Origin of the sequence: Streptomyces gossypii (assembly GCF_025165795.1) — a bacterium.
GTDB classification, from domain to species: domain Bacteria; phylum Actinomycetota; class Actinomycetes; order Streptomycetales; family Streptomycetaceae; genus Streptomyces; species Streptomyces gossypii.
This window is the reverse complement of sequence record NZ_JAJAGO010000004.1, coordinates 513,622-568,655: the sequence shown is the minus strand read 5'-3', so window position 1 is coordinate 568,655 and position 55,034 is coordinate 513,622. Positions and strand designations below refer to the sequence as shown.

Genomic DNA, 55,034 nt, shown 5'->3' with positions numbered 1-55,034 from the left:
GCGGGGGACAGCTGGCGGGTCGTCTCCCAGAGCAATACGTACGACACCGTCGCCGGGCGGCTGGTGAAGGTCGACGACTACGGCGACAACTCCACCGGCGGCGACAACCGGTGCACCCGCACCACCTTCGCCACCAACACCGCAATGAACATCCTCGGCCTCCCCTCCCGCGAGGAGACCCTCGCCGTCAAGTGCGACGCCACTCCCGACCGCGCCGAGGACGTCATCACCGACACCCGCACCGCCTACGACGGCGCGGCCTACGGCGCGGCTCCCGCCAAGGGCGACGCCACCGCCACCGCCGTCCTTGAGAAGCACGACGGCACCACGGCCCGCTACCTCGAATCCGACGCGACCTTCGACGGCTACGGCCGCCAGCTCACGGCCACTGATCTGACCGCCGACGTCACGGTGACCGGCAGCGGCACTCCCGCCCGCGACGAGCGTGACGACGGCCGCACCACAACCACCGCCTACAGCCCGGCGAGTGGATTCGCGGCCAAGGTCACCACGACCACACCTCCCGCCGAAAAGGGCGAGGCAACCACTGCTCAGAAGTCCGTCACCGAATTCGAGCCGCATCGGGGCCAGCCGGTCGCGGAAGTCGACACCAACGGCAAACGTACGGAAATGACTCAGGATGCGCTTGGCCGTGCTCGAAAGGTTTGGTTGGCCAACCGGCATACCGCTGGCCTACCGAGCTACCAGTTCACCTACCTCATTGAGGAGGGGAAGCCCGCCGCAGTCGCCACCCGCACCCTGACGCCGGGAGGCACCAACCAGATCGTCTCCTACGCTCTCTACGACGGGTATCTGCGTGAGCGGCAGACCCAGGCACCGGGCCCAGAGGGCGGCCGTCTCCTCAGCGACACCTTCTACGACGAGCGCGGCCTGAAGGTGAAGACCTTCGCCCCGTACTACACCGAAGGCGCCCCGTCCCAGGTGCTCTTCGCGCCTGAGGACGCGCTGAGCGTGGAGACGCAGACCCGGCTGTCCTACGACGGACTGGGCCGGGAGACCGAATCACGGCAGATCGCCGGGAACGGCGATGGCGGCGAAGTCCTTGGCATCACCAAGACGATTCACAACGGCGACCGCACCACCGTCATCCCACCAGAGGGCGGCACCGCCACCACCACCCTCAACGACGCTCGCGACCAGACGACCCAACTGCGTCAACACCACGCCCGCGCACCCGAAGCCGACTACGACACCACCACCTACAGCCACACACCGCGCGGTGAACTGGCCAAGATGACCGACCCCGCGGGCAACGAGTGGACGTACGCCTACGACCAGATGGGTCGCAAGACGGGTACGACGGACCCGGACAAGGGCACCACGGCCACCGCGTACGACGTTCGCGGCAATGTCACATCCAGCACGGACGCCCGCGGCACGAAGCTGGTCAACGTCTACGACGACCTGAACCGTCGCCGCGAACTGCGCGAAGACTCCGCGTCCGGTGAACTGCGTGCGAAATGGGTCTACGACACCATCTTCGGTGCCAAGGGGCACCTTGCGGAGTCGACCCGCTACGTGGACGGCAACGCCTACACCCGCAAGATCAGCAAATACACCAGGCTGTATGAGGTGGAACGGGCGTCGACGACCATTCCCGAATCCGAAGGCGCTCTGGCGGGAACCTATCAGGAAGGCACCTCCCGCTACACGAACGGCCTCGTGCGCGGACGCGACTTCTCCAATGTCGGCAATATCGCGGGCAAGGGATGGAACTACACCTACGAGGACCAGACGCTGCGCCCGATCGCAGCCTTCACTGTCGGAGCGAGGGCGGACGCCACATACTCCTTGACAGGGAAGCCGCTCCAGTACGAACTCGGCGCCGCCGACGGGGCGAAGAAGTCCTGGGTCACCAACACCTACGACTGGGGCACCCAGCGCCTGGAGACCTCGCGGATGGACCGCCAGGACGTGCCCGGTGTCGACCGGCACAACACCTACCGCTACGACCAGGCCGGAAATGTCCAATCGCTCTCGGATGTCTCCCGCGACGGCACCGACACCCAGTGCTTCACCTACGACTACCTGCGCCGTCTGACCGAAGCGTGGACGGAAGCGAACAAGGCCTGCGCTGCAGCGCCCGCCGAGGCCACCGTGGGCGGGCCCGCCCCCTACTGGCACTCCTACACCTACGACAAGGCGGGCAACCGGCTCACCGAAACCCAGCACGACCCGGCCGGAAACCTCTCCCAGGACACCAAGCGCGCTTACACCTACCCCGAGCCGGGCAGCCCGCAGCCGCACACCCTCGCCTCCGTCACCCGCACCGGGCCCACCGGCTCGGCGAAGGACACCTACGGCTACGACGAAACCGGCAACACCACCACCCGCACGCTGGGCGGTGACGCGCAGAAGCTGACCTGGGGCGCGGAAGGCCGCCTCGCCAAGGTCACCGAACCGGTCGAGGGCGGTGAGGACAAGACCACCGAGTACGTCTACGACGCCGAAGGCAACCGCCTCATTTCCCGGACTGCGGACGGAGACACGTTCCACTGGGGTGACCACACCGAAGTCACCGTGGCCAAGGGCTCCTCCACGCTCAAGGCCACGCGCTATATCCCGCTTGGCGGCGGCCACCAGGCAGTGCTGGCGGACGACGGCACCTGGACGATCACTGTCGCCGACCACCATGGCACCGGCCAACTCGCCATCGACGCCGCCAGCCTGGACTTGACCGCCCAGCGCCGCACTCTGCCATTCGGCGGCTCGCGTGGCGCGGAACCGGTCTCCTGGCCGACCGCCCGCGGGTTCGTCGGCGGCATCGACGACACCAAGGACACCGGCCTCACCCACTTGGGCGCCCGCGAGTACGACCTCGCCACCGGCCGCTTCATCTCCGTCGACCCGCTCATGGATCTCACCGACCCTCAACAGATCCACGGCTACACCTACGGCAACAACAACCCGCTGACCTACAGCGACCCCACCGGGAAGATGTTCGCCGGCAACGACGGAATGGGCTACGGGGTCGTCCTCGATGCCAACGGAAAGGGCCGCCTCTCCAACGACGGCCCCCCTCGCAAAAAGACCTGGGGAGGTAACCCCCTCACGGGCGGCACTCAATATCAAATGACCCAGGCCAAGGCGTCCGGAAGATGGCTTCCGCCTAAGTACTACAAGACGAAATACAGTGTGCAGCACGGGTACACCGAGACCCAGTACACGCCCGCCACACCGAAGAAGGCTCGCGGCCTTCTCGGCACCGCTAAGGTCGTCGGCTCCCTCTTCTTCGACCCCGGCGCCTGGAAAGGCTGCATAGGAAGTTTCGAAGGAACTTCCTGCCTCGCCGCCGCCGGCGACATTCCCGCCCTCAAGTGGCTCAAGGGCCTCAAGGGACTCAAGGGGGGCAAGCCCGGGCGCGCGGGCAAGAAGGCAGCCAAGGAGTGCAGCCACAGCTTCATCCCTGGCACCCAAGTCCTCCTCGCCGACGGCACTCGCAAGGACATCGAGGACGTCCAGCTCGGTGACAAGGTCCTGGTCACCGACCCCGAGACCGGTAAGACCACCACCCGTGAAGTCGTCGCCACCATCGTCACCGAGGACGACAAGCACTTCACCGACCTCACCATCACCACCGAGGACGGCCCCGCCTCCCTCATCTCCACCACCACCCACCCCTTCTGGTCCCCCTCACAGAACAAGTGGGTCAACGCCGGCGACCTCACCGCGGGCATGACCCTCCACACCCCCGACGGCGACACCGTCACCCTCACCGCCACCCGCCTCTTCACCAAGCACCAGCGCACCCACGACCTCACCATCAACAACACCCACACGTACTATGTGCTGGCGGGGGACACCCCGGTCCTGGTTCACAACTCAAATTGTGGGCCGGGTACGAAGTTTGATGCGCCGACCGGGCCAGGCATCTACACCATTCACCTCAATGACGGAACGAAGTATGTCGGAAGCTCAACGTCGAGCATTAGAGAACGAGTGAATAAGTCGATGCGATCCAAACATGCGGTCCGCAAGGCCGGATACACATCGGATGACGTGGTGAACGTCACCTACTTCACTCTGCCTGCCGGGACAAGCAAGACGGCGATCCGCCGCATGGAACAGACCATGATGGAGGGCGTTAAGGCGAGAGGTGGAACTCTCCTTAACCGAAGAGACCCAGAGATCGAAGTTCCAATCGGCGGATTCCTACCGTAAGCCTCTAACTGGAGTTAGTGATGGGAACCTGGGGTTCAGGTCCGTTCGACAGCGACACGGCTGAGGACTTCCTCGATGAGCTGGAAGAACAGTCGGCTCCGCAGCGGCTAGCGGTCGTGCAGAGCACATTCCGTTCCGCTGTTGAGGGGAGTGGGAGCTCCCCTTCCTCGGTACTGCCAGAGGAGGTGATGGCTGCTGCGGCGGTGGTTGCGGCAAATATCTCTGCTGGGCACTCTCTGACTTGGAACGAGGAATATCCGGGCATCACAGAATGGCTAGCGAAACCAATCGCGCAGGCCCTGGCAGCATCTGCCGTCCAAGCGCTGGAAGTGGCATTGCCCGCAGACGGTTGGTTCTGGCGAAGCTGGGTTGATACTGAGGAGAGATCTGAGGCCCAGGCTGCGATTGACCGCTTGCAGTCTGTGTTGCGCCCCGTCAGTGCAGGTGAATCCGATAACTGATCTTTGATATCGAGGTCAGGCCCGCATGCGACTGAAGAGCCCACCGAAATCCTATTTCGGTGGGCTCTTCAGCCTTTTGACGGCAATGTCAGCGGACGACGGCTGCGGTGGGCGGATCGTCCGTCGTATCGATAGTTGATCGAGGAGCACGAGGCGAAACTCCGGGATTACCTAGCGAACCCGGACGCCTACGACACCAAGGGTTTCCTGAAGAATGCACCTAATGAAGAGGTTCGTCAGCGAATAATCGACGGGCGGGCCAGGCATCTGAGGAAGGAAGTACAAACCTTCCATGAAAACATCGCGAAAATTTCAGGGAGTGTTTGCTGATGGTCGAGATTCCAGTGGACAAGCTCAAAGGTGTCTTCGACTTGCTCATGGAACGGATCGAGGCCGGTGAGCAGGTGTTGGAAATCGATAAAGAGGCATTCTGGTCCGTACCTCGAGATCAGGCTTATGAAGTCTACAGCGAGCCGCGAGATCTTACGATCGGTATGCTTTCTGAGTCGTGGGGTCACCTGGAAGATATGCTCTCCGAGCCTGACCGTGTTGTGGGGCATGGTTTCGTTTGGCTCTCCGAGGTTCTTCGTGCCATCGGTGACGAAACAGCGCCCTGAGGCGGTCTTCCAGAAATAAATTGAGAAGAAGGAAGGCTGAACGGGTCTCCGGCTGGCTATGACGCCGAGTAGTGGTACCTAAATTCCGCCAGCAAACCCCAAAGCCCCGCCAGGCGTCCTGGCGGGGCTTCTGAGAGGGCGGTTCGTGAGCTTTTGAGTGGTTCTGTCGTCGCTTGATGGGTGGCTTCTTCGGTGGCGGTGCGGTTGAAGGTGAGGCCCATATCGGCGGCAAGCACGGACACGGTGCGCTGGGCACGGCCGAGGCGGCGGGCAATATCGTTGCGGCCCAGGCCCTCAGCGTGAAGGCTGCGGAGTTTGGTGCGCTCGTCAGCGGTGACCGGATTGCCGTACTGGTTGGTCATGGTCAGCTCCCGACGGGTTGCGCTCTTGGTCTGAAGTGATCGGACTGGGAGTCTCGCGCCATGCAGATGACAGAGGCTTTCGCAGCAACGGTCGCGGCAGTGGCTCCGGTTGTTGTGCTCGTAGGCGTGGTGGAGATGGATCAACGCCGGAGGATCGTTCACGAGTCGGCACGCGCCAACGGCGAGCCCTTTTTCGCCGTCTTCGAGGATCTTCCCGCCCGGCCAACACCTGAACAGATAGCAATCACGCGTGCTCGGCTCGAAGCGCTGCCGCTTCCACATGGGCCAGTCGGACCAGCGCGGGGCAACATTCTGGTGCGCGCCTATGCGATGGGAGTCGCATGGGCTGTTGTGGTGTTCGCGCTCTGTGGAGCCGAGTTTCTCGCGCTTATCTGGCTTGCTCGCCCCGAGGGCAAGCCGGAGGCCGGGCATGCCGTGTTCTGTTTGACGAGTCTCACCGTCGGTATGTTCTGGGTCGTGCTGCTCCCGCTGGCACGCCTGTTGTGGGCACCTATTCAACCGATGCTTCATGCTGAGCGTGAGATCAAACGCCTCGAAGAGCTGGAAGAACACGTAGACCGTCAGGCGCCGTGACATGTGTGAGGCCCGCACTGGGCGGGCCTGTTGTGCCTGGGCATGCCAGGCGTGAGGCCAGTGTGCGGCTGATCAGCCGGATGTGCAACTACGGGTATGGGAGGGACGGGGCCTGCCCCTCCCCGGCGGGCTGGCGACCTGAATCTGCTGGATGAGCCCTGAGTTGACACTTCCTTGTCCCGGTCATGCTGAGCCGCGATATCGTGACGGTGCATTGCCTCGTGCCCCACTGCTCCGCTGGTCAGTAGACCGGTAGGCCAGCGGTGGTCTCCCTGTCGGGAGGCCGGATCCACCGGTCAGACAGGAGGTGGTGAAGGATGCCGGAACCCGACGAGGGGGATAGCCCAGGTCACCAGGACCGACGTCAGTACCAGTCGCCCAACTGGCGGCAGTTACTCGCGGACGCTCTGGTGCTACTGGCGCTGGACGTCATCCGGCAGGTGGTAGCGCACCACCTGTAGGGTGCGGCACATGCACACCCGCCGAAGTGCCGGACGGATTGCTGAACCAAGCGAGCCCGGCCGGGTAGTGATCGGCCGGGCTCATCATGTGTCGAAACGGCGGTCCTGGGTTGTGGTCCCGGGGCCGCCATCCCGTTGCTGGAAGGGGGTGACACCCTCTTCCAGCATTCACTAATTTACCAGCTTTGGGCCGGATCGGTCCTGCTTCTAGCGTCGGTCGAACGTGTCATACATCGTCCTCACCAGGGAGTTTGGTACAGCCGCTGGTCTTCGCGCTGTACTCGCGGGAGTGGCCGGAGTCGGTCTCAGGCGCGGTCGATCCGGGCGTCGGGTAGCCGATGGTGACGTGGCAGCACGTCCGCAACATCAGGGCCATGGTGATCACGCGGACTCCCAGTCGTGGTCGGTGGCGAGGTTGGTGATCCGTTCGGCGAGTCGGTGCAGCTGCTGCGCTCGATTGCGTCGGGCGCGCCGGGGTGCGCCAGGAGTTCGGCGACGCACGACAGGGGCGCGCGGAGGTAGGTGCGGGTGTGCGCCACGTGGCGTGGGTCGCGGTGAACAGTGTCCGGGTCGAGGTTGCGGAGTTCGTCGGCGGCGCGAACGGCGCCTTGGTGTGCGCCGGGTAAGGCCTGCAACTGTGGGACGAACGCCACCGGTTGCGCCGTACGTGGGAGGGCTCGCTCGTCGTGGCGCGCGCCAGGTGCGCCACCCGGCACGGTGTCGTTAGCGCCGTCGCGCGCCAGGGTATCGAGGTCGCGGCGCACGGTGTCCCTGCCAATGCCGAGCTGGGCGGTGATGGCGCGGTGGCTCATGCCCCGGTGCGCCAGTTGGCGCGCCGGGCGGCGCGGACTGGGGCTCACGGTTGGCGTCGGTCTTGGGTATCGGCGTAGTCGTCCACGAACACGGCCACACCGACCCGGTGTCCTCGGTGGCGTTCAGCCCTGACGGGAAAACCCTCGCCACCAGCAGCGCCGACTACGACGTGCTGTTGTGGGATCCGGCCCTTCCTGATGTGGCCGAAGCCAGCAAACGAATGTGTCGAGCCGTTGGTCGGCCCTTCAGCCGGCAGGAACGCTCTGACTACCTACGAGGGCAGACAACCAAGCTAGTTTGTCCAGAACCTGCGGGGCGTTGAATACGCCCTGCCCAGCCCCTCAATGCCCGCTACCGGTGCGCGACCCTGGCCTCGACCTTTCATGTGGGCCGCCGGTGGTGTTGGTGGCGAACGCGGTGAGTCGCAGTCCGTCGGCGTCGGTGAACCGCAACTGGGCGCCGGGGTGTGAACGTTCTTTGCGGACGATCAGCCGCATTCCCTTCGGCCAGCCCTTCATTACGTCACCGTCGAGCTCGGCGACCCATACACCGTCACGGATGTCCCCGCCCAGTTCGATGGCCCCGCGGTCCAGGCTGTGGCGGAACCCTGCCGACGGCCTGGTGGATGGCGTCGGTGACGGTCATGCCCACCAAGTAGGACAGCCGCCTTCCCCGCTGGGCGAGCCAGCCGACGAACTCGTGAGTGCCGCCGGCGGAGTCGGTGCGGATCAGCGTGTGGCGTCCACGCCGATACTCCTTTCGACAGCTGGGCCAGGACGAGCTGAGGGCGGTGATGTGGTCGGTCGCGGTGTTGCCGCCCGCGTTCCCGGGCTTGAGGAGGGCGGCCACCGGCTCTCCGGTTCCATCCCATTCCCGCACGCCGCGCTGAGGGGCGCACCAAACACCGGCTTGTCCCCGACCCGGTGCAGGGCCCTGCGGTGACGGAGATCTTCCGGCTTCGTGTGCTGGAGAGGCTCGGCTACCGGCAGATCGCCGCCCGTCTCGACCGGGAGCCGGTCACCTACCCGGCCCCTATTGCCAACCGCGCCGGGGTGAGCGTCGGGCACTGGACCGTCCAAGCCGTGCGCGGCATCCTGGAGAACCCCAAATACACCGGTTACCAGGTCTGGAACAGAAGAGCCCGCAAGGGCGGAGGCAACAAGGCCAACCCGGTCTCGGAGTGGGAGTGGTCGCCGCGCCCTGTGCATGAGCCCCTCGTCAGGCGTGAGGTCTTCGACACCGCGTGGGCAGGGCGGGGGAGCCGCAAGGGGTCGAGAGACGGCGTCGCCCTCAACGCCCACCCGGACACACGCCGTACCTACAAGCTCCGCTCGTATGTGCACTGCGGGGTCTGCGAGCGTCGTATGACCGGCAAGACCAGCAAGGGGCTCTCCTCCTACGTCTGCTACAAGGACGAGGCCCGCCGCAGCACCGCCGACTGGTTCGACCAGCATCCCAAAGCGCTGTGGGTGAGCGAGAAGATCCTCGTGGAGGCCGTCCACCAGTTCTTCGGCGACCGGGTCTTCGGTCCGCAGCGAAGCTGGCACCTTCAAGCCCAACTCGCCGCGACACACCCCGACCACACAAGCGAGACCGGGAAGGCGGACCCGGCGGGAAGACTCCGGGAGAAGATCAAGCAGATCGAACGACAACAAGAACGTCTGCTCGACCAGCTTGCCGGAGAAGATCACGGCGACCCCGAGACGACCAAACGCTTCCGCCAGGGAATCCGTGAACGCTTCGACCGGCTCGACCGTGAACGTCGCGCCCGGCTCGCCGACGCCGAGAAGCACCGGCCCGCACCCGGGCCGACGGCCCAGAACCCTGGGCTGCTCGATACGCTGCCGCAGCTGGGCACCCGTCTGGCCGATATCCCTGACGCGCTCCAGCGCACGGTCTACGACGCGTTCCAGCTGAAGGTCCGCTATCTCCGGCCCTGCCGGGAGATCGAGATTCAGGTGACCGTGTCGGCGGCCACCGCCGACGATCTGGCGCGTCTCACCACACAGACGCTGACGGCCGGGGCGGACGGCACCGGCGTTGACCAGCCATGCTTTGTGTGCCCCCGGCAGGGCACCAGACAGATGGGAACGGTCGCCGACCATGGCCTCTGGGGTCACGGGTCACGATTGAGTCCAGTCTGTACCGGTGACCTGGCTCCCGGCTGCTGACCACAGGTTCGAGTCCTGGGCAGGAGCCACCAAGCATGGCTGGTCAGCCACACGGCGTTGATCTGCGTATCTGTTGCACCATGACGGTCGCGGGGCGGACCGGATTGGTTCCGTTGGGACCGGGAAGGGTCGCCGGTCTATCCGGTACCCGGTGAGGGGTGTGGAAGTAGCGATCGTCGGCCGTCCAGCAGGACGGCCGCCACAAGACCGGCCGTCTGACGGGCACGGTGCCCGTGCCGTTGCGATCCTCGGCCGTCCGGAAGGACGGCCGCCACCGGGATGTCATGCCGTGATCGGTGGTCAGGGCCGGGAGGTTGCGATCCTCGGCCGCCCGAAGGACGGCCGCCACCTCCGGCGTCTGGAGCAGCTGCGCGCCTCCGAGGGCGTTGCAATCCTCGGCCGTCCGGTGGCACGGCCGCCACTCGCCACCGACATTCCCTGGCCCGACCACACACCCTGTTGCGATCCTCGGCCGTCCGGAGGGAGCCGCCACGCCAGGACAGGTCGCCGTTGATGTTGCCGTTGTGGGTGTTGCGATCCTCGGCCGTCCGGAAGGACGGCCGCCACATCGGGGGTGTCAAGACGTGGACACACAACCCGTCGGAGTTGCGATCCTCGGCCGTCCGGAGGGACGGCCGCCACAACCTGGTGCGCGTGATGAAGGACCGCGCCGGGGAGTTGCGATCCTCGGCCGTCCGGAAGGACGGCCGCCACCCTGGTTGAGCAGCACAGATACCGCGTCGGCGAAACCGTTCACGTCTGCCGAGCGGCGACATACGGGAGGAGGTGGACATTTTCCTTCGGTGTTGTGTGCGTGTCGCGTGTGCACTTGGGGTTCCGAAGCGGGGCTGGCTCAGGGCTGAACCTGTCCGGTCAGGGTAACCGCTGGGGCATTGTGCGTCTCTGATGTGTCGGTATCGCGGGCCGTTGTCAGTGCCTGCGTGTAGGTTCCCGGTCTACAGCAGTTTGCGCAAAAGGTGCGCTCTGAGCTGGGGGGATTCGTCGTGCCTGTCCGGGAGTTGTATGCGCACAGCCGCAGCGGCGTGTCCGGGAGTCGGCATGCGCTGGAGGATCATCTGCGTGGTTCTGCCGCCCTGGCTCGAGGGTTCGGACAGGTATTCGGTGCGGGGGAGTTAGCCGGCTACCTTGCGCTGATTCACGATGTCGGTAAGGGCACCTGCTCGTGGCGCGACAAACTGCTCCACGTTGAGGGGCAAGGCGGCGGCAGGGTGGGTATTCCGCACAAGCACGCGGGAACGGTGCTCGCTGACAGATACACGCAGTTGGCGTTCGGCGCGGTGGTCTTCGGGCACCACGGCGGCCTGCCCGGCATGGAGAAACTCAAGTCCGAACTGGTGAAGGCACTGCCGGGCGGTGAGTATGCGGAGTCCGTCGGGGAAGCCATCCGTGCCGTCGAAGAGCTGATCCCGCAGATCCACCCGGAGCACAGGCTGGTGGTGCCCTCTTGGTTGACGGATCTGTCCAAGAAGGAGGGCCGTCTGGGCCTGGACCTGTTGGTGCGCATGCTCTACAGCTGCGTGGTGGATGCCGACTTCCTCGACACCTCCGCACATTTCGAGGCCACCGCTGCGCGGGTCCGGGCGCCGGCAGACATGGCAGCGCTGCTGGAGCGCTACGAGATGCGGCGGGCGAAGATGCTGGCCGGCAGGCAGCTGTCACCGGTGGACGGACTGCGCCAGTCGGTCTACGAACAGGCCTGCGCCGCGTCCTCCGGTCCGCCTGGTGTGTATGTGCTGCACGTTCCCACCGGCGGGGCCAAGACGCTGGCCGCGGGCGGGTTCGCGCTGCGGCATGCGGCTGCGCATGGCAAGCAGCGGGTGGTGCTCGCGGTTCCCTACATCTCGATCACCGAGCAGAACGCGGCTGTCTACCGTGACCTGCTCGACCCGGATCCCGGATCCGATGAGCAGGCTGTCGTGCTGGAGCACCACAGCGCGGTGGACCTCGACGCCGAGGAGGCTTCGGCGGGGCTGACACCCAAGCAGCGCGAGGAGTTGAAGGCGCGGGCGCATGCCGCCAAGCTGGCTGCGGAGAACTGGGACGCCCCGTTCGTGGTGACCACCACGGTGCGGTTGTTCGAATCGCTGTTCTCGCACAAGCCCTCTCCTATGCGGCGCCTGCACAACCTGGCTGGTTCCGTGGTCGTTTTGGACGAGGTCCAGGCGTTGCCGGACCGTCTGCTTGTCCCGATCCTGAGCGGGCTGCGCGGGCTGGCCGACCACTTCGGCGTCACCGTGCTGCTGGCCTCCGCGACCCAGCCCTCGTTCTGGGAACTCCAGAAGTGGGAGGGCTTGGAGAGGCGGGCCGTGATCGAGGACCCGTCCCAGCTCTTCGACGCGTTGGCCCGGGTCTCCTACGAGTGGCGGATGGAGGAGGACGTCACCTTGGAGGGCATCGCGGCGAAGGCGGCCGCGTTCCCGCAGGTTCTGACGGTGGTGGGCACCACCAAGGACGCCGCCCGGTTTCACCGGCATCTGGGGCACCACGCGGCCGAGGGCTCCTTGCTGCACCTATCGACTCGCATGACCGGCGGCCACCGCCGCGAAGTCATTGCCGCGGTCAAAGAGCTGCTTGCCGGGGGAGCGGCGGTGCAAGTCGTCTCCACGAGCCTGATCGAGGCCGGAGTGGATCTCGACTTCCCCCGGGTGTACCGGGCATGGGCACCGGCCGAGTCCTTGCAGCAGGCGGCAGGCCGCTGCAACCGCGATGGTCGCCTCCCGGCAGGAACGGTGGTCATCTTCCGGCCCGCGGACGGCCACACTCCCCGCAGCAGTGAATACGACGCCGCACTCCAGGCCAGCGAGACCTACTTCGGCCCCGGCCGGGCGTTCCCCGACGATCTGGGGGCGCTGGAGGGCTACTACCGGCTCCGGTACCACCTTCAGCAAGGCGGCCCGGACTCCGGCCTGGGCGCGGAGCTTGAAGACCTACGCCGCAAACTCGACTTTCCCGCAGTCGACCGCGCCTTCCAGATGATCGACGACGGGCTCAGCACACCGGTGGTCGTCATCCGTCACGAGGAAGACCGGGAAGCGATCGAAAAGGCCGTCGGACAGCTCCGGGATCCCTACCGTCCCTGCGGGCCGGAGGTCCTGCGCAGCCTCCAGCAGCACACCGCGTCCCTTCCGCGTTATGAAGCCGACGCGGCCCTGCGCAGCGGCCTCGCCGAGCCGGTCACCGGCGATCTCCTCCTGTGGTGCGGGGCTTACCACCACCAGCGCGGCCTGGATCCGGACGAACCGGAGGACCGGCAGTCATACGCCGTGATGTAAACCCGTGGCCGCCTGCAAACCCAGCGACCGCCCCCGATCGGGTCAGCATGCATGTAACCATGGCGCTGGAAGCGGAGATCCAGGCTTCCTGGCGGTTCGCCACGCAACTACGTGGGGACCGAGGATCGCAACAACGACTCCGATTGGTTGCTTCGTAGCACGTTGGGGATCCAAATCGTGGGGCCGTGGAGTGATCCACGGCCCCACGTCTACGTCTGGGTCCGCCATCCCGCGTATTCGGAGACTGACAACTGTGGAGAGTGCCTGCCCTGCCCAAGCAGCGCTCCAGACTGGAATCTCAAGGTCTTGAAGTACCAGTCAGTCTCCTTGAAGAAGGGTTGCTCATGTTGTTGTCCATCACCCACCCCGACTCAGCCCCGGTGACAATCGCGGTCGTGATCGTGATCGTCCTGCTGGTCCGAAGCGGACTCTTCCGGCTCCGCTTCCGGCTCGGCTGATCGCGGGTTGCGGGCCAGCAGACAAGGGACAACACCTCCCGCTGCAGGTGAGAGCCAGTTGTCAGTGGCGGGTCCTACTGTCTGTGGTCTTCGGTATCCGTAAGTGACACAACTGGTCGGCCCCGCGAGCTACGCGGGGCCGACCACAGAAGAAGAGAGGGGAAGCCGGAGTGATGACAGGTACGAGCACGCGGCCCGGGCGGGCTGAACGGCGCGGGAACGGAGGGTGGGCGTTCCCGGAGCTCGTGGTGGAGGTGGCCGGCCCGCTGGCCTGCTTCACCCGGCCGGAGTTGAAGGTGGAGCGGGTCTCCTATCCGGTGATGCCGCCCTCTGCCGCGGTCGGCCTGCTGGAGGCCGTCTTCTGGAAGCCCGAATTCCGCTATGTGGTCACCGCGATCGAGGTCCTCCAGCCGGTCGAGTGGCTCTCTGTCCGCCGCAACGAGGTGAAGTCGGTCATCTCCGCGCAAGAGGTGACGGCGCTGCGCAGGGATCCGGGACGTCGCTACGACGTGGAGAAGGACCGCGACCAGCGCAACGCCATGCTGCTGCGCGATGTCGCCTACCGGATTCGCACGCAGATCCTCATGGCAGACCACGCGCGCGATGTGCCGGAGGAGAAATACCGGGAGCAGCTTCGCCGCCGCGTGGAGAAGGGGGCGTGCTTCTCGCAGCCCTTCCTGGGCTGCCGGGAGTTCAGCGCTTCGTTCGGGCCCCTCAGCGAGGCTGCCCCGATCGCGCGGGATGAGGAGCTGGGCGTGATGCTGCACTCCATCGTCTACCGCAAGGACGGGGCAGAGGAGTACCGCTGGTTCCGCGCGCAGCTGCGCCAGGGCGTGATGGAGATCCCGATGGCACCGCTGGGCGCCGCCCAGGTGGCCATGCCCTCCGGCTCCGCGTGGCGGGCGGACGGCCCGGGCCCGGGCGGTGAATAGAGGATGCTGCTGCACCGCCTCATCGAGTACGCAGCCCGTGCTGAGGAAGAGGAGAAGCTGCCACCGGCCTACTACCGCCCCAAGCGCATCCACTGGGCACTGCGGGTGGAAGCCGACGGCTCCGCAGCCTCACTGATCGACCGGCGTGTGCCCAAGGGCTCCAAGGACAAGCCGCTGCAGACCAACGCGCCCTACGCCTACCGGTCGGGCAGAACACCGCCCCCCTACCTGTGCGTGGACACCGCGCAATACGTCCTCGGCGTGCCCAAACCCGCCGCTGATGGAACCGTGAGCGAGAAGGCGGCCACCGAGGCACAACGCCGCCGAGGCGAGTACGCGGCCATGCTGCTCGCCTGGGCCGAAACCGCGCCGAAGGAGCCCGCGGCCCGCGCCGTGCACACCTTTCTCACCTCCCACCAGCTGGCCCGCATCACGGTGCCCGAAGACCTCGCCTACAGCGACAACATCGCCGTGATGGACCACACCGGCAAGTGGCTCCACCTCCTCCCCTCACTCCAGGAGAGCTGGGCGGCGACCGTCCGCGAACGCAAGTCCGGCAGCGGCAAAACCGGGCTGTGCCTGGTGTGCGGCAAAGACGGAGAACTGCTGGCCACGGTGCCCGAGTCCATCCGCTCTGGTTCGATCCCCACCACGGGACTGGGCCGGGACGCCCAACTGGTCAGCATCAATGCCGCAGCCCAAGGCCGCGGCGGCACACTCCAACTGACGAACACCCCGGTGTGCGAACGCTGCGGCTCCCGGATGATGGCCGCGCTCAACCTCCTGCTGGCCGACCGCAACCACCGCCGCCGCACCACCGACACCGTCACCGCGTGGTGGACCCGCGAGCCGGTCGACGCACTCTTCGAATCCCTCGACGACCCCACCGAAGCCACCGTCGCCCACCTGGTCGACTCCCTGCACGAAAACCCCGACCCGGCAGCCGCCGAGCGCCTCGACACCAACGCCTACTACGCCCTCACCCTGGGACTGAACAACGCCAGAGCCGTCATCCTCGACTGGCTCGACATCCCCGTGGGCCGCCTCCGCAACCACCTCGGAGCCTGGTTCGAGCACCACAAAGTCTTCGACGGCTGGGAAAACACCTACCGCCACCTGCCTCTGTGGCACCTCGCCCTGGCAACCGGCCGCTGGGACGGGAAAGCCGGCAAATACGTCACAGGCAGCGCCCCCCACGGCATGGAGAAGGACCTGCTGCGAGCCGCGCTCACCCGCGGCGCCGTCCCAGCCCGCCTGCTCCCGCACCTGCTGCAACGCCTCCGCGCCGACCGCCGCGTGGACGCCCCGCGCATCGCCCTGCTCCGCCTCCTGCTCCACCCCGACCGAAGGGACCCCCAGGTGACCGGCCCCGCCCCGCACTTGGACGACTCCAACCACGACCCCGGCTACCTGTGCGGCCGGACCTTCGCCGTACTGGAAGCCATCCAGCGCTCGGCGCTGCCCGACATCAACACCACCATCGGTGACAAGTTCTTCGGCACCGCCATGACCGCACCCGCCGCCGTCCTGACCAACCTGCGCATCGGTGCCAACGGACACCTCAAGCGGCTCCGCCGCGACAAGCGCGGCACCTACTACGCCCTGGACACGCGCCTCTCCCAAGCCTTCGCCGACCTCGCCGCCCTGGAGGAGGGCATCCCGCTCCTGCTGACCACACGCCAGCAGGCATGGTTCGTCCTCGGCTACGAGCAGCAAAGAGCCGCGGACAACGCAGCCCGCGCCGCGCACAAGAAGCGCAAAGAACAAGACCAGGGCAGCGACGCCGACACCACCGGGGACCAGCCTGACACGAACGAATAACACCCCGGAAGCCCCCCGCGCCCCCGCAGCCAGCACCTTCGAGACACTCCAGGAGCACACACGCCATGACCGCCCCGCACCTCGACCCCAACCGCAAGATCGACTTCGCCTTCCTCATCGAAGCCCGGGACAGCAACCCCAACGGAGACCCCGACGCGGGCGGCATGCCCCGCACCGACCCCGTCTCCGGCCAGGGCCTGATCACCGACGTCGCACTCAAGCGGAAGATCCGCAACACCATCAGCCTGCTCAACGAAGAAGAAAAGCAGCCCGGCTACGACATCTACGTCGAAGCCGGGGTCGCCCTCAACGCCCAGCACGAGCGCGCCTACGCCCCCGACGCACTCGGCAGCGATGCCTCCCAACTCGACGCCCAGCAGTGGATGTGCACCACCTTCTTCGACGTCCGCATGTTCGGCGCGGTCATGACCACCGGCAAGAAAGGCCGCCAGGCAGGCCGCGTCCGCGGCCCCCTCCAGCTGACGTTCTCCCGCTCCGTCGACCCCATCACCCCGCTGGAATACGGCATCACCCGCGTCACCCCGACAAAGCAGGAAGACGTCGACAGCGGCAAGGTCACCGAGATGGGCTCCAAACACATCGTCCCCTACGGCCTCTACCTCGGAGAAGGCCACTTCAGCGCCCCCCTGGCCTCCCGCACCGGCGTCACCAGCACCGACCTGAAAATGTTCTGGCGGGCCTTCACGCTCATGTTCGACCACGACCGGGCCGCCGCCCGCGGCGAGCTCAACCTCCGCGGCCTGTATGTGTTCACCCACGACGACAAGTACGGCCAGGCGCCCGCCCGCCAGCTCCTGGACCGGGTCACGGTCAAGGGCCCCGGAGACGCGACCGCCCGCTCCTACCGTGACTACCAAGTCGAGGTCAACGACACCGACCTGCCCTCAGGAGTCGCCCTCACCCGCCTCATCGGGTGACCGCCCCCACCACTCCAAGCACACAGGACGCCCTCCCACAGGTTTCCCTCTCCGCTTTGGAGCACTACGCCTACTGCCCCCGGCAATGCGGGCTGATTTTGCTGGAAGACGCCTTCACCGACGACGCCGCCACAGTCCGCGGAACCCTCATGCACCAACGCGTCGACACCCCCGGCAACCGAGGCCGCGGCACCGTACGCACCCTCCACGCCCTGCCCGTCTGGCACGACGGCTACGGGCTGACCGGCATCTGCGACACCGTCGAGCTCCACAAGGACGGCCTCATCCTGCCCGTCGAGCACAAGTCCGGCCGCTACCACCCCAGCGGGCCGGCCGACGTGCAAGCCGCAGCACAAGCCATGTGCCTGGAAGAGATGTTCCAGCGCCCGGTACCCGAAGCTGTGATCTACTCAGCCGCCGATCGACGACGCCACCCGGTCACCGTCGACGCAAACCTACGCAAACATGTACTCCAACTCACCGACGCGGTACGCACGCTGCTCACCACCAGCCGACTCCCCGCACCGGCCGCCGACAAGCGCTGCCGACATTGCTCCATGGCCATCGGCTGTATGCCCAAAGTCCTCGCAAGCACCGACCGCTACCAGCGCGCCCTCACCAACCTCTACCACCTCGACGACCGCGATGAGCCCCAGGACAACGACGCGTGAGCACCGAACTCCTCAACACCCTCTACGTTCAGACCCAAGGCGCCCACCTGCGCCTGGAACAGGACTCCATCTGCGTCCACCTGCCCGACACCCCCGGCAACAAAAGGCTCCCCCTGCGCCGCCTGGACAGCATCGTCGTCTACGGGCACATCAACCTCTCCACCGAACTCATCACCCGCTGTGCCCTCGACAACCGCTCCGTCACGTGGATGAGCCGCTCAGGCCGCTACCTCGCACGCCCCGAGTGGCGGCCGTCCTCCGGGGCGGTCGAGGATCGCAACTCCCACGCCTCCGGGCGCGCTGCCGCCTCCCGGACGTGTGGCGGCCGTCCTCCGGGGCGGTCGAGGATCGCAACGACCGGGCTGCGCTCGCCAGCGAGACGGCGCTCGCCCGTGGCGGCCGTCCTCCGGGGCGGTCGAGGATCGCAACGCTTCGGTCCCGCAGGTGTCGCCGTACCCGTGCGGGTGGCGGCCGTCCTCCGGGGCGGTCGAGGATCGCAACATCGAGACGTTCCAGCAGCACATCGACCTCACCGGCGGTGGCGGCCGTCCTCCGGGGCGGTCGAGGATCGCAACTTCGCCGAACGTTGCGCAGCTGCTCGCGCGAAGGTAGCGGCCGTCCTCCGGGGCGGTCGAGGATCGCAACGAGAACACCCGCAAGGTCGTTGTACCCGAGAGCGCGCGTGACGGCCGTCCTCCGGGCGGTCGAGGATCGCAACCTGAAAGGTGAGCACGCTTTGCCCCCTACTCCTGTCCTGTGGCGGCCGTCCTCCGGGCGGTCGAGGATCGCAACGTGATGAGGACGTCTCCGGCGCCGTAGGTGGAGCCGGGTGGCGGTCGTCCTCCGGGGCGGTCGAGGATCGCAACTACGGTTTCGACGTGATCAACCTCGGCGATGGCGACGAGTGGCGGCTGTGTCGCTGACTGCTCGCACGAACGCCTCCGCCGCCTGCCCTCACGGGTGGGCGGCGGGTTCGCGTTCGTCATGTCTAAGGGCTGTCCCACAAAGATCTCGGCTCTGAGTGCGGAGCAGCCTGAAAAGCTGGCGAGGTGCTCACCCAGTGGTTTGTGAGGTGTCCAGAGACTGGGCGAAGCCGGCGAGCGTGTGGAAGTCGTTCCCCCGTAGGCCGATCCGCGGGTTGACGTGGTGGAGGAGCCCGGGCCCTTGGTGGTGGGCGGCCACGTATGTCTGATCCAACTCGCTCTGCTCGTCGTCCACCCAGGCGAAAGGACGGCCGCCTGCGTAGTCCACCAGTCGTCCGGTCTTCCAGTGGACTCCATCAGGGCGTTTCTGAAGTAGGGCGTCGCCGAAGTCGACGAAGGGAAGTTCCGGGAGGCCGAGGACCGGTGCGATCCACCGGTTGGCGTCGTCCATCCATGTGGTAGCCCAGCACAGCTCGAAGCCGAGCCGGAGCAGGATTCGTCCGTGCTCCGGGTTGAGCCAGACCCGCAGAGGGCGTCGTCGGGACGATAGGCCCGCCTCGTCCTGAAGCGCGTCGTTCCGGGGAACCCTGAGTGTGGTGTAGCCGTCGGGACGCCTCTCCGGCTGGGCCGCGTAAGGGTTGAGCGGCCCGTCCACGTCGAGGAACAGCAGCGGTCGGTTCACGATTTCCCCCGGTCTTGCGCACTGTGGACTGCCCTGATCAGCGTAGCCGTGGGACTTTCTCGGCATTGAGCCAGCCTGAGTGATGATCGATGTGGCGAGTGTGATCACGGCATCGGAGCCGTCCTGTAACCCCATTCGCGGGGTTGGGTTCCAGCAAGCACGGCCGAGTAAGTGCTGCAACCCCGTCGGCGTGCTGTGCCCCGCATACTCGGCCAGGTGCCAGCCATTCTTCCGGCCCACCTGGCCAGCGCACATAGGCGCGCATCCGCCACCGCAGATCCACCCGGCTGAACCGGTGACCGATCCGCACGAATACTTCTTCCAGTTCCGCCGACCAGACACCAGGCTGCACATTGTCCCGCACCACCAGTACAACGGCCCGCCGCACCAGAGGTCACGAACTCACCACACATGACGAGTCATCAGCCCACTACATTCAGTAAAAGACTCCTGACCAGCAACGATAGCGATCTACAACTGGAGTATTAGTTCGTAGGGAAGCGGGTGGCTTGGCGCTCATAGAAGTCGTAATTCGTGAAGTGTTGGTGTGTGTCGAGCAATTATTTTTCCCTTTTTCGGTCCCGTGTTGGGGATAGATGCGTTTACTCCCGCGGGAGACGCTTCACATTTCGGGTTCGTGAATCTTGAATGACGTGCTTCCGGAGTGTACTTTTTCTCGACGCGTCAATGTTTGATAACCTTGGCTCAGTGATATATACTCAGGCCGACATGCGTGAACGTCTCGACGAAACCATTTAATCTGAGGCAGGATATGGAAGCTTCTCAAGATATTACGCCTCCTCTGCAAGGTAACTTGACGGAGGTGCACGAGGGGGATGCCTTCGACCTTATGGGTAAGCTTCCTGCTGAATCAGTTGACCTGATTATTACTTCCCCGCCGTACTGGGGACTTCGTACCTACGGGCTCGACCACAACGAGGAAATCCTGAGAGAGTGGGAGGCCGAAGGTGGCAGCAAGGAGGTTTCGCCCTCTTATGATTGGTACAGGCTTCACGGTGGCTGCCTTGGGCTTGAGCCGCTTCCGGAGTGGTATGTGAGCAATCTTGTTGAGATTTTTCAGCGGAGTGCTCCTGCTTTGAAGCCGGGTGGAAGTATGTGGATCAACATTGGCGACACCTATTTCGCCAGGTGGTCGAGTATCCGCTTTGACGGTCGCCAAGGGCTGGGTGACAACCCAAGGATGCGCAGGAAGACGCCGATGGGTGGATTCCGTCAAGAGAAGCAGTTGCTGTTGATCCCGGCACGATTCGCCATCGCCATGCAAGCGGAGCGATGGATTCTTCGTAACGATGTCATTTGGGAGAAGCGGAACGTGCCGCCACGTCCTGAGAAGGATCGACTGCGGATCGCACATGAACACTTCTTCCACTTCGTGAAGCGTCCGAAAGAGGGGCGAGCAAAATACTACTACGACATGTCCGCAGTGGAAGAGGGTGCTCGGGATGTCGTCAGAGTGAATGCTGCGCCCGGGTCAGACGGCCACTCGGCGACCTTCCCTGTGAAGCTGATCGAGCCGCGAATCCTGAGCTCATGCCCTCCAGGTGGGCTGGTGCTGGACCCGTTCTGTGGCACGGGACGATCTCTCGCTGTCGCCGTCAAGAACGGACGCCGAGGCATGGGGTTCGAGATCACCTCTAACTTTTCCGCGGCAGCGCGTGCGAACGTGACTAACCGACAGTTCGCTACGGCGGCTGAAGATGAGGTGGATCTACCTAAGCAAGACCAGAGGGACTCGCAGTCGCATCTATTCTAGAGATTGAACAGGTTTGTTTGGGTGGGTGCTGTCTTAACCTTCTTCCTTACCTTGGCGACAAAGTCTTTGCGCAGGGCACTGCTATCGCCGCTCGTGGTCATGGCTTCGAGGTAGTTTGGCAGAGTTGTCCTTATGGTCTCGATCATGTCAAGGCGGAGTTTTCCGGTCGAGTCGAGAGCGCCGCTGTAGTCAAACCCGGAAAACGTGATGTCCCAAGGTGATCCTGCCTCGACCGGGGCGAAGTTGATTCGCGACCGGAGCTGTTGCAGGATGCTGTGCTGCATCACCACATAAAGCGGCACATCTATCTGCTTGAGGTATTCGCCTTTCACGGCTACCTGAGTGCCGAGTCGCTTGTACACGTTGCCGGTGTTCACGCCAAAATCCACTGTGTCGCGACGCCCTTTGCGTTCGGCTTCGGCAGTGAAATATGCGCGCCAATTTTCGACATCGTCTGCTTCCCAGGCTTTCCATGCGGGCCCAACTCCACCGCCACGGAGGTCAATTGCCTGAGTCTCGATCGCGATGAGACTCGTCCCATTCGGTGCGGACGGGTCGTCCGTGAAAGCGACATAGTCGATGTTGAGCCTCGGGGTGAGCGTTGCCGCTACCTCAGACACGAGAGTCGCTTGGCGGTCTCCGAAGAAGTCGGTCACGGCCCATTCGACGGGCGGACCATCGAGCCGGTGGTCGCAGACGGCGTAGGTACGTTGCTGGCCGGCATTCCATTTGGCCGCATAGGTAACTGAGCAGTAGCCGAAGCCGTACTGACGTTGCTTCTCGCACAGGCCGCCTGCGAAGGGGCAGATTTTCTCGGCCCACGCCTTGGTAGCTGAGGGGGAATCGCTGTCGTGCGGAAAGCCGAAGGCTTCGACGATGGGGAAGATGGTTCCTCGTCCGTGTTGACCTGTGCTCTGCGTCATCGGGACATGCTATCGGTGGCGGTGGAGTGGGCGACGCGTTTGTATGGCTGGCGTGCTCATGGTATCGCAGCGCAGCGTAGTGAGTTGGGATGGGCTCCGACACCTGCGAAGGTGCTGGAGCGTGGCGAGCGGAGGTGTCCCGCCCAGTTTCTGACCTACAGCTGCTGGGTGATGTCTTCTCCGCAACTCCCAGAAGATCGCGGACAGCACGGTCATCTTCTCCGGGGGCTGGGAAGCGGGTGGCGTCAGGTCGGGCTGCTGCTCAGCGTCCGAGGCCGTAGCGGTTGAGGCGTGAGCGGGCGTCCTTCTCGATCAGCCCGAGCCCTTTTGCGATTGTTTCCCAGGACATGTCATCGGCCTGGGCGCCGTAGGCGGCCTCCCGGCCGATGTGTGCGATAGTCCGCTCCAGCACGGCTGCGGCCTTCAGGGCGGCGAGCGGCGAGTCCACCACGAGAGCGTCCAGTCTGGTCTCCAGGCGATCCAGCAGTTCCTCCATCTCGTCGGGGAGGGGCACAGTGTGATGCTCGACGTTGGCAATGTGCTCACTCCAGTCCCCGCGCGGGCCTGAGGTATCCACGTCGTATGGGTAGTTGCCCAGTTGGGACCAGTCGATCGGATACTGGGGCGCGCCCCGCCAGCCGCACGAACACGAGGCTCGTAGCTGTGTCGCTTCGGGTCGGCCCAACTTGCCGTTATACGCCCACCATTCGCTGGTTTGGAGCATGTAAGCACTGCTCCCGGCATCCAGGTACACCGGTTTGGGCTCGGTGCCATCGGCCAGGACCGCTCCTGTGATGCCCTCGTGGGATGACCCGAACTCCACGGTCTTCCATCCCATGCCTGCTCCTTCGCCTGAAGCTGCCGACGTCTCGGCCCCCAGCATGACCGAGTTGAGGAGGCGGCGACCGGCAAAACGCTCAACTCGGTCACGTCGCAGATCCCATGGCCCGCGGCCCTGCGGTCGACCCGTCTCCGTGCGAGCGAGGTGTTCCGGTACCGGGGTGTCCTTCGCTACCCGCAGGTCGGTCGACAGCCCAACGCTCGCTGGCGTGCACCGAAGACGGCACCGTCTTCCGGATCGGCGTAAAGGTTCTCCGGTGCTGGGCTGGCACGGAGGGTAATCGGCGGGGCATCATGAGTACATGCGCGCCACTCCCGAGACCAGCTCCGCCAACGGGGCACTGCTGACTGCGCTTGAGGAGTGTGGATGCTCCAACGCCGCGCTGGCCCGCAAAGTGAACGGTCTAGCGGCTCGTCAGGGTGTCGTAACCCGCTACACGAAGGCGTCGGTGACGCGCTGGTGCCAGGGTGTGCAGCCGCGTGGTCGCGGGGCGGAGTTCATCGCTGCCGCCCTCTCTGGTTTGCTCGGGCGCACGGTCTCTCCTGCTGATGTCGGTTACGCGGTTGAGCCGGGAAGGCCCGTTGCCACTCGAGCTGTCGATTACGGTGATGATGTGGGTGAAACACTGCATACGCTTTCGGATCTCGGCACGGCAGATATCTCCCGTCGGAGTCTGCTGGGCGCTGTCCCCTTTGTCGCGGCGTCGCTGACGGACACGCAGCGCAGTTGGCTGCTGTGGCTCTTGGAGGATGAAGAGGCCCCTTCGCTGAGCGTGGTAGCCGAATCTGGTCCGGTCGAACAAGTGCAGGCCATGATCGGCATGTTCGACGAGATGGACAACCGCTTCGGTGGCGGTGGGGTGCGCACCAGTATTGTGCATTACCTCAGCAGTACCGTCGTGCCGATGCTCCAGCGGCCCGGACTCCCTCCCCACCAGCGGCGGCAGCTGTTCACGGCCGGGGCCAAGCTGGCTGCCATGGCGGGCTGGAGTTCCTACGATTCTGCGGATTACGGACTCGCTGAGAGATACATGATCCAGGGTCTTCGCCTGTGCGCTGAGGGCGGCGATCGAGTACTGGGGGGTCAGATCCTGGCTGGACTCTCCCACTTGGCGACCAACCTGGGGCACCCTGGCGAGGGAGTTCCTCTCGCACGCGCTGGGATCGCCACGGTCAGAAGGTCGGGCAGCCCCATGGGGCTGATGCGGCTCTACGCCATGGCGGCACGCGGGCACGCGGCCCTCGGCCAGGGACGGCAAGCGACAGCCGCTCTGCAGTCGGCTGACAAAGCCCTTCAAGCCAGCGCGGGGTCGAATCAGGAATCACCTTGGACTCGCTTTCTCGACCATCACTACCTGGAAGCCGAAGCCGCTCTGTGTCACCGCGATCTGGGCGAGGCCCGAGCAGCGGAGCGGTTGGCCGCAGCTTCGGTGACCGCCAATGGTGACCGGCGACGGCGACAGGCCATCAGCAGGTCAGTCGTGGCTACGGCGTTGCTCCAGCAGAACGAACTGGAGCACGCCATCGAAACGGCCGGGCAGGCCCTCACCCAGCTCAGCGGTGTCCGCTCCGAGCGCTCCGTGCAGGCCCTGCGGGACTTCCGGAGCCGACTGGAGCCTCACAGAGGTGAGGCCGTTGTGCGCGACTTCGAACGGCAGGCGCTGCCGCTGCTCGGCGCGGCTGCTTGAGGGGGTCAGTAGCCGTCTGGAGTGGGGGCGTTCTGTGCCCGGTCCACGGGGATATTGGTCCCTGAGACCCCCGTGGCGTGGGCTGAGAGAAGGAACGCCACCACTTGGGCGACTTCGCGTGGAGCGACCAGGGCTCCTCCAGGGAACTCCTCTGCGAAGGCGGCGAAGGCTGCCGGGTCCTCGCGGCGCATCCGGTCCCACCGTTTGCCGGGGATCAGCATGGACCCGGGTGAGACGGCATTGACCCGGATACCGTCCGGTCCCAGTTCGCGGGCCAAGGAGGCCGCGAGGTGGATCAGAGCCGCCTTCGCAGCCCCGTACTGGGCTTGTGGTCCCGGTTTCCACCCGCTGACCGAGGCGATGAATACCACCGACCCTCCGCCGGCCGCCCGCAGATGAGGGGCGGCTGCTGCTGCCAGTCGGACGCTGTGGCCGACGTTCAACTCCCACGTAGCCGACCAGTCCTCTGGCGCTGCCTCTTCCAGGCCCCGACCTTGCGCTCCTCCGACGCAGGCGACAACGCCGTCGAGACCGCCGAAGGCTTCGCCCGCCTGCTCGACGAACCCCTCCAGCCTGCCCGCTTCCCTCACGTCCAGGGAACCGGTGAGCAGCTGACCGGTCTCTGCGGCATGGCCTCTCAGGGAATCCGTGCGACGAGCGCACGCTGCGACGAAAGCGCCCTCGCCGAGAAGCAGCTGCACAACCTCCTGCCCCAGACCGCGCGAACCGCCTGTCACGACGAAGCGCTTTCCGCGCAGCCCTGCCTTGTCTGGCTGTGATTTCACGATCATGGCCGCACCCCTGTCTTCACTCACCTTGCGGTCGTCAGGCTGATTGTCGCCGCAGGTCAATGCCGGTATATCGGTAGGCAGCTTCGCACTCGTGCTTCTTTCAGTCCTGAGTTGTCGACCGCCAGGACCACTTTGTGCAACCCGTATGCAACCTGCGTGCACGTAACCACCCGCAGCGCAGGCTTCCAAACCTCCCACTCCAGCGTTTGTCTGGTGGCACACCCCGCCGTCCCCGCCAAGATCCACCTCCGACGGTGTCCACCCATCCTTGTGAAACGAAAGGAACCAGCCGGTGACTGTCCAGACGGCCCCCCACGCTGGCAGTGATGTGCGTCGTTCTCCCGGTGAACGCTGGCGGTGCGGTCGCGAGATTCCCTCGTCGGTGCCGCCGATCGACGTCGAGATTCCGCTTCGGATATTGCACGGGCTGCACAGGGTCTCCATGGATAGGCCGGAGGAGCAGACACTCACGGCTCCCCGGTCGGCTATGCCGGGAGGCTCACTGTGACCCGAGGGCCCGCTCCTCTTGCCTGGGAGGTCACATTCCCCGCCGACACGGCGTGCCTGTCCGCTGTGCGCCGAGTGGTCTGGACGCGTCTGAGGCGGTGGGGCACGGACCGCGAGACTGCTTCGGACGCTGTGGTCGTCGCAAGCGAGTTGTTGGCGAACGCGGTTCAGCACGGCAGCACCACGGGCGACCGGGTGAGGTTCCGGCTCGCCGTGAACGAGGGGCAGCTGCGCATTGCCGTCTCCGACGCCTCACCCCGGCCGCCCAGGCGCCGTCAGCTCGATGAGGAGGAGGAGCGCGGGCGAGGGCTGTTCCTGGTGGAGGCGCTGGCCACGCGGTGGGGTGTGGAGCCTGCCGGCGGCGGCAAGCGCGTCTGGGCCTCCCTTCCGTTCGCTTCCGTGCCGTTCGCTCCCGCGACGGGCACATACGGCTGCCCGGCCACGCTGACGGCGGTCCACGCGACCCGGCAGCCACCTATCAACGCCCCTGTGAGGAAGTCCCCGTCGTGATGATTGTTCTGGCCGATACCGGTATCTGGGAACTGATGCCCGGCGAACCCGCTGCTCTGCGGCCGGGCCCCATCGCCTGCGTCCGTCTGGGCCTCGCTATCCGTACGCTGGGCGTGCTGCGCAGCCGTGGCGTCCGGATGGGCCCCGTGCAGCTGTGCGGCCTCCACAAGATGGTCCATTTGCCGGTGACCGAGCCCCGGTCCGGACTGCTGCTGGAGCGCGCCGGCCGCGCTGGATTGGCTCATACGACGGCCTGCCCCTACCGGGAGCACCTGGGGACGGTGCCCGATCACGGGCAGCTGTGGCTCCTGGACTCCCCGGACGCGGTAGAGGTCCGTACGGATTTCGGCGCCCTCTACGACGCCCTGCACATGCGCCCTGGCTGCCGTACCGCTCTCCGCACGACGGCGGCCTGAGTCCGCGCCGGGCCGCGGACGCGCTCTGCCTCCCCCGTGGCGGAGTGTTCCGTCCTCCGGTCCGGCGCCTCCCCCGGGGTCGGCCTCCCCTGCCGGCCCCGGGGACCCCTCCCCCTTTCCAAGCTTCACGTTCGTGCGACGGGAGATCGTCATGTGTGTGCATCAGCCGCCGTGTCCGACGGCGGACTCGACCGACCGGGAAGCCGCCCACCTGATGGCGCTCTTCCCTGAGCAGGGCTGGAGCTTGCTGTCAGACGGCAGCCTCCTCTTCGAGGACACCGGCGAGCTTCTCCCGGACGGCAGCGTTGTCGCTCCTCACCGGCCCAACCCGGCCGCCGAGCGGGGAGCCACCGCGTGAGCTGGCAGCCCCGCATACACAACGGGCTCCTCGTGCCCTACATCGCCTCCTGGACCGGCGAGGAGACACTCTCCGCACCGTTGGTGGGGCGCTTCGGCCCCTTGGGCGCGTTTCTGGGCTACGCCGACGAATCGCCGTACGACCGCGACACCTACGGAGCACTGTGGGTGCGCCAGACCCTCGCACCGGGCAAAGGCAGGCCCGAGTTCGCCTGCGTCCACGCCCTGAGGCAGCGCCACGCCACCGGTCATCTGCTGTGCCAGGTCTGCCGCACCTCCACCCTCAAAACCAACCGGCCGCAGCTGTTCCTCCTCAAAGACACCGGACATCCGGTGGGGGAGGGTGAACGCACCACCGCACCGCCGGTGTGCGAGCCCTGCGCATCCGTGGCGGCACGGGACTGCCCCCATCTGCGATCAGGGCATGTGGCGGCCTGGGTGGAGCGGTCACTGCCCTGGGGCGTCGCGGGAATCCTCCACGACCCCGAAACCCTCCTCCCCCTCCCCGGCGACGACCTCCCCCAGATCGCCTACACCGACCCCCGCATCCGCTGGATCCTCGCCGCCCGCCAAATCCTGTCCCTGCACGGCATCCGCGCGACCCACATCCGCCCGGCAGCCCCCGCATACGTGTCCCTCTCCGCCTGACACACCGCCCAGCCGTGGACGTCCCCGGCCTCTTCTGCCTGGAACTGGAGATCCGTTATGGCTCACGCCGATACCAGCCTCACCAGCCCTCCGCCGGTACGGATCGGCGCCCTCGCCCTGATCCTCTCCACCCGAGGTGAGGTGCTCATGGTCCGCCCCACCTACAAACTCGGCGGCTTCTACCAACTGCCCGGCGGCTGCGCCCACCACAACGAGCCCGCTCACCGGGCCGTGGTGCGCGAAGTCCGGGAAGAGACCGATCTCCTGGTCGCCCCGCAGCGGCTGCTGGTCCACGACTGGATCCCCGCCAATCCGGTCCGGGGCGCCGCCTGCGGACACAACTTCGTCTACTTCTGCGGCACCTTCCCCCACACCACCCCCATCCGCCTCCCGCCCCCTCCCTCGGACAACAGGCAGCCGGAGCTGGACGCCCACCAGTGGATCGCTCCAGAAGATCTGGGCCCGCACTGCGCGCCCTACCAGGCCCGCCGAGTCCACGCCGCCCTGAACGCCCACCACCACGGCACCTTCGCCGAACTCGCAGAGGGCCACCCCATCTACCAGGACAAGGAGTAACCCGCCATGCCCCGCCACACTCACACCGCCGCCAGGCGCAAGCCTCCGCCCGCGCAAGGCTGCGGAGACAGCCGCGAACCGACAGGCCGAGAGCCAGTGGTGTACGAGGCGCTCACGGTGGGAGAGGGCACGATCCGGATCGGCGACGTCGTCCACGTGCACGGCGCCGAACGCTCCGTGCGGAACATGCGCAAAGCCGCCGGAGGCAAGGTCCTGATCTTCGACGGCGGAGTGGTCTACCCCTTCGGTTTCCACATGTCACTCGACGCCCGCCGGGTCTACAGCCCGGACCCCACCCCCAGAACCGGCCCGGGCGCCGCTGGTCACGGCAGCCGGAGCCACCCTCACCTGCCACCACACGAGTGCGCCACCCCGGGACAACACCGAGCAGGGAAACGCATTTCGTGACACCTGTTGCCCCGGCCGAAAAGGGCATGCCCGCAGGACCGGAGGAGACCGGGGAAGGAGCAGGGCAGGTAAGGCGGAACCGGGGTAGCGGCGATTTGCCCAGGCCCGTGCACCGTCACCTGGCACCACCCACGCCCAGGCCGACGTTGAGCCGCACTCCGCCCCATTCGGTACCGCCGAAGAGCAGCCACAGATCAGCACCAGGGGCCAAGGTCACGGCGGCACCGACCAACGCATCTACCTGGCGCCGGTGCGCACCGGCGCCAGGACCGCGACCCGATCGCCCCGTGACAACCACGACACCCGCAGGAGGTTCCGTTGTCCCATCCGCTGCAGTTCGCCAGTCTGCTGGGCGCGCGAAAGCGCGAGGCCAAACACGTAGGGGCGAGGGGTCGATTCGAGCCTGGATCGCCCACGCAATGTGGCGTTCGGTTACTGTCCGGAGAGGATGTGTATCTGTGATGGGCACACAGGTGGGGTTGTCATGAGCCGGTCGAGGCCAGTCGTGCGCCGAACGCTGCTGCTGGATGCGTGCGGCGTGCTGTTGGGGGAGCCAACGCGCCCACTGTTCGCGGCGGTCGCAGCCTCCTGCGGTATGTCCTCAGAGGCCGTAGCCACCTTGTTCAAAGAGAGTTTCCGGGACGTGCTGTGGAGCGGTCGCATAGAGGAAGACGCCTTCTGGGAGGACTTCGCCACCGCATGCGGAGCAGAGCGTCCATCGCCTTCGTGGAGGGAGATCCTCGATACCGCCATGGGCGCGATGCCTGCCGTGCACCGTCTTCCGGTGTGGGCGCAGCACGCGCAGTTGACCGTGATTTCCAATCATCGGCACGAGTGGCTCCTGCCGCGTCTTGATGCCACTGGCGCCCTCGGCTATATCGATGCGGTGTACGTCTCCAGCAGCACGGGCCTGGTGAAGCCGGACCCGGCCGCTTATGCACATGCGTTGCGTGGCACGCAGCGGTCTCAGGTGCTGTACGTGGACGATCAGTTGAGGAATGCGACGGCGGCTGCAGCACTGGGCCTCCATACCGTCCTGGCGGACGGCGAGGGGCGCTGGCTGGGGGAGGTCGACTCGTGGCTGGCCGGATGAGTGGCCGTGTCGGGCGGGTGGTCGACCCCCGGTTCGAACAGCGGATGTCCATACTTGTCGCTGCGCTTGAGCCGGCTGTCGCGGATGTGCCGCGCAGTGGCAGGCAGTGGGTGTTCTACGGGAGCACGCCGCTGGGAAAAGCGCGCGAGGGAAGCGATGTGGACGCGCTGTTGTTCCACGACGGCAGCGTGAACCTCCCTCCGCACCGCCGGGGCGGCACGTGGGGAGCACGCCCCGTGACAATCTATGTACTCTCCCAGCAGGACGTTGCGGCGGATGGTCTGGAGCGCCGCTTCGGCGGGTACTTCACCCTCAAACTATTCAGTCCGTTCCTTCTCACCGACGGCCCGGTGCTTGAGAGCCACCTCGCAGGAAGCACCGCTCGGTTCTTAGGCCCCTTGGCGGCAGCCGCCTCGGGAGATACGGGCCAGGCCGTATACAGCAGCGATCAGCTGTTGGCGCACGGCTATCTGGCGTTCTTAGAGCTGTATCCGGACTTCGCGGGATACCTGGCGCGACTGGCCAGGGACCGAGATCTGTGGCTACGGGTCTGGGCGCATCAACTCCGCATGTATAACGAGGCGTTAGACACTGCCGGATATGTTGCTGCCTGCGGCGGCGGACGCTGGTCCTATACCGGGCTGCACGCTGTCGGCGATCTGGAGCGGGAGCGCGCCCGCTGCGCCGCACGGTTCTGGGCTTTCGGTGCCGTGTGCCACCAGGCAGACGCCGGTTTCCCCGACGCGTACTTCGCGAAGACGGACACGCACGCCTCGCACCGCGAACAGCGGCGGGCACGGGCACTGGTGCAGCGGATCGCGGAGGGCGGGCTGCGTGTGGAAGGAGGGGTCGCGGGGTGAGTGAGGTGGTCTCCCTGAGCGCCTGGCACGCGGCCTGCAACAGCCGGGCCGCCGAGGAAGCGCGCCAGCGAGTAAGGCAGTTCGCTCTACGGCCCGTCTCCCGCGACGGCTGGCCCTGGCGAGAACAGATCCCCCTTCCGGGGGAGGTGTGGGCATGGCAGCAGATCGGCGCGGGCGGCACCGAGGCGATCGGACTGAGGCAGTCGTTCCCCATACGGGTCGGGTTCGCGGGGGATCGCCTGCACCTTGGGCATCTAGGACTGGCGCGTGTGGCGGCACAACTGACTTCGGCGGGGGGTCGGCTGCTGGTCTTCGACTCCTCCGGATCAGGCTCCATGCTGGAGGGGTTTACGGCCGCAGTGCGGCATTACTCCGAGGCGCCGGCAGAGCTGGAGGTGTGCCGGGAGAGCCCCGCGCTGCGACAGACGCAGCATCAGGCGCTCGCCGAGCTACGGGTGGAGAAGCTGCGGCGCTTGTACGGCTGGGACGGGACGACCTCGGCGAGCGCCTTGTTGGACGTGGCCGCCATGCTGGGCTTCTTCCTGCACAGCCCGGGAGACTTCGGCGGTGGCGGGGTGGCACTGGTGGACACGTTGCAGGCGCCGCACAGCGCGTTGCTGCCTCGCCTGGCCCGTGCGATGGGCCGGGAGGCGCCGGTGCTCCTGTATCGCAGACTCTTCCCCAGCCTGCGCCGCGCTGGTGAACGGGGCAGTGTGCACGATGAGGCGTCGGTGGTGTTCGGTGACGACGATGAGACCACGATCCGGCGCAAGTTCCACAGCGCTGTCACGGGCGGACGGGATACCGCGCAGGCTCAGCGGGAACTCGGTGGTGAAGCCGTGCGGTGTTCTGCATTCGCCATGATTGAGCTCGCCTGCTCGCGGGTAGCGGCCCGCTCGGCGCTGGATCGGTGCCGCAGCGGTCGTGTGCTGTGTGCGGACTGCAAGGACGAGCACGCCGACATCGTGTCCGCGGGCGTTCGGGCCGCTGTCACGCCATCACTGCGTGCCGGGCAAACACCCCAGGTACGAGAAGCCGTCGCCGGGGCCGCCGGAAGCCTGCACCGGCCCCCGCGCAGGAGAACAGACCAGTTGGAAGAGCGCCTGGCCTGGGATACCGGCGTGAGAGCAGAACAGGTGGTGGCCGGGCACGGGTCTACTGAGGTCATGGACTGGCTCTTCGCTGCGCAGGCCCGAACCGGAGGCTCAGCTATAGCCACCGAACCCACATTCGAGCTCTACGAGCACCTGGCCGAACGGCATCGACTCGCCCACCACGCGGTGCCCTGGGACCGCGCCGAACTCGGCCACAATGTGCCCGCACTATCCGCCGCCATCGAAAAAGCAAACGACACCGTACTGTGCATCCTCGACATCCCACACACCGTTTCCGGCACGGTCCCCCGTTCCCTGCCTGAGCTGCTGCGCCCGATTCTGCGCGTTCTGCCCGAACGCGCCGTGGTGCTACTGGACATGGTGTCCGCTGACTACATGTGTACCTCGCCCGCTCTTACGCAACTTCTGGACTCGGATCCCCGCGTAGTCATCACCGGATCGCTGTCCAAGGCCCACTGCCTGCTCGGGGCCCGCGTCGGCTACGCACTCGCCGCTGCATCGCTCGCTGAGCGTCTGCGCAGTCGGCAACTGCCGTACGCCATGGACAGCCTGGCGCTGGCCGCCGCGGAGGCGGCGCTGGACGACGACACCGCGCGACAGCGGAACGTGGCTGCCTCCCATCAAGCGCGTGACCGACTCACCGCCTTGTTGCGACAGCTCGGAATACGCCACGCACCGAGTGAGGCGAACGTGTTGTTGATGGACCTGGGCATCTGGTTCACGCCCGTCGCCCGCCGTCTGGAGGCCAGGGGGGCACGCTACCGCGACGGCCGTCGGTGGGGACTCCCTGGCTGGATGCAGGTGAATCTGATCGACATCCCACACACGGACCCGGTAATCGATGCACTCCAGCAGACCGCCAGGGGCGACAATAACCACCTCGATCCCCGTCTGCGACGACCACGCGAAAGGCAAGCCCACCCTCATGACTGACCAGCGCATGCTCACGGGAGACCGTCCGACAGGGAAACTGCACCTCGGACACTACGTGGGGAGTCTCGCCAACCGTGTGAAGCTCCAGCACCAGTACGAAACCTTCCTGATCATCGCCGACCTGCACATGCTCACCACCAAGAACACTCGCGAGGACATCGCACAGATCTCCACGAATGCCCGCGACATGGTGCTGGACGAACTCGCCGCTGGTATCGACCCGGAGCGCTCCACCTTCTACCTCCAGTCGGCGATCCCTGAAGTCTCCGAACTCAACACTCTCTTTCAGAATCTGGTCACCGTGCCACGCTTGGAACGGGTGCCGAGCCTCAAGGACATGGCCCGAGACGCCCACAAGGAAGAGATGCCCTACGGCCTGCTCGGATACCCGGTACTCCAGGCTGCCGACATCCTGTGCGTCAAGTCCCACGTGGTGCCCGTCGGCAAGGACAACCACGCCCACGTCGAGGTCACCCGCGAGATTGCACGTCGCTTCAACTACCTCTACGGCGACGTCTTTCCCGTCCCCGACCTGGTCGAAAGCGACGTGCCCACGCTCGTGGGGACCGATGGACAGGGCAAGATGAGCAAGTCCATCGGCAACGTCATCTACCTGTCCGACAGCGAGGACGAAGTCCGCAAGAAGGTCGCCGGGATGTACACCGATCCCAACCGCGTCCGAGCCGACATCCCCGGCACGGTCGAAGGCAACCCCGTCTTCGTCTACCACGACGTCTTCAACGACAACCTTGCCGAAGTGGAAGACCTCAAGGACCGCTACCGGGCTGGGAAGGTCGGTGACGTCGAGGTCAAAGACAAACTCGCCGCAGCCACCAACCGCTACCTCGATCCGATGCGCGAGCGCCGAGCCCGTTTTGCGGAGCAGAGCGGGCTCGTCGACGAAATCATCGTCGAGGGCACCGAACGCACCCGCCGCGAGGTCCAGCAGGTCGTCTTCGACGTCCGCAAGGCCATGGGCCTGACCAGCGCCTACAACCAGCTACGCCGCAAGGCCGAGCGCGCACGCAAGAGCAGGGACACCCTCCAGTCTTGACATCGCACTTACGGAGGACCATGACCTCGGGCATACCGGTGCGGGAGTCGACCGGCTGCCGCACCGCCCGTATCGTTCGCACCCTCCACACCGGCTCCTCGGGAGCCACCGTCCGCATTTACCGACAGCCCAATGGCGAACTCCGAGCCGTCAAGAGCGCCGCCAACCCGCGCGTCCCGGCCCGAGCGCAGGCCGCCGCCCGCGAGACCATCCTGCCGTTCCTCGCAGGCCGCCTGCCCGAGGTCCTCTTCGCCGGCAGCATTCGGGGCATCGACACGCTGGTCACCCGCTGCCCGTCCCCCACCACCCTCGCCGACTCCGTGATCCGCTGTGGCACGGACGGTCCTGCACCGGCGGTGTGGCAGGACTTCGTCACCACTCTCTGCCGAGTGTGGGAGCTCTCCGGCCAGCCCGGCTTCGACCCGGAACTGGCCACCCGGAAGCACGCACTGCGCTGGCAACGCGGCACAGCCGGTCTCCACCACACCCTCCAGGCACACGGGTTGGAGGTGCCGCTGCGGGGCCACGTGTACGTCAACGGCTGCGACTACGGCTCCCTCGGACGGCTTCTCCAACGGCTCGCCCACATTCCGGCGCCACAAGTCCACGTGGCATGCCAGGGCGACCCTCAGCCGCGCAACATCCTCCTCGACGCGGCAGGCGGCTGGCACCTGGTGGACTGGGAATGGGCCGGACTCCACCAGGACTGGCGCATGATGATCAGCCACCTCATCGGCTGGTGGTACGTCGAGGACCTGCTCACCACCGCCTGCGGCGAGGCGCACGCAAGCCGGACCGCTCTCAGCTTGTCCTACCCGCCACCACAGGCAACACTCAGCCACGCCTGGTCCGCCCCGGTCGTCCACGCCTTCTCCCGCATGACCACCCCGCTCCACCGCGCACTGGACCTCACAGCCTTAGCCAGGCATATAGCGATGCTCCTGCTTCGGGAGATCCCACGCTCCCTCAGCACCGGCCGACACCACCTGCTCGCACCACTACTCGGAGAAGCAGTCCGACTCACCGACGCTACCCATCCGCTGCTGGAGCCCATCAGTCCTCAGCAGCAGCGCCCCGGAGCCTCCGCGTGATCACACTCGGCCTGGCCCTTCCACACTACGACGGCTTCTTCCCCGACCCCAGCATCACCGGTCCCGCCCGCACACGCGCAGCACTCGCCTACGCACAGCGTGCCGAAGCAGCCGGATTCCACCAACTGTGGGTCTCCGACCACCTGTGGCTCGATCCCGGCGACGGACGACGACGGCACACTCCCGACTGCTGGGCCCTTCTCGCCGCACTCGCCGCCAGCACCCACACCATCCGGCTCGGGTCCTTGGTCACCCCCGTGCCCCTGCGTGTACCAGCGCTCCTGGCCCATCAGGTCGCCACAGTCAGCGACGTGGCCGGCCCGCGCCTCGACGTGGGGCTCGGCGCCGGATGGCACGCCACCGAGTTCGCCGACGCCAAGCGCCCCTTCCCGCCCGCCGCCGCACGCCTCGCCGCCGTAGAAGAAGCCGCCAGTACCCTGCGCACCCGACTGGGCCCCTCTGCCCCGCCCCTCTGGATCGGCGGTAAGCGATCGGGCATCCTCGCACTCACCGCACGGGTGGCCGACGGCTGGAATATGGCCTGGGACCCCACTCCCGAAACCTTCTCCCAGCGCCACAAGACCCTCCTCGCCACCGCAGAACGCCACCGCACCCCAGGTGGCCTGCCGCCGCGTTCTTCGGTGGGGCTGACCACCGTCCTGGGCGCCGATGAGGAGGACCTGCGACGCCGCTGGCTCCGCCTGCGCCGGTGGGTACCCGCAGGACACCTCGACACCATCAGCTTCGAGCACTGGCGCCGCCGGGGCCTGATCGGCACCCCTGAACAGATACGCGCCCGACTCGCCACGTGGGAACAGCTCGGTGTCGATCACATCGTGTGCGCTCTGGGAATCCCGTTCGGACTCTTCGATGACGACCAGATCGAGCTGCTGGCCGCAGCCGTACAGCAGTCCGACAGGAGCCCGCTGCCGCAGGCCCCCAGTGAGGAAGAGGTCGAGTAAATGAACTTCCGTTTCAGCCTTCGAGTTCCTCCACGACCGGCCTCCTGGCCCCTGTGACTGACCGGAAGCGCGTAGCCGCCGTTGTTGGCCGAGCATCGGGGTCGTCGGCGGGCGGGGCGTAGTGGCGGAGGTAGTCGGCGAACCCATTTCCGGAGCGCTCGTAGACCCGGATCGTGGCCTCGGAGAGCTTGCGGGCCTTCAGGGAGCGGCGCCAGGACTTCACCAAGGGGAGCAGGTCGTATGCCATGACGGGACGCTACGCTCGAACGGCGGAACGCGAAAACACTTGGCCAATTAGCGCTGTGCATGAAGAGCGACGCGGCGCCTCACCGGCATAGTGCCAGGTGAGACGGTGTTTGTGCCCCCGGCAGGACTCGAACCTGCGGCCAAGTGCTTAGAAGGCACCTGCTCTATCCACTGAGCTACGGGGGCCGGTATCGGTCGCGGTCGGGCGGGCGTGCCCCCGTGTTGACCACGGCGAGGTCAAGGATAGGGGCCGAGGCGTGTCAGCCAGGTTGCTTCACCACCGCGACAGGTTGTGGAGGTTCCGTGAAGCGCTCCGATACTCGCAGGCTGCCGCTCGATCCGCAGCTTTTTTCGGCCCGCGTCGGTGGGGTGTTGCGCAGTCGTTATGGGTGATGTGTGGCCGAGGTGTGGGCCAGATGGGGCCAATGCGGCTATCGGTGGACGAATGCGCGGCAATTTCACGGAATGACGTGTGGATGCGCTTCAAAAAGGCTGCAAAATTGGGCATTCTTCGCGTGTGGCGATCTTGGAGGCACAGCCGGAGCTGCTGGACGCGTTGACCGCGCTGCGGGAGCGTGTCGCCGCCGCACGCTTTCCGCTGGATCTCCCCGGCGCCGAGCGCGCGCGCCGTTCCAGAGCGGAGCTGCTCGCCCAGCTCGACGACTATCTGATGCCCCGCCTGCGCGCCCCCGAGGCGCCGCTGCTCGCCGTGATCGGCGGGTCCACCGGCGCCGGAAAGTCGACGCTCGTCAACTCGCTCATCGGCCGCCGGGTGAGTGAGGCGGGGGTGCTGCGCCCGACGACACGGACACCCGTACTCGTCTGTCATCCCGGCGACGAGCCGTGGTTCGCCGGGGAGCGGGTGCTGCCCGGCCTTGGCCGGGTGTGGATGCCGCGCCAGGACGCGGCCTACGAGGGTGAGTACCACGGGGGTGACTACCACGCAGGCGAGCACTCGGGGACGTATGACGGCTGCGGGGCGGCCCAGGGCTCCGAGCGCGAGCCGGGCGGCGCCCCCCGGAGCGCGGACGAGCCCCCGCCCGCCCTGCGCATCGAGACGGACGACGCGCTCCCGGCGGGCCTCGCCCTGCTCGACGCGCCCGACATCGACTCACTCGTCGTCCATAATCGTGATCTCGCCGCGCAGTTGCTCTGCGCCGCCGACATCTGGGTCCTGGTGACCACCTCGGCGCGCTACGGAGACGCGGTGCCGTGGCATCTGCTGCGCGCGGCCAAGGAGTACGACGTCACGCTGGCGACGGTTCTCGACCGGGTGCCCCATCAGATCGCCGACGAGGTGTCCCGCCAGTACGGCGTGATGCTGGAGCGCGAGGGGCTCGGCGACGTACCCCGCTTCACCATCCCGGAGCTGCCCGAGTCGGCCGGCGGGTCCGGCCTGCTGCCCATGACCGCTGTGGCCGGGCTGCGCGAGTGGCTGGCGCGCCGCGCCGACGATCCGGCAGCGCGCGTGGTCGCCGCGGGCCGTACGGCGGCGGGGGCGCTCGCCTCGCTGCGCTCGCGGGTGGGGGCCCTGGCCAACGCGGCGGCCGCCCAGCACGCGACCTCCGTACGGCTGGCTCAGCACATCGCGGGGGCCTACGGGGAGGCTTCCTGGCGGGTCGAGCAGCGGATCGCGGACGGTGAGCTGCTCGCGGGCGACGCGGCGGCGCACTGGCGGGGCTTCCCGCTGGACAGCAGCGGCGGCGAACTGGTGGAGGCGCTCGCGGACGGACTGACGGCGCTGCTGGTCGGCACGGTCGCGGCGGCGGACGAGCGGGTGGCCGCCGCGTGGCGCAGGGAGCCGGGGGCGCCGGGTGGCGGCGGTGTCCGGGAGGGCAGGCGCGGTGGCGGACCGCGTGGTGGGCGCGGCGGCGCGGCGAGCGGCGTGAGGGCCCCAGTGGCCGGGGGCGCGGCGGGCGAGGACAGCAAGGGGCGGATCGGGGTGTTCGTACGCCGCTGGCGCCGCTGTGTCGATGAACTCGCCGAGGAGGCGAGTACGGCCGAGCGCGGCTCGGCGGTCGACGCGGAGGAGACCGCCGGGCTGCTGGCGACGGTGCTGCTGGGCGGGCGGCGTTCAGGCGGTGCGGCGGCGGCGCTGTCCGGCTCGCTGGGGGAGGAGCGCGCGGATCAGCTGCGGGAGCAGGGCGAGCGGCTGCTCGGCACCTGTGTGCAGCGGGTGCTGAACGGTGAGCGGGAGCGCTGGCTGGAACCGCTGGACGCGGCCGCTGCCACTACGGATCCGCAGGTCGAACTGATCGCCGCGCTGTCGTTGGTGCGCAGGAGCGAGGCGGCACGGCGGCAGGCGCCGCGCGCGCGAGCCAAGAGGGAGAGGTGAGGGCTGTGTCGTCTGCGGGTGTCCAGGAGGGTGGACCGGCGGGTGAGACCGGGGCCGGGGCAGAGGGCACGGTCATGGAAGGCACGGTCGTGGAGGGCGTGGTCATGGAGGAGGTGGTCACGGCGGGCACGGGCAGGGGGGACACGGTCGTGGGGGAGTGGCCCGTGGCGGAGTGCGGCCAGACCGGCCCCGACGGGCAGTCCGCACAGGTGTTCACGGCGGAGGCGCGGATCGGTGAACTGTCCGAGGACGACGCCGAGCCTGCCGCCCGGACGTTTGACGGGACAAGGGGCGAGGGTGCGGAGGATAGCACGGACGCGGAGCCTGGCGCAGCCCCGGACGGCCCTTCGGACGTCTCCGCTTCGGCCGGGCGCCCGGGCACGGCGCAGCGTGGCTGGGACGACGGCCTGATCGCGCGGCGCGCTCCCGGCGAGCAGGCGGGCGAAGACCCGCGGCCGGTGACGCGTGATGGTACGGAGGCCGACGCGGGTGAGTGGCCGGGCGGCAGTGCGGAAGGACCGGCGGCGGGAGCGCCTCCTCCCGAGCAGTCGGCCGCCGGCACGGGCGGGGCCACGCCCGGCGAGGCTCGGCGCGACGCCGCCCCCGCACGTGCGGCCGACGCCGCCGCCCCGGCCGGTGAGATCGGGGACGGCACGCTGACCCGGCGGTTGGGCGCGCTGCGCGAGCTGATCGGCCTGTCCCGTACGCGCCTGGAGAGCAGAGTCCTGGCGGAGCCCGTGCGGGTGCTGGACGAGGCGGGAGCGCGCGGGCGGCTGTCCCGCGCCTACACGACCGTCGCCATCGCGGGAGCGACGGGCAGCGGCAAGTCGTCGCTCTTCAACGCACTGGCGGGACGTGTGCTCTCCGAAGTGGGGACGCGGCGGCCGACCACCGCTCAGCCCGTTGCCTGCACCTGGGAGGCGGAGCGGGAGGGCGGCGCCGACGGGCTGCTGGACCGGCTGGGCATCGCTCCGGTCGTGCGCCGCCGCGTACGGGACGCCGAGCTGCACGGACTGGTGCTCGTCGATCTGCCGGACCACGATTCCCTGGCCGACGGCCACCGGGAGCAGGTGGACCGGCTGCTGGGACTCGTCGACGCGGTGGTGTGGGTGGTCGATCCGGAGAAGTACGCCGACGCCGTGCTCCATGAGCGCTACCTGCGGCCACTCGCCGGATACGCCGAGGTGACCTTCGTCGTGCTCAACCAGACCGACCGGCTGCCGGGGGACGCGGCCGACGCCGTACTCGACGATCTGCGGCGCCTGCTGGACGAGGACGGCATGGCCCTTGGCGAACACGGTGAGCCCGGGGCGCGGGTGCTGTCGACCTCGGCGCTCACCGGCGAGGGGATCGGCGAACTACGGGAGGAACTGGGGGCCTTCGCCGCCGCGAGGGAAGCCCCGGCGCGCCGTCTGGCGGCGGATCTGGACGGAGCGGCCGAGCGGCTGCGGCCCGCCTACGCGGACCCGGAGCTGACCAGGCGGTCCGGGCTCACCGAGCGCGCCAGGGAGGATTTCGAGGAGCGGCTCGCCTCCGCCGTGGGCGCCGCGGCGGCCGGGCAGGCGGCGGAACGGGCCTGGCTGCGGCACGCGGAACGCTCGTGCGGGACGCCGTGGGCGCAGCTGGCGCGGTGGTACGACGTGCGGCGTCAGGGACGGACGAGGGGCGCCTCCGGGCCTGCTGCTCCGTCCGCGTCCGGAGGCGCCCTCCCTTCCGTCATCCCTTCCGCTGTCGCTTCGGCCGAGCCTCCGCAGCTGGCCGCGCAGCGTGTGGCGAGGCCCGTACTGGCCCAGGCGGTACGGGAATTGGCGGCTCGCGCGGTGACGGGGCTGCCGGAGGCGTGGCGGAAGACGGTGCGCGACGCGGCCTGGCGCGGGGCGGAAGGGCTGCCGGAGGCTCTGGACGAGGTGGTGGACGAGGCGGCGCGCAGCAGGCAGGCGGCGCGGTCGGGAGCTGCCAGGGGAGTGGCGACGCGGGGCAGAGCGGCGGGACAGCGAGCGGCGGACAGGGCGCACACGCCCGGCGCCACGGGAGTGCCGGGCGCGCCGGGAGCAGCACCGGCCGGAGGTGTGCCTTTTGGCGGGGAGCCGCCGCCTCCGGCGCGGATGCCGCGCCCCCCGTGGTGGACGGCCGCCACGGTGGGCCAGGGGCTGCTGCTCGCGTTGCAGGTGCTCGGCGTGGTCTGGCTGGTGGGCGCCGCCGCTGGGGCTTATCACGGAGCGCTGTGGGTGCCCGCCGCCCTGGTGCTCGGAGGTGCGCTCGGCGGGCCGATGCTCGCCTGGGGGTGCCGGGCTGCGGCGCGGGGGCCCGCGAGAGCGTACGGGCAGGAGGAGGAGCGGCGACTGCGGCGGCTGGCTTCCGGCTGCGGACGTTCGCGGGTGCTGGAGCCGGTGGCGGCGGAGCTGCTGCGTTACCGGGAAGTGCGGGAGCAGTTCGTGATCGCGGCGGGGGACGCGGAGGTGTGAACTACCCGGTCGGGTGACGGAGTTGTCCACAACCGGCCGGTAGTCCACATGCTTGAGCGGGGATCGCCCGATCCGTGCACGATGGTGCCACCGAGACGGAGGACATCAGGGGGAGCGGTTCGTATGTATGAGGCGCATGTGACGGTCGTGGGAAACGCCGCGACTCAGGTCGAGTTCCGGACTACGGATGCCGGGCTCCCCTTCGCCTGGTTCCGGTTGGCGAGCACCGTCCGCCGGTTCGACCGGGCGCGGGGCGGCTGGGCGGATTCCTACTCCAGCTTCTACACCGTCTGGGCGAGGCGTTCACTGGCCGCCAACCTCTCCTCGTCGGTCACGATCGGCGAACCGCTGATCGTCCAGGGTCAGTTGCGCGTGCGCGAGGGCAGCCGTGAGGGGCGTGAATCCGCCTCGGTGGATCTGCTGGCCTCCGCGATCGGACACGACCTCTCCCGTGGCACCTCGGCGTTCGTGCGGGTGAGCCGGGCCACCCCGGGGCTGACGCCGGACGGCTCGGGTGAGCGAAGGCGACATCCGGTGGCCGAAGTGCCGACGGAGGCGCGGGGAGCACCGGAGGCACCGGAGGCACCGGAAGCCAAGGTTCCGGATCTGCTCACCCCGTCATGAACCTCCCGGTCCGCCGGATTTCGCGATAACGATTGCGAGTCGGAAAGCTTGCCGGGCGGCATTCATGGGGATTGTGGTGCGCTCGGTCTTTACGATCCGACGGGTACTTACGGGGTTGAGAAGATCTGTGCGGCGAGGTTCACGGCTCCCCACCGGCCTGTTCGTCTCGCCCGGAGGAGAAGAGCATGACTTCTGTACGCGGACGGGGCTTTTCCCGTCTCGCTGGCACGCTGCTGATTCCTGGTCTCCTGGCGGCCGGTGTGCTCGCCGGAGCAGGGACGGCGGCTGCCGATGATCTGGGCTCTCCGCACGGCGGTGCCGACGCGACGCTGAATGGCCTCAAGAACTTCGATCAGGCCGCCGTCCGCAAGGACGGCGAGGACGTGAGAATCGGTGCGGGCCTCTTCGAGATGTCGGTGGAGGACGGCGGCACCCTCCAGAGCTACAGCGTCGACGTCCACAACCCGGCGCAGGAGCGGGACCTCTACCAGGAGGTGCCGTGGAGCGCCTCCTCGCTGCATGACAACCCCGACGCGGGGAAGATCCGCTGGATACTGCGGCACTCCTACCCCCAGGTGAATGACCTCGCGAAGCTGTCGGAGCTCTCCGGCGCCGGGCAGCTCTCCCGCAACACGGCCGCGGCGGGCACCCAGGTCGCGATCTGGCGGTTCTCGGACGGCGCCAAGGTGAAGGCCGCCGACCGGGCCGCGGAGAAGCTCGCCGACTACCTCCAGCGGGCGGCCGAGGGCCAGGCGGAGCCGAAGGGCTCACTGACGCTCAGTCCGCCCGCCGTTTCCGGCAAGGCCGGTGACCGGCTCGGGCCGGTCACCGTGCGCACCAGCGCCCCGAGCGTCATCGTCGCTCCGTCACCGGACGCTCTCTCCATGGGGGTGAAGGTCGTCGGCGCCGACGGCAAGCCGGTGACCTCGGCCAAGGACGGCACCAAGCTGTACTTCGACGTGCCCGCGGGGATCGACCCCGGCTCCGCCTCGCTCACGGCGCAGACCGCGACCACGGTCCCGGTCGGCAGGGCCTTCACCGGCACCGGCGAGCACGCCAACAGCCAGACGCAGATACTCGCCGGGTCCAGCCAGTCCACCATCTCCACGAGGGCCGGCGTGAACTGGGCCGACGGGGGTGCGATACCCGCCGTCACCGCCGAGAAGAACTGCCGCGCCGGCGGCGTGGATGTCACCACGACGAACAAGGGCGACGACGCCTTCGACTTCACCCTGGCCGGAGAGCAGTACGAGATAGCACCCGGTGAGACCAGGACAATGACGGTTCCCGTCCGGGAGGGCCAGTCGTACCGAATCAAGGTTTCCGGGTCGGACGGCTTCGAGGAGACCTTCTCCGGCGTGCTCGACTGCGAGACTGCGAGCGAGGTGCGTCAGGACGAGGGGCTCACTCCGCAGACCGGCACGGGTACCGTCAGTGACGGTGGCGCTGACGTCACCGCCACGACCGGTGGCAGCCCGCCCGGCCTGGCCGAGACCGGGGGCGGCAGCAACACCCCGTTGATCGTGGGAATAGCCGCGGGCCTCGTCGTCGTCGGCGGCGCGGCGATGCTGTTCGTGCGGAAGCGGAGGCCTGCGGCGGCGCCGGACGCCCCCGACGCAACGGACGCCTCCGACGCAACGGACGCCTCCGACGCGCCGGACGCGCCGGAGGCGGATCGTTAGGGCTCATCCGGAACAGCTCGCACCTGAGCTGTGTTGTCACAGGGTGAGCGGTAAGCGGAGTGCCTTCCGGGCCCGGCCCGGAAGGCGCCCCTGGCGCTTGCGCGGTGCCGAGGGACCCGTGGCGCAGACCGCCCCGTTTCCGGGTTCGTGCTGGCGTGCGGCAAGATGGGTTCATCTGCCCGTACGCGGCGAGCCCGCACAGCGGCGGCGCGCGGCGCGCGGTCGCGTATCGATACCTACCAGACTGCCGGACGGTTTCTCTTGGCTGAGTTCATCTACACCATGCGCAAAGCGCGCAAGGCGCACGGCGACAAGGTCATCCTTGACGATGTCACCCTGGACTTCCTGCCGGGGGCGAAGATCGGCGTCGTGGGCCCGAACGGCGCGGGCAAGTCCACGGTGCTGAAGATCATGGCCGGGCTGGAGCAGCCGTCCAACGGTGACGCCTTCCTGCTCGCCGGGCACAGCGTCGGCATCCTGCTCCAGGAGCCCCCGCTGGACGAGAGCAAGACGGTCCTGGAGAACGTCCAGGACGGTGTCGCCGGGATCAAGGGCAAGCTCGACCGGTTCAACGAGATCGCCGAGGAAATGGCGACCGAGTACACAGACGCCCTGATGGAGGAGATGGGCAAGCTCCAGGAGGATCTGGACCACGCGAACGCGTGGGACCTGGACGCCCAGCTCGAGCAGGCGATGGACGCCCTCGGCTGCCCGCCCGGCGACTGGCCCGTCGTCAACCTCTCCGGCGGTGAGAAGCGCCGCGTCGCGCTGTGCAAGCTGCTCCTGGAGCAGCCCGACCTGCTGCTCCTGGACGAGCCCACCAACCACCTGGACGCCGAGTCCGTGCAGTGGCTCGAACAGCACCTCGCCAAGTACCCGGGCACCGTCGTCGCCATCACCCACGACAGGTACTTCCTGGACAACGTCGCCGAGTGGATCCTCGAACTCGACCGCGGCCGTGCCCACCCCTACGAGGGCAACTACTCCACCTACCTCGAGAAGAAGCAGGCCCGTCTCAAGGTCGAGGGGCAGAAGGACGTCAAGCGTCAGAAGCGCCTCAAGGAGGAGCTGGAGTGGGTCCGCTCCAACGCCAAGGGGCGTCAGGCCAAGTCCAAGGCGCGGCTGACCCGTTACGAGGAGATGGCGGCCGAGGCGGAGAAGACCCGGAAGCTGGACTTCGAGGAGATCCAGATCCCGCCGGGCCCGCGTCTGGGCAGCATGGTCGTGGAGGTCGAGCACCTCAGCAAGGCGTTCGACGACAAGGTGCTGATCGATGACCTGTCGTTCACGCTCCCGAGGAACGGCATCGTCGGCGTGATCGGTCCGAACGGCGCGGGCAAGACCACGCTGTTCAAGATGCTCCAGGGCTTCGAGGACCCGGACTCCGGCTCCATCAAGGTCGGCGACACGGTCAAGATCTCCTACGTCGACCAGTCCCGCGCCAACATCGACCCCAAGAAGACCCTGTGGGCTGTGGTGTCGGACGAGCTGGACTACATCAACGTCGGCCAGGTCGAGATGCCTTCGCGCGCGTACGTCTCCGCGTTCGGCTTCAAGGGGCCCGACCAGCAGAAGCCCGCGGGTGTGCTGTCCGGCGGCGAGCGCAACCGTCTCAACCTGGCGCTCACCCTCAAGCAGGGCGGCAATCTGCTGCTCCTGGACGAGCCGACCAACGACCTCGATGTCGAGACCCTGTCGTCGCTGGAGAACGCGCTGCTGGACTTCCCGGGCTGCGCGGTGGTCGTCTCCCACGACCGCTGGTTCCTGGACCGCATCGCCACGCACATCCTGGCGTACGAGGGCGAGAGCAAGTGGTTCTGGTTCGAGGGCAACTTCGAGTCCTACGAGAAGAACAAGATCGAGCGGCTGGGCGCGGACGCCGCCCGTCCGCACCGCGCGACATACAAGAAGCTCACGCGCGGCTGAGAAGCTGCTGTCTCACTCCGGCAGGGATGAGGCCGATGGCCTGGAGAACGACGGCGCAGAGAGTGATGGTCTGAGCGTGCGGCATATATTCCAGTGCTTCCTGCGCTGGTCGGACATGGATGCCTTCGGGCATGTCAACAACGTGGTCTTCCTCCGCTATCTGGAGGAGGCACGGATCGACTTCATGTTCCGGCTGGCGCGGGAGGCGGCGGAGTCTCCGACCGCGGCCGAGAACTCCTTCCAGGGAGGCTCGGTCGTGGCCCGGCACGAGATCGACTATCTGCGTCCGCTGGTGCACCGGCACACGCCGGTGTCGGTGGAGACCTGGGTCACCAAGATCGGCGCGGCCTCGGCGACACTGGACTACGAGGTCAAGGACGCCGAGGCGGTGTACGCCCGTGCGCGGACGGTCATCGTCCCCTACCTTCTTGAAGAGGCGCGGCCCAGGCGGCTGACCTCCGAGGAGAAGTCATTTCTGGAGGGGTATTTTGATGACAGCGCCGCGTCTGGTCTTCGCTGACCCGGGAGAGGCCGGCGCGCTGGCGGACTTCCTCGGGCGTCTGCTGCGCTGGGAGAAGGGCGCTGCCGTCCGGCTCCAGGCGGGCGCCGGGGTGCTCGGCGTGTTCGCGCGCCCCGCACGCTTCGAGGTACTGGCCGTGCTGACCGCGCGGCTCCTGGAGTCGGCGGAGCTGGACGCCACGGTCTCTGCCGGTGAACTGCTGGAGCGCGTGGACGAACCGAGCGAGTCGGTCACCGTGCCGGATGAGGTGACCGGCCCCGCCTGGGCCGGTCTGCTGCCGCCGCGCCACGGCTGGCAGGTCTCGGCCGAGCTGCCAGCCCGTGCGGTGCGGGAGGCCGCGGCGGGCGCCGTCGCGGAGTTCCGGGACCGCACCGAGCGGCTGACTCCCGAGCAGCGCACCCGCGAGACGCTGGACGCGATGGCCGAGGAGATCTGGGAGCGACCGCTGAGCGGTACCGGTGTGCGGCTCCGTGTCGCCCACGCGGCGCAGGCGCTCGGCTTCCTGCGGGACGCGTCCGCGCCCGTTGCGCTCTACGGTTCGGGGAACTGGCTGCGGCTGCGTACCCCGTACGGTTCGGTGATCGTGCGCGGTGCCGCGGGGGCGGGGCGGGGGCCGGGTCTCGGCCTGAGCGTCACACCGGTCTGAGCGTCACACCGGTCTGAGCATTACACCGGTGGCGGTGTGTCCGGCCGCACCTCGATGTGGTCCGGCTGGAGCTCCAGCAGCACCCGGTCGCGGATCGCCAGCGGCTCGGTGAACTCCGGCGGCAGCTGCAGCCGCCCGGAGCGGTCGATCGTCGTGTACTCGCGGCTGACGGTCGACTCCCCGCCGTTCTCGTCCGTGCGCACGTGCCGCAGCGTCTCCGAGCTCGTCCGGCCGTCCCGGATCGACACGGTGCGGCTGACCTCCGAGGACACCGCCTGATCGTGGGTGACGACCAGGATCGTCGTCCCCAGCTCGGAGTTGGCCGTGCGGAGCGCGCTGAAGACCTGCTCGGCCGTGGCCGTGTCCAGCTCTCCGGTCGGCTCGTCGGCGAAGACGACCGCCGGATCGTTGGCCAGCGCCACCGCGATGGCGACACGCTGCTGCTCCCCGCCGGAGAGCCCGGCGGGCCGCCGGTCCAGGCAGTGGGACATGCCCAGCAGGTCGAGCAGTTCGGCGGCCCTGGCCATCCGGGCACGGTTCCCCCGCCTGCCCACGCCCATGCCGCGGCTCCGGCCGCGCAGCTGCATCGGCAGCGCCACGTTCTGCGCGGCGGTCAGATACGGCAGCAGGTTCCGCGAGGTGCGCTGCCAGATGAACCCGACGGTGTCCCGCCGGTAGCCCAGTCTGGTCTTCGCGTCCATCCCGAGCAGATCGCAGCCCGCGACCGAGGCGCTCCCGGCCGTCGGCGTGTCCAAGCCCGCCAGGATGTTCAGCAGCGTCGACTTTCCGCTGCCCGAGGCGCCCACGATCGCCGTGAGTTCGCCCTCCTTGATGAGCAGGTCGAGTCCCTGGAGCGCCTGCACCTCCACGCCGTCCGCCTGGAAGACGCGGACCAGCCGGTCGCAGACGATCAGCGCGTCCTGGCCGTACGCGGGCCCGCTTCTGGTGGCGCGCCGCTCCAGCTCGGCAAGCGTGGGCTCGGTTTCGGTGCTCATAGCGGCTCCATCCGGAGATCCGTTGTCCGGCCGGCGATCCGGGCCTGTACGAGCAGCGCGGCACAGGCGAGGATCAGCAGGCACAGGGCGGGCAGTGCCAGGGACAGCGGATCGGTCGCGAGGTGTACGGGGTCGGCTGCCGGAGTCCCGGCGAGCGTGGTCAGATCGATGCCGGGTCGCAGCAGCGGCACCGAGGCGAGTGCGGTCAGCACCCCGGCCACCGCCGCGAGCACGTACATCGGCAGTGATTCGATCAGCAGCAGCCACCGGCCCTGCCGACGGGGGAGCCCCATGGTGCGCAGCCGGGCCAGCAGCGTGATCCGCTCGGGGGCGGTCTGCAGCAGGGAGAGCAGCACGGCGAGGGCGCTGAACCCCGCGGCGGCCAGCACCGCGCCGACATACAGGCGTTCGGCTCCGGACTGGAGCACGGAATCGCTGTACGAGTCGCGCTGCTCGGTGCGCAGGTTCAGGGTGAGGTCCGAGCCCTTGTCCGGGACCAGCTCGCGCAGCGCGGCGCTGTCGAGGGAAGAGCCGCTCAGCAGCAGGGAGTTGGGGGAGACGAGCGCGCTGTCGGCCGTGTCGGGCCGGGTCCGCTCCACGGCCGCGCGGGACAGCACCAGGAAGTCGGCGCCCCGGACGGCGGGAGTGCTCTGCCGTACGACCTCGGCGTGCACCGTCAGTTCGAGCCCCGGTACGGAGACCGACGCACGGTCCGCCATCTTCTCCGCCAGCGGCGCGGAGACCAGCGCCGGTAGCGCCTGATCCGGCCCGCCGGCTCCCTTGCCCGGACGCAGCGCCCGCTCGGCAAAGGCACCGAAGCCGGTGCGCTCCGCGAGCCGGGCGTACGCGCGGGGCTCGGCGATGACCACGGTGACGCCGCTGCCCGCGGTCACCCCGCTGGAGCTGTCCACGACGTCGCCGCCGTGGAAGACCCGGATCTCGCTGACGTCCGCCACGCCGTCCGCCTTCCGCACCTGTGCGAGGACCTTGCCGGACAGCTGCTCCGGGGAGTCGAGGCGGGCGTCCGCTCCCACCGCCCGCAGTGCCGCCGCCTCGCGGCCGTCCGCGATCCCGGCCAGCACCGTGCCGCCGAAGGCGGCAACGGTCAGGGCCACCAGCATGGTCAGCAGCGGCAGCCCGGCGACGGCTGCGGACGGGGCGCGGGCGGCGCGCGCCATGCCCAGGAAGGCGACCGGTCCCCGGCGCCGCGCGGCGGGCCGGGAAAGCAGCCGCAGCGGCAGCGGATAGAGCCGGACGAGGACCAGCGCGACGGCGAGGGCCAGCAGCACGGGTGCCGCCGACAGCATCGGATCCGGACTGCCTCCGTCCTCGCCACCGCCGCCCGTCCCGCGCCGGCGGAGCGCCACGAGGGTGCCCACCACCAGGGTCAGCACGGTGACCTCCACGACCGTGCGCCGCCTGGAGCGCCGCCCCCGCAGCATGTCGGAGCGCTGGGACGGCACCTGCGGACGGCGGTGCGTGAGTGCGGCGCGTACGGGCAGCGTGAACAGGGCGACGGCGGTCACCACCGCTGCCGCCGGAAGGGCTTGACTCCACCGTCCGGCGGGAGTGATGAGGAGCGCCGTCGCCGTGCCGAGGGCCGCCGCGGGCAGCCCGACGGCGGCCGTCTCGGCCAGCAGGCGTCCGGCCAGGCCGCGCAGCGAGCTGCCCCGCGAGCGCCAGAGGGCCAGCTCCGCCTCCCGCCGCGCGGCCGCCAGCACACCCCACAGCAGCAGGACGGTGACCGCAGCCGTCGCCAGGCCCAGCGTGGCCATCAGCAGCAGCGGCGCGACTGCCGAACGCTCGCGTTCGAAGCTCGCGAGCAGCTCGACCAGCCCTTCGTTGAAGGTGATCGGGCCGACGGCGGCTGCCTGCTCCAGCCGGGTGGCGTCCCGGCCGACGGTCAGCGACGTCAGGGTGTCCCGCAGCTCGGCGACCTGGTGCGCCTGGATGCCGCCGGTACGCAGCTGCTGGTGCCAGAAGAGTTCCGCGCCGTCCTTGAGATCCAGCAGGGCCGCCGTGGCCTGCCGGTCGATGAACGCGCTGAAGTGCCAGTAGTGCTCCGGCTCGCTGCCGGGGCCGGGCGGCTTCAGGCTCTTCAGGGTGGGCCGGTCGAGGCTCGGCTCGGCCTTCCAGTAGACATCGCCGGGTGAGCGCGGGCTGATCAGGCCGGTCACCTTCACCGTCGTCTCGCCCGAAAGGCCGGCGAGACGGAAGGTGTCACCGGTCCGCAGCTTCATCCGGTGGGCGGTGGCGGGGGTGAGCACGGCCTCTACATGGCGCTCGCCGGGCGGGCCGGTCAGGCGCCCGCCGGGCATCCGTCCCTCGACGAGACGGCTGTGCCGGGCAAGGTCCGGCTGGGCGACGAGCGAGGTCCGCGGGGTGAGCTGCGGGGAGGGCCGGGGGAATCCGGGGTCGATGGCTGCGGCGGGCTTGCGGTTGTGGACGCCGTACACCGCCCCGTCCCGGTCGGCGGGCAGCGGTGGCCGGACCGCCCGGCGGAACGCCTCGGCCGACCTGTCGAGTGCGGGCGGCAGCACCAGCTCGCGCGGGTCGGTCTCCGGGCCGCCGTACACGGCCTCGGCCGTGCCGCTGACGAGCTGGTCCCGGAGCGGCGCCTCGGCGACGGACTCGCGCAGCGCGTCGTTCTCGTAGCCGTCGATGAGGCGGGGGAGGGCGGCGGCGGTGAAGGCCGTGACCATCAGCAGCGCGGCGAAGGCGAGAGCGGCACCGGGTGCGGCGCGCAGCCGCGTCCAGGTCCAGGCCGCTGCCAGGCCGCGCCCTCGGCGAAGGTCGGTCCGTCGTGTCATCGCCGTCAGTCCCCCCGCTCGGTACGCAGCGCGGCGACCGGATCGGCACCGCGCAGCGCGGTAGCGGCGATCACCAGCACCGGAGCGACCAGCACCGCGCCGAGCAGCAGCGTGAGCGGGCCGAGCGGCAGCCGCACCAGCAGTTCGGGCACCGGCTGGGTCGCCTCGCCGGTCAGCACGATCAACGGGACGACGAGCCGGGTCAGCAGAATCCCCAGCCCCAGCCCGATCGCCAGCGAGATCAGCACCAGCAGGCTCTGCTCCGTCGCCAGGATCTGCGCGAGGCGGCGCCGTGGCGCGCCCAGTGCCCGCAGCACCGCGAACTCGGCGGTCCGCTCCCGCACCGCCCCGGCCGCGCTCACCGCGAAGCCCATGGCGGCCAGTGCGGCGGCGGCCAGCGCGCTGGCGGTGAGGGCGGTGCGGGGGCCCGCGCTGAGCGGGTCGCTGCGCAGTTCGGCGGCCAGTTCGTCGCGTACGACGAGCTTGTCCAGCGAGGGCTGCGCGCGCAGCTGCTCGACGACCTGGCGGGTCTGCCCCTCACGGGCCCCCACCCACCAGCTCTCCGGTTCCAGCGGGGTGCTCGAGGCGGCGAGCAGCGCGCGGTTCAGCGAGGCGAGATCGAGCAGCAGGGCGCCGCCGTCCTTGCCCGGGGTGCGGGGGGAGGTGCCGGGCAGGGCGCGTACGGAGCCGGTGAGGCGTATGGTCAGCTCGGTGCTGGAGATCCGTGCTTTGACGGAATCGCCCACCTCGGCGCCGCTCGCGGTCAGGAAGGCGTCGGTGGCGACGGCGGCCAGCTCGTCCTTCCCGGTGCCCTTGCCCCCGCCGCCCCCGTTGTCCTTGCCGCCGGGCGTCAGCCGCAGGTCCACGGGGACCGGCCCGATGCCGTAGGGCTCGGGCGACGGGGCGGATCCGCTGGTGTAGCGGACGGTCAACGGGTCGTCGCCTGCGCCGTCCCCGCCGTCTCCGTTTCCGCCGTCTCCGCTCCGCCCGGGCCCGGCCGAGTGGATCTCCGGATTCTCGTAGGGCCCGGTGCCGAGGATCTGCTGCTGGTCCTCGGTCCCCACCACGGAGGCCCAGCGGGTCCCCGAGGGGATCTCGACCGTTGCGGCGGAACCGTCGCCGCCGAAGGACTCCAGCGCGGTGAGCGTCAGCCGCCGCTCCTCGTCACGGGAGGGGGCGAGATGCGAGACGGTGAGCCGGGTCAGCCGCAGCGGCTCGGCGGGCGCGCCCTCCCTGCCGCCGGCGGCGGTGTCCAGCCGGGCGGCGAGGCCGTGGACCCGGCCGTCGGCTGTGAGGTCGCCGACCCGGAATTCGTACGGCACGCCGAACCGGTCCTCCAGGGTGAGGGAGACGGTGTCCTGGCTGGACCGTTCGCTCTCGGCGCCCGCGCCGTCGTCCTGGCCGTCGTCCTGCCCCTGCTGCCCGAGCCTCTCCAGCCGCAGGCTCAGCCGGAGTTCGCGGGTGTCCTCGGGCAGCGGGATGCCCTTTGCGGCGCGCTTGCCGGGGCCCGCCAGCGGGCGCAGCAGCTCCGGCAGCGGCTGGTCGGTGAGGTCCTCCCGCATCCGCAGCAGGCCGTCCGAGGCCGCCCGGGTGTCGGTGGCCAGCACCTGCGCGGTGCGCTCGCCCTCGACGCTGAACTCGTCGCGAGCGAGCGGGGCCACCGTGCTGACCCCCTCGATGTCCGAGTAGAGGCCGCCCTGCCCGAAGGCGGGTGCGGTGGAGCCCGTGACATGCACGTCAGCACCCGTACGGAAATCCGCTTGGTCCCCCTGTGAACGGTCCCAGCTCGCGCCCTGCCCGACCGCGAACACCCCCATCGCCACGGCCAGTACGAGCAGCAGCGCCGGCCCGGCGCCGCGCATCGGGCGCCTGCTGAGCTGCCAGCCGGCGAGCGCCCCGGCGAGGCCGCGCGAGCGGGCGGCGCGGTGCTCGCCGATCCGGGCCGCCAGCGGCAGCAGCCGCAGCGCCAGCACCGTGCCCGCGAGCAGGGCGAGCGCGGGCGCGGTGACCAGCACCGGATCGATGCCCAGCGCGTCGGATCCGGTGCTGCCGCCGTCGGTGCCGGTCAGCACGCCGGTGCCGGCGGCCCGGCGCTCCAGCTGCCAGTAGGCGACGCCCGCGATCGCGACGAGCGCCAGATCGGATCCGCCGCGCAGCATCGCGGCCGCCTTGCGCCTCCCCGGGGAACGCTGCGACCGCACACCGTCGGACCGTCTCCGCAGCGAGGGCGCGATGACCGTCGCCGCGCAGGCCAGCGCCGTGCCGAGGCCGACCCACCAGGCCTCCGCCGGAAGCCGGACGGTGGGATCGGCCCCGGAGCGGCCGAGGGCGCCGCTGCCCATCAGGGCCTCCACGACGGGCACCGCGACGAGCGGCGCCAGCAGCGCGCCGGGCAGCACTAGCAGCAGCGCCTCGGCGCCGGACAGGGCGGCGATCCGGCCGCGCGAACCTCCGCGTGCCCGCAGCAGCGCCGTCTCCGAGGCCCGCTCGGAGGCCAGCAGTTGGGCGACGAGCAGCAGGGCGAGACCCGCGAGGACCGCCAGTTGCAGTGCGGCGATCAGCAGTGTGGAGCGTCCGACGAGCAGTGTGCGCTCCAGCGCGTCCAGCAGCGCGGGGAGTTCGCTGGATGCTGTGGCGCCGCGCACTTCCGAGGAATCAGCGAAACCGGCGGCCGACTGGCGTACGCGGTCGCGCAGCTCGCCGATGCGGGAGGTGGAGACGCCCGAGAAGTCCGCCTCTGCCTGCCAGTGGGCCGAGGCGGGCTCCAGCGCTTCGCGGAACACCTCCGCGTTGACGGCCAGCGGGCCGTAGGTGGTGAATGCGAGCGTGCGGACGCCGTCGCCCTCCAGCGGGTCCATCCGCCAGTAGGGGTCGTCGCTGTCCTTGGCGGCGTAAGTCCCCGAGATCGCCGCGCGCACGGGGGGCGGGCCGCTGAGGCGGCTCTTCAGATCGATGTGGTCGCCCGGTGCGAGCCCCAGCCGCTTCGCGGCGGCCTCCGGCAGCGCGACGGGGATGACGGCGGCGTTCCCCGCGTCCGCCCCGGCCGCATCCGCCTCGGCGGTGGGCCAGGTGCCCGCGGTCATGCGCACCCGGTCCTCGTCCAGCGAGGCGAAGAGCGTCAGATCAGGGTCCTCGCTCCGCCCCGCGTCCTCGGGCCGCAGCGCGCGCGGCAGGGCGTAGGGGCCGGAACGGGTGCTGGCGTCGACGGCGGTCGGCAGCCCGTCGAAGGCGCGCCGCGCCGCCTTGCGTACGGACCGGTCGATGGCCTCCGCGTCCTCGGACGTCACATCCGCCTGGACGTCGATGACGGTGCGTGGAGCGGACTGGTGTTCGAGGCTGCGGCGCAGTCCGGTGTCGCCGATGGTGGCGGCGAACGCGGAGAGGATGACCAGCACCGAGGTGGCCAGCACCACGGTGAGCAGGGCAGCGGCTATGAGCAGCCGGTGCGCCCGCACCCGTGACAAGACGAACCCAGCCAAGCCCCGCAGCCCCCTGTACCCCCTGCGCCCTCACCTTCGGCGCCGGGTGGTGGGGCGATGGCTCATTCCGAGGAATTGACCATAGTCCTTGCGGCGTACACGAGATAGTCCCAGAGTTGCCGTTCGTGCTCCGGGGCCAGCTCCAGGCTGTCCACGGCCTCGCGCATGTGCGACAGCCACGCGTCGTGCGCGGCCTCGTCGACCTTGAACGGGGCGTGCCGCATCCGCAGCCTCGGGTGGCCGCGCTGCTCGCTGTAGGTGCGCGGGCCGCCCCAGTACTGGATCAGGAAGAGGGCGAGCCGCTCCTCGGCCGGGCCGAGGTCCTCCTCCGGGTACATCGGCCGCAACACCGGGTCCTGGGCCACCCCCTGGTAGAAGCGGCGGACGAGGCGCCGGAAGGTCTCCTCGCCGCCGACCTGTTCGTAGAAAGTCTCCGTCTGCACGGTGCCGCGCGGAATCTCCATCACCTCCCCATGGTCGCAGACGCCCCGCCGGAACCCGTGGGCCGTGGAATGTGCCGCCTTCGGCAGGCCCACTGTCAGTGGTGGCCGGTACGTTCGGAACACCATGTCTGTCACCGGAGAGAAACCATTCCTGATCGGCCGGGAGCACCCCGCCGCAGTGCTGCGCGCCGAGGTCGGCCGCGCGGCGGAGAGCCACGGCGGCCTGGTGCTGGTCGCCGGCGAGGCCGGGATCGGTAAGACGACGCTCGTCGCGGGCGCGGTGGAGGAGGCCAGGCGCCTGGGCGCGCTGGTGCTGAGCGGCTCCTGCTGGGATTCGGAGAACGCCCCGGGCTACTGGCCCTGGGTGCAGCTGATCCGTGGCCTGCGGCGCGGCGCCACCGCCGACGAGTGGGCGGCGGCCGAGCAGGCCGCCGGGAGCGGGCTGGGCGTTCTGCTGGGTGAGACGCGCGGCACCGGGGCCGTCGAGAGCTTCCAGCTCTACGACGCGGTGACCACGGCGCTGGTCTCCGTCTCGCAGCACCGCCCCGTGGTGGCGGTGCTCGACGACCTGCACTGGGCGGACACCGACTCGCTGGGTCTGCTGGAGTTCGCCGCCCGGCACACCTGGTTCGAGCGCCTGCTGCTGGTGGGCACCTACCGCGACGTCGAGGTGGAGCAGGACGAGCACCCGCTCCGCCCGCTGATGACCCCTCTCGTCGCGAAAGCGACGACGGTGACGCTGACCGGTCTCGACGCCGACGAGGTCGGCGCCCTGATGGCCCGTACGGCGGGGCGGCCGCCCGATCCGGAGCTGGCGGCGGAGGTGCACCGCCGCACCGGCGGCAACCCGTTCTTCGTCGAGCAGACCGCCCGCCTCTGGCACAGCGGCGGCACGGTCACGGCAGTGGCCCCCGGCGTGCGCGATGCGCTGCGGAGAC

At 68.5% G+C, this 55,034-nt stretch carries 44 protein-coding genes, 1 tRNA gene, 3 pseudogenes and 1 CRISPR repeat array (1 of these 49 running past the window's edge); of the genes and pseudogenes, 34 read left to right on the top strand and 14 right to left on the bottom strand.

Translation table 11 applies throughout. The annotated features are described in order from the left end of the window. The 3 genes from LHJ74_RS11660 to LHJ74_RS11650 all read left to right on the top strand — a co-directional run. The coding region (locus LHJ74_RS11660) for a polymorphic toxin-type HINT domain-containing protein (RefSeq protein WP_260217836.1) at window positions 1–4,182 on the top strand (4,182 nt) is incomplete at its 5' end. Window positions 4,183–4,202: 20 nt separating this feature from the next. Further along, entirely contained in the window at window positions 4,203–4,643 is a 441-nt protein-coding gene (locus LHJ74_RS11655; RefSeq protein WP_260217835.1) for a DUF4259 domain-containing protein, read from the top strand. Window positions 4,644–4,972: 329 nt separating this feature from the next. Then, window positions 4,973–5,260, top strand: coding sequence for a hypothetical protein (locus LHJ74_RS11650; protein ID WP_260217834.1), 288 nt, complete (start codon window positions 4,973–4,975; stop codon window positions 5,258–5,260). A gap of 56 nt (window positions 5,261–5,316) precedes the next feature. Here LHJ74_RS11650 and LHJ74_RS11645 read toward each other — a convergent pair whose 3' ends face one another. Further along, entirely contained in the window at window positions 5,317–5,622 is a 306-nt protein-coding gene (locus LHJ74_RS11645; RefSeq protein WP_260217833.1) for a helix-turn-helix domain-containing protein, read from the bottom strand. A 60-nt stretch (window positions 5,623–5,682) separates the two neighbouring features. On the opposite strand from LHJ74_RS11645, the gene LHJ74_RS11640 reads away from it, so the two are divergent. Then, complete coding sequence (locus tag LHJ74_RS11640; RefSeq protein WP_260217832.1) at window positions 5,683–6,216, top strand: hypothetical protein; 534 nt, start codon at window positions 5,683–5,685, stop codon at window positions 6,214–6,216. 687 nt (window positions 6,217–6,903) lie between these two features. On the opposite strand, the gene LHJ74_RS11635 is transcribed toward LHJ74_RS11640, so the two are convergent. After that, the gene (locus tag LHJ74_RS11635) at window positions 6,904–7,062 is read right to left on the bottom strand and encodes a hypothetical protein (protein WP_260217831.1); all 159 of its coding nucleotides are present in this window, start codon (window positions 7,060–7,062) and stop codon (window positions 6,904–6,906) included. A gap of 534 nt (window positions 7,063–7,596) precedes the next feature. Between LHJ74_RS11635 and LHJ74_RS11630 the strand changes: the two genes are divergently transcribed. Continuing rightward, the gene (locus LHJ74_RS11630) at window positions 7,597–7,812 is read left to right on the top strand and encodes a hypothetical protein (protein WP_375546727.1); all 216 of its coding nucleotides are present in this window, start codon (window positions 7,597–7,599) and stop codon (window positions 7,810–7,812) included. 64 nt (window positions 7,813–7,876) lie between these two features. On the opposite strand, the pseudogene LHJ74_RS11625 reads toward LHJ74_RS11630, so the two are convergent. After that, window positions 7,877–8,354: pseudogene (locus LHJ74_RS11625) on the bottom strand (transposase); the annotation flags it as partial. A 74-nt stretch (window positions 8,355–8,428) separates the two neighbouring features. Between LHJ74_RS11625 and LHJ74_RS11620 the strand changes: the two are divergent. From LHJ74_RS11620 to LHJ74_RS11590, 7 genes and pseudogenes are all read left to right on the top strand, one after another. Then, window positions 8,429–9,661, top strand: a complete 1,233-nt coding sequence (locus LHJ74_RS11620; RefSeq protein WP_511262218.1) for a recombinase family protein — start codon at window positions 8,429–8,431, stop codon at window positions 9,659–9,661. 977 nt (window positions 9,662–10,638) lie between these two features. Beyond that, the gene (locus tag LHJ74_RS11615) at window positions 10,639–12,954 is read left to right on the top strand and encodes a CRISPR-associated endonuclease Cas3'' (protein WP_311203282.1); all 2,316 of its coding nucleotides are present in this window, start codon (window positions 10,639–10,641) and stop codon (window positions 12,952–12,954) included. A 631-nt stretch (window positions 12,955–13,585) separates the two neighbouring features. After that, window positions 13,586–14,344 (top strand): type I-C CRISPR-associated protein Cas5c, encoded by a 759-nt coding sequence (gene cas5c / locus LHJ74_RS11610; RefSeq protein WP_260217828.1) that lies wholly within the window; start codon window positions 13,586–13,588, stop codon window positions 14,342–14,344. A 3-nt stretch (window positions 14,345–14,347) separates the two neighbouring features. Next, window positions 14,348–16,165 (top strand): type I-C CRISPR-associated protein Cas8c/Csd1, encoded by a 1,818-nt coding sequence (gene cas8c / locus LHJ74_RS11605; RefSeq protein ID WP_260217827.1) that lies wholly within the window; start codon window positions 14,348–14,350, stop codon window positions 16,163–16,165. Between the two features lie 65 nt (window positions 16,166–16,230). Then, a complete protein-coding gene (gene cas7c, locus LHJ74_RS11600) occupies window positions 16,231–17,103 on the top strand; it encodes a type I-C CRISPR-associated protein Cas7/Csd2 (protein WP_260217826.1) in 873 nt (290 codons plus the stop codon). 56 nt (window positions 17,104–17,159) lie between these two features. Further along, window positions 17,160–17,774 carry a CRISPR-associated protein Cas4 gene (cas4, locus tag LHJ74_RS11595; RefSeq protein WP_260217825.1) on the top strand — a complete coding sequence of 205 codons (615 nt, stop codon included), beginning with the start codon at window positions 17,160–17,162 and terminating at the stop codon, window positions 17,772–17,774. Beyond that, a pseudogene (locus LHJ74_RS11590) lies at window positions 17,771–17,989 on the top strand (CRISPR-associated endonuclease Cas1); the annotation flags it as partial. The gene cas4 and the pseudogene LHJ74_RS11590, both read left to right, overlap by 4 nt. A gap of 29 nt (window positions 17,990–18,018) precedes the next feature. Next, window positions 18,019–18,419: direct repeats of the CRISPR family, unit length 37 nt; unit sequence GTGGCGGCCGTCCTCCGGGGCGGTCGAGGATCGCAAC. Window positions 18,420–18,827: 408 nt separating this feature from the next. Here LHJ74_RS11590 and LHJ74_RS11585 read toward each other — a convergent pair. Further along, the gene (locus LHJ74_RS11585; protein ID WP_260217824.1) at window positions 18,828–19,379 is read right to left on the bottom strand and encodes a hypothetical protein; all 552 of its coding nucleotides are present in this window, start codon (window positions 19,377–19,379) and stop codon (window positions 18,828–18,830) included. A gap of 144 nt (window positions 19,380–19,523) precedes the next feature. After that, window positions 19,524–19,731, bottom strand: a pseudogene (locus LHJ74_RS34545) (IS701 family transposase); the annotation flags it as partial. 381 nt (window positions 19,732–20,112) lie between these two features. Between LHJ74_RS34545 and LHJ74_RS11580 the strand changes: the two are divergent. Then, window positions 20,113–21,153, top strand: a complete 1,041-nt coding sequence (locus LHJ74_RS11580) for a DNA-methyltransferase (protein WP_260217823.1) — start codon at window positions 20,113–20,115, stop codon at window positions 21,151–21,153. Here the strand turns inward: LHJ74_RS11580 and LHJ74_RS11575 are convergent. Together LHJ74_RS11575 and LHJ74_RS11570 are read right to left on the bottom strand one after the other, a co-directional pair. Next, on the bottom strand, window positions 21,150–22,076 hold the full coding sequence (locus LHJ74_RS11575) for a NotI family restriction endonuclease (protein WP_260217822.1): 927 nt from the start codon (window positions 22,074–22,076) through the stop codon (window positions 21,150–21,152). The two genes, LHJ74_RS11580 and LHJ74_RS11575, sit on opposite strands and share 4 nt — an antisense overlap. Window positions 22,077–22,338: 262 nt before the next feature. Next, a complete protein-coding gene (locus LHJ74_RS11570; protein WP_260217821.1) occupies window positions 22,339–22,914 on the bottom strand; it encodes a hypothetical protein in 576 nt (191 codons plus the stop codon). A 304-nt stretch (window positions 22,915–23,218) separates the two neighbouring features. Here LHJ74_RS11570 and LHJ74_RS11565 point away from each other — a divergent pair, with 304 nt between their 5' ends. After that, complete coding sequence (locus LHJ74_RS11565) at window positions 23,219–24,604, top strand: NsdA family TPR-like regulatory protein (protein ID WP_260217820.1); 1,386 nt, start codon at window positions 23,219–23,221, stop codon at window positions 24,602–24,604. 5 nt (window positions 24,605–24,609) lie between these two features. On the opposite strand, the gene LHJ74_RS11560 is transcribed toward LHJ74_RS11565, so the two are convergent. Next, window positions 24,610–25,395, bottom strand: coding sequence for an SDR family NAD(P)-dependent oxidoreductase (locus LHJ74_RS11560; RefSeq protein WP_260217819.1), 786 nt, complete (start codon window positions 25,393–25,395; stop codon window positions 24,610–24,612). Between the two features lie 504 nt (window positions 25,396–25,899). Between LHJ74_RS11560 and LHJ74_RS11555 the strand changes: the two genes are divergently transcribed. The 12 genes from LHJ74_RS11555 to LHJ74_RS11500 all read left to right on the top strand — a co-directional run bounded on the left by LHJ74_RS11555 (window position 25,900) and on the right by LHJ74_RS11500 (window position 35,925). Then, window positions 25,900–26,412, top strand: a complete 513-nt coding sequence (locus LHJ74_RS11555; RefSeq protein WP_260217818.1) for an ATP-binding protein — start codon at window positions 25,900–25,902, stop codon at window positions 26,410–26,412. Continuing rightward, window positions 26,409–26,828 (top strand): hypothetical protein, encoded by a 420-nt coding sequence (locus LHJ74_RS11550; protein ID WP_260217817.1) that lies wholly within the window; start codon window positions 26,409–26,411, stop codon window positions 26,826–26,828. Before LHJ74_RS11555 ends, LHJ74_RS11550 begins: the two co-directional genes overlap by 4 nt. A gap of 151 nt (window positions 26,829–26,979) precedes the next feature. Then, window positions 26,980–27,186, top strand: a complete 207-nt coding sequence (locus LHJ74_RS11545) for a DUF5999 family protein (RefSeq protein WP_260217816.1) — start codon at window positions 26,980–26,982, stop codon at window positions 27,184–27,186. Then, window positions 27,183–27,833 carry a hypothetical protein gene (locus LHJ74_RS11540; protein ID WP_260217815.1) on the top strand — a complete coding sequence of 217 codons (651 nt, stop codon included), beginning with the start codon at window positions 27,183–27,185 and terminating at the stop codon, window positions 27,831–27,833. Before LHJ74_RS11545 ends, LHJ74_RS11540 begins: the two co-directional genes overlap by 4 nt. Window positions 27,834–27,890: 57 nt before the next feature. Next, the gene (locus tag LHJ74_RS11535; protein WP_260217814.1) at window positions 27,891–28,409 is read left to right on the top strand and encodes an NUDIX domain-containing protein; all 519 of its coding nucleotides are present in this window, start codon (window positions 27,891–27,893) and stop codon (window positions 28,407–28,409) included. A gap of 6 nt (window positions 28,410–28,415) precedes the next feature. Beyond that, window positions 28,416–28,817: a hypothetical protein gene (locus tag LHJ74_RS11530; RefSeq protein WP_260217813.1), complete on the top strand. Its 402-nt coding sequence runs from the start codon at window positions 28,416–28,418 to the stop codon at window positions 28,815–28,817. Between the two features lie 595 nt (window positions 28,818–29,412). Beyond that, the gene (locus LHJ74_RS11525; protein WP_260217812.1) at window positions 29,413–29,910 is read left to right on the top strand and encodes an HAD-IA family hydrolase; all 498 of its coding nucleotides are present in this window, start codon (window positions 29,413–29,415) and stop codon (window positions 29,908–29,910) included. Between the two features lie 236 nt (window positions 29,911–30,146). Further along, window positions 30,147–30,770, top strand: coding sequence for a hypothetical protein (locus tag LHJ74_RS11520; protein ID WP_260217811.1), 624 nt, complete (start codon window positions 30,147–30,149; stop codon window positions 30,768–30,770). Further along, window positions 30,767–32,818 (top strand): aminotransferase class I/II-fold pyridoxal phosphate-dependent enzyme, encoded by a 2,052-nt coding sequence (locus LHJ74_RS11515; RefSeq protein ID WP_260217810.1) that lies wholly within the window; start codon window positions 30,767–30,769, stop codon window positions 32,816–32,818. Before LHJ74_RS11520 ends, LHJ74_RS11515 begins: the two co-directional genes overlap by 4 nt. Beyond that, window positions 32,811–33,872, top strand: a complete 1,062-nt coding sequence (trpS, locus tag LHJ74_RS11510) for a tryptophan--tRNA ligase (RefSeq protein WP_260217809.1) — start codon at window positions 32,811–32,813, stop codon at window positions 33,870–33,872. The genes LHJ74_RS11515 and trpS overlap by 8 nt, the downstream gene beginning before the upstream one ends. Before the next feature lie 20 nt (window positions 33,873–33,892). After that, window positions 33,893–34,963: a phosphotransferase family protein gene (locus tag LHJ74_RS11505; protein ID WP_260217808.1), complete on the top strand. Its 1,071-nt coding sequence runs from the start codon at window positions 33,893–33,895 to the stop codon at window positions 34,961–34,963. After that, window positions 34,960–35,925 carry an LLM class flavin-dependent oxidoreductase gene (locus LHJ74_RS11500; protein WP_260217807.1) on the top strand — a complete coding sequence of 322 codons (966 nt, stop codon included), beginning with the start codon at window positions 34,960–34,962 and terminating at the stop codon, window positions 35,923–35,925. The genes LHJ74_RS11505 and LHJ74_RS11500 overlap by 4 nt, the downstream gene beginning before the upstream one ends. A gap of 13 nt (window positions 35,926–35,938) precedes the next feature. Here the strand turns inward: LHJ74_RS11500 and LHJ74_RS11495 are convergent, their stop codons facing one another. Together LHJ74_RS11495 and LHJ74_RS11490 are read right to left on the bottom strand one after the other, a co-directional pair. Beyond that, complete coding sequence (locus tag LHJ74_RS11495; RefSeq protein ID WP_260217806.1) at window positions 35,939–36,172, bottom strand: hypothetical protein; 234 nt, start codon at window positions 36,170–36,172, stop codon at window positions 35,939–35,941. A gap of 112 nt (window positions 36,173–36,284) precedes the next feature. Continuing rightward, window positions 36,285–36,357, bottom strand: a tRNA-Arg gene (locus LHJ74_RS11490). Window positions 36,358–36,697: 340 nt separating this feature from the next. Here LHJ74_RS11490 and LHJ74_RS11485 point away from each other — a divergent pair. From LHJ74_RS11485 to LHJ74_RS11455, 7 genes are all read left to right on the top strand, one after another. Further along, window positions 36,698–38,506 (top strand): dynamin family protein, encoded by a 1,809-nt coding sequence (locus tag LHJ74_RS11485; RefSeq protein ID WP_260217885.1) that lies wholly within the window; start codon window positions 36,698–36,700, stop codon window positions 38,504–38,506. 5 nt (window positions 38,507–38,511) lie between these two features. After that, window positions 38,512–40,971 (top strand): GTPase, encoded by a 2,460-nt coding sequence (locus tag LHJ74_RS11480; protein ID WP_260217805.1) that lies wholly within the window; start codon window positions 38,512–38,514, stop codon window positions 40,969–40,971. 123 nt (window positions 40,972–41,094) lie between these two features. Beyond that, complete coding sequence (locus LHJ74_RS11475; RefSeq protein ID WP_260217804.1) at window positions 41,095–41,595, top strand: single-stranded DNA-binding protein; 501 nt, start codon at window positions 41,095–41,097, stop codon at window positions 41,593–41,595. Between the two features lie 185 nt (window positions 41,596–41,780). Next, the gene (locus tag LHJ74_RS11470) at window positions 41,781–43,277 is read left to right on the top strand and encodes a thioester domain-containing protein (protein WP_260217803.1); all 1,497 of its coding nucleotides are present in this window, start codon (window positions 41,781–41,783) and stop codon (window positions 43,275–43,277) included. A gap of 261 nt (window positions 43,278–43,538) precedes the next feature. After that, window positions 43,539–45,203, top strand: coding sequence for an energy-dependent translational throttle protein EttA (gene ettA, locus LHJ74_RS11465; RefSeq protein WP_260217802.1), 1,665 nt, complete (start codon window positions 43,539–43,541; stop codon window positions 45,201–45,203). A 76-nt stretch (window positions 45,204–45,279) separates the two neighbouring features. Beyond that, entirely contained in the window at window positions 45,280–45,723 is a 444-nt protein-coding gene (locus LHJ74_RS11460) for an acyl-CoA thioesterase (RefSeq protein WP_375546720.1), read from the top strand. Next, on the top strand, window positions 45,695–46,369 hold the full coding sequence (locus LHJ74_RS11455; RefSeq protein WP_260217801.1) for a DUF8185 domain-containing protein: 675 nt from the start codon (window positions 45,695–45,697) through the stop codon (window positions 46,367–46,369). The genes LHJ74_RS11460 and LHJ74_RS11455 overlap by 29 nt, the downstream gene beginning before the upstream one ends. 20 nt (window positions 46,370–46,389) lie before the next feature. Here the strand turns inward: LHJ74_RS11455 and LHJ74_RS11450 are convergent, their stop codons facing one another. The 4 genes from LHJ74_RS11450 to LHJ74_RS11435 all read right to left on the bottom strand — a co-directional run bounded on the left by LHJ74_RS11450 (window position 46,390) and on the right by LHJ74_RS11435 (window position 54,120). Beyond that, a complete protein-coding gene (locus LHJ74_RS11450) occupies window positions 46,390–47,364 on the bottom strand; it encodes an ATP-binding cassette domain-containing protein (protein ID WP_260217800.1) in 975 nt (324 codons plus the stop codon). Further along, window positions 47,361–50,174 (bottom strand): FtsX-like permease family protein, encoded by a 2,814-nt coding sequence (locus tag LHJ74_RS11445; protein WP_260217799.1) that lies wholly within the window; start codon window positions 50,172–50,174, stop codon window positions 47,361–47,363. The genes LHJ74_RS11450 and LHJ74_RS11445 overlap by 4 nt, the downstream gene beginning before the upstream one ends. A 5-nt stretch (window positions 50,175–50,179) precedes the next feature. Further along, window positions 50,180–53,653: an ABC transporter permease gene (locus LHJ74_RS11440; RefSeq protein ID WP_260217798.1), complete on the bottom strand. Its 3,474-nt coding sequence runs from the start codon at window positions 53,651–53,653 to the stop codon at window positions 50,180–50,182. Window positions 53,654–53,715: 62 nt separating this feature from the next. After that, complete coding sequence (locus tag LHJ74_RS11435) at window positions 53,716–54,120, bottom strand: globin (RefSeq protein WP_311203281.1); 405 nt, start codon at window positions 54,118–54,120, stop codon at window positions 53,716–53,718. Between the two features lie 100 nt (window positions 54,121–54,220). Here LHJ74_RS11435 and LHJ74_RS11430 point away from each other — a divergent pair, with 100 nt between their 5' ends. After that, window positions 54,221–55,034, top strand: partial view of an ATP-binding protein gene (locus LHJ74_RS11430; protein ID WP_260217797.1) — the start only. It continues 2,540 nt past the right edge of the window; 814 of the gene's 3,354 nt are visible here — the first part of the coding sequence; its start codon is at window positions 54,221–54,223; its stop codon lies beyond the right edge, outside the window.

Coding starts and splice junctions, on each gene's coding strand:
- LHJ74_RS11655 (WP_260217835.1), top strand. CDS start 4,203: ATGGGAACCTGGGGTTCAGGTCCGTTCGACAGCGACACGGCTGAGGAC.
- LHJ74_RS11650 (WP_260217834.1), top strand. CDS start 4,973: ATGGTCGAGATTCCAGTGGACAAGCTCAAAGGTGTCTTCGACTTGCTC.
- LHJ74_RS11645 (WP_260217833.1), bottom strand. CDS start 5,622: ATGACCAACCAGTACGGCAATCCGGTCACCGCTGACGAGCGCACCAAA.
- LHJ74_RS11640 (WP_260217832.1), top strand. CDS start 5,683: ATGCAGATGACAGAGGCTTTCGCAGCAACGGTCGCGGCAGTGGCTCCG.
- cas5c (WP_260217828.1), top strand. CDS start 13,586: ATGACAGGTACGAGCACGCGGCCCGGGCGGGCTGAACGGCGCGGGAAC.
- cas8c (WP_260217827.1), top strand. CDS start 14,348: ATGCTGCTGCACCGCCTCATCGAGTACGCAGCCCGTGCTGAGGAAGAG.
- cas7c (WP_260217826.1), top strand. CDS start 16,231: ATGACCGCCCCGCACCTCGACCCCAACCGCAAGATCGACTTCGCCTTC.
- LHJ74_RS11575 (WP_260217822.1), bottom strand. CDS start 22,076: ATGACGCAGAGCACAGGTCAACACGGACGAGGAACCATCTTCCCCATC.
- LHJ74_RS11570 (WP_260217821.1), bottom strand. CDS start 22,914: ATGGGATGGAAGACCGTGGAGTTCGGGTCATCCCACGAGGGCATCACA.
- LHJ74_RS11565 (WP_260217820.1), top strand. CDS start 23,219: ATGCGCGCCACTCCCGAGACCAGCTCCGCCAACGGGGCACTGCTGACT.
- LHJ74_RS11560 (WP_260217819.1), bottom strand. CDS start 25,395: ATGATCGTGAAATCACAGCCAGACAAGGCAGGGCTGCGCGGAAAGCGC.
- LHJ74_RS11545 (WP_260217816.1), top strand. CDS start 26,980: ATGTGTGTGCATCAGCCGCCGTGTCCGACGGCGGACTCGACCGACCGG.
- LHJ74_RS11535 (WP_260217814.1), top strand. CDS start 27,891: ATGGCTCACGCCGATACCAGCCTCACCAGCCCTCCGCCGGTACGGATC.
- LHJ74_RS11530 (WP_260217813.1), top strand. CDS start 28,416: ATGCCCCGCCACACTCACACCGCCGCCAGGCGCAAGCCTCCGCCCGCG.
- LHJ74_RS11525 (WP_260217812.1), top strand. CDS start 29,413: ATGTCCTCAGAGGCCGTAGCCACCTTGTTCAAAGAGAGTTTCCGGGAC.
- trpS (WP_260217809.1), top strand. CDS start 32,811: ATGACTGACCAGCGCATGCTCACGGGAGACCGTCCGACAGGGAAACTG.
- LHJ74_RS11505 (WP_260217808.1), top strand. CDS start 33,893: ATGACCTCGGGCATACCGGTGCGGGAGTCGACCGGCTGCCGCACCGCC.
- LHJ74_RS11495 (WP_260217806.1), bottom strand. CDS start 36,172: ATGGCATACGACCTGCTCCCCTTGGTGAAGTCCTGGCGCCGCTCCCTG.
- LHJ74_RS11475 (WP_260217804.1), top strand. CDS start 41,095: ATGTATGAGGCGCATGTGACGGTCGTGGGAAACGCCGCGACTCAGGTC.
- LHJ74_RS11470 (WP_260217803.1), top strand. CDS start 41,781: ATGACTTCTGTACGCGGACGGGGCTTTTCCCGTCTCGCTGGCACGCTG.
- LHJ74_RS11455 (WP_260217801.1), top strand. CDS start 45,695: ATGACAGCGCCGCGTCTGGTCTTCGCTGACCCGGGAGAGGCCGGCGCG.
- LHJ74_RS11450 (WP_260217800.1), bottom strand. CDS start 47,364: ATGAGCACCGAAACCGAGCCCACGCTTGCCGAGCTGGAGCGGCGCGCC.
- LHJ74_RS11445 (WP_260217799.1), bottom strand. CDS start 50,174: ATGACACGACGGACCGACCTTCGCCGAGGGCGCGGCCTGGCAGCGGCC.